This window comes from Sphingosinicella terrae (assembly GCF_003347635.1).
GTDB classification, from domain to species: Bacteria; Pseudomonadota; Alphaproteobacteria; order Sphingomonadales; family Sphingomonadaceae; genus Allosphingosinicella; species Allosphingosinicella terrae.
This window is the reverse complement of record NZ_QDFY01000007.1, coordinates 159,687-214,995: the sequence shown is the minus strand read 5'-3', so window position 1 is coordinate 214,995 and position 55,309 is coordinate 159,687. Positions and strand designations below refer to the sequence as shown.

The 55,309-nt window shown below is 68.8% G+C and carries 55 protein-coding genes and 1 tRNA gene (1 of these 56 running past the window's edge); 19 read left to right on the top strand and 37 right to left on the bottom strand.

What is annotated here, in order from left to right; translation table 11 throughout:
* Positions 1 to 537: 537 nt before the first annotated feature.
* A complete protein-coding gene (locus DDE10_RS24090; protein WP_432653738.1) occupies positions 538 to 684 on the bottom strand; it encodes an SEC-C metal-binding domain-containing protein in 147 nt (48 codons plus the stop codon).
* 326 nt (positions 685 to 1,010) lie between these two features.
* Between DDE10_RS24090 and DDE10_RS15465 the strand changes: the two genes are divergently transcribed.
* Together DDE10_RS15465 and DDE10_RS15460 are read left to right on the top strand one after the other, a co-directional pair.
* Positions 1,011 to 1,316 carry a hypothetical protein gene (locus DDE10_RS15465; RefSeq protein WP_114953676.1) on the top strand — a complete coding sequence of 102 codons (306 nt, stop codon included), beginning with the start codon at positions 1,011 to 1,013 and terminating at the stop codon, positions 1,314 to 1,316.
* A 111-nt stretch (positions 1,317 to 1,427) separates the two neighbouring features.
* Positions 1,428 to 1,865, top strand: a complete 438-nt coding sequence (locus DDE10_RS15460) for a hypothetical protein (protein ID WP_162806652.1) — start codon at positions 1,428 to 1,430, stop codon at positions 1,863 to 1,865.
* 90 nt (positions 1,866 to 1,955) lie between these two features.
* Here the strand turns inward: DDE10_RS15460 and DDE10_RS15455 are convergent, their stop codons facing one another.
* Positions 1,956 to 2,549, bottom strand: a complete 594-nt coding sequence (locus tag DDE10_RS15455) for a hypothetical protein (RefSeq protein ID WP_162806651.1) — start codon at positions 2,547 to 2,549, stop codon at positions 1,956 to 1,958.
* A 189-nt stretch (positions 2,550 to 2,738) separates the two neighbouring features.
* The gene (locus DDE10_RS15450; RefSeq protein WP_114953673.1) at positions 2,739 to 3,605 is read right to left on the bottom strand and encodes a hypothetical protein; all 867 of its coding nucleotides are present in this window, start codon (positions 3,603 to 3,605) and stop codon (positions 2,739 to 2,741) included.
* 61 nt (positions 3,606 to 3,666) lie between these two features.
* Here DDE10_RS15450 and DDE10_RS15445 point away from each other — a divergent pair, with 61 nt between their 5' ends.
* From DDE10_RS15445 to DDE10_RS15435, 3 genes are all read left to right on the top strand, one after another.
* On the top strand, positions 3,667 to 4,155 hold the full coding sequence (locus DDE10_RS15445; protein ID WP_114953672.1) for a GreA/GreB family elongation factor: 489 nt from the start codon (positions 3,667 to 3,669) through the stop codon (positions 4,153 to 4,155).
* Positions 4,156 to 4,288: 133 nt separating this feature from the next.
* Complete coding sequence (locus tag DDE10_RS15440) at positions 4,289 to 4,546, top strand: hypothetical protein (RefSeq protein WP_114953671.1); 258 nt, start codon at positions 4,289 to 4,291, stop codon at positions 4,544 to 4,546.
* A gap of 143 nt (positions 4,547 to 4,689) precedes the next feature.
* Positions 4,690 to 5,169, top strand: a complete 480-nt coding sequence (locus tag DDE10_RS15435; protein ID WP_114953670.1) for an OsmC family protein — start codon at positions 4,690 to 4,692, stop codon at positions 5,167 to 5,169.
* A gap of 247 nt (positions 5,170 to 5,416) precedes the next feature.
* Here the strand turns inward: DDE10_RS15435 and DDE10_RS15430 are convergent, their stop codons facing one another.
* Positions 5,417 to 5,998, bottom strand: a complete 582-nt coding sequence (locus tag DDE10_RS15430) for a hypothetical protein (RefSeq protein ID WP_114953669.1) — start codon at positions 5,996 to 5,998, stop codon at positions 5,417 to 5,419.
* 113 nt (positions 5,999 to 6,111) lie between these two features.
* Here DDE10_RS15430 and DDE10_RS15425 point away from each other — a divergent pair, with 113 nt between their 5' ends.
* Positions 6,112 to 6,642: a hypothetical protein gene (locus DDE10_RS15425; RefSeq protein ID WP_114953668.1), complete on the top strand. Its 531-nt coding sequence runs from the start codon at positions 6,112 to 6,114 to the stop codon at positions 6,640 to 6,642.
* A 10-nt stretch (positions 6,643 to 6,652) separates the two neighbouring features.
* Here DDE10_RS15425 and DDE10_RS15420 read toward each other — a convergent pair whose 3' ends face one another.
* The 5 genes from DDE10_RS15420 to DDE10_RS15400 all read right to left on the bottom strand — a co-directional run bounded on the left by DDE10_RS15420 (position 6,653) and on the right by DDE10_RS15400 (position 13,013).
* Positions 6,653 to 7,117, bottom strand: coding sequence for a hypothetical protein (locus DDE10_RS15420; protein ID WP_162806650.1), 465 nt, complete (start codon positions 7,115 to 7,117; stop codon positions 6,653 to 6,655).
* Between the two features lie 22 nt (positions 7,118 to 7,139).
* Positions 7,140 to 8,627, bottom strand: a complete 1,488-nt coding sequence (locus DDE10_RS15415; protein ID WP_114953666.1) for a UdgX family uracil-DNA binding protein — start codon at positions 8,625 to 8,627, stop codon at positions 7,140 to 7,142.
* A gap of 16 nt (positions 8,628 to 8,643) precedes the next feature.
* Positions 8,644 to 9,888 (bottom strand): putative DNA modification/repair radical SAM protein, encoded by a 1,245-nt coding sequence (locus DDE10_RS15410; RefSeq protein ID WP_114953665.1) that lies wholly within the window; start codon positions 9,886 to 9,888, stop codon positions 8,644 to 8,646.
* A gap of 67 nt (positions 9,889 to 9,955) precedes the next feature.
* Positions 9,956 to 10,573, bottom strand: coding sequence for a DUF4328 domain-containing protein (locus DDE10_RS15405; RefSeq protein ID WP_114953664.1), 618 nt, complete (start codon positions 10,571 to 10,573; stop codon positions 9,956 to 9,958).
* A gap of 181 nt (positions 10,574 to 10,754) precedes the next feature.
* A complete protein-coding gene (locus DDE10_RS15400; RefSeq protein WP_114953663.1) occupies positions 10,755 to 13,013 on the bottom strand; it encodes a TonB-dependent receptor plug domain-containing protein in 2,259 nt (752 codons plus the stop codon).
* 88 nt (positions 13,014 to 13,101) lie between these two features.
* Here DDE10_RS15400 and DDE10_RS15395 point away from each other — a divergent pair, with 88 nt between their 5' ends.
* The gene (locus DDE10_RS15395) at positions 13,102 to 14,184 is read left to right on the top strand and encodes a phytase (RefSeq protein WP_114953662.1); all 1,083 of its coding nucleotides are present in this window, start codon (positions 13,102 to 13,104) and stop codon (positions 14,182 to 14,184) included.
* 7 nt (positions 14,185 to 14,191) lie between these two features.
* On the opposite strand, the gene DDE10_RS15390 is transcribed toward DDE10_RS15395, so the two are convergent.
* Both DDE10_RS15390 and DDE10_RS15385 read right to left on the bottom strand, forming a co-directional pair.
* Positions 14,192 to 14,677: a YbaK/EbsC family protein gene (locus tag DDE10_RS15390; protein WP_114953661.1), complete on the bottom strand. Its 486-nt coding sequence runs from the start codon at positions 14,675 to 14,677 to the stop codon at positions 14,192 to 14,194.
* Between the two features lie 9 nt (positions 14,678 to 14,686).
* Complete coding sequence (locus tag DDE10_RS15385; RefSeq protein WP_114953660.1) at positions 14,687 to 15,106, bottom strand: secondary thiamine-phosphate synthase enzyme YjbQ; 420 nt, start codon at positions 15,104 to 15,106, stop codon at positions 14,687 to 14,689.
* 96 nt (positions 15,107 to 15,202) lie between these two features.
* Between DDE10_RS15385 and DDE10_RS15380 the strand changes: the two genes are divergently transcribed.
* From DDE10_RS15380 to clpS, 3 genes are all read left to right on the top strand, one after another.
* On the top strand, positions 15,203 to 16,999 hold the full coding sequence (locus tag DDE10_RS15380; RefSeq protein WP_114953659.1) for a PHA/PHB synthase family protein: 1,797 nt from the start codon (positions 15,203 to 15,205) through the stop codon (positions 16,997 to 16,999).
* A gap of 102 nt (positions 17,000 to 17,101) precedes the next feature.
* Positions 17,102 to 17,857: a phasin family protein gene (locus DDE10_RS15375; RefSeq protein ID WP_114953658.1), complete on the top strand. Its 756-nt coding sequence runs from the start codon at positions 17,102 to 17,104 to the stop codon at positions 17,855 to 17,857.
* A 183-nt stretch (positions 17,858 to 18,040) separates the two neighbouring features.
* On the top strand, positions 18,041 to 18,376 hold the full coding sequence (clpS, locus tag DDE10_RS15370; RefSeq protein ID WP_432653735.1) for an ATP-dependent Clp protease adapter ClpS: 336 nt from the start codon (positions 18,041 to 18,043) through the stop codon (positions 18,374 to 18,376).
* A gap of 150 nt (positions 18,377 to 18,526) precedes the next feature.
* Here the strand turns inward: clpS and DDE10_RS15365 are convergent, their stop codons facing one another.
* Positions 18,527 to 19,258, bottom strand: a complete 732-nt coding sequence (locus DDE10_RS15365) for a Crp/Fnr family transcriptional regulator (protein ID WP_114953657.1) — start codon at positions 19,256 to 19,258, stop codon at positions 18,527 to 18,529.
* A gap of 219 nt (positions 19,259 to 19,477) precedes the next feature.
* On the opposite strand from DDE10_RS15365, the gene murA reads away from it, so the two are divergent.
* Positions 19,478 to 20,761, top strand: a complete 1,284-nt coding sequence (murA, locus tag DDE10_RS15360; RefSeq protein WP_114953656.1) for a UDP-N-acetylglucosamine 1-carboxyvinyltransferase — start codon at positions 19,478 to 19,480, stop codon at positions 20,759 to 20,761.
* Between the two features lie 159 nt (positions 20,762 to 20,920).
* On the opposite strand, the gene DDE10_RS15355 is transcribed toward murA, so the two are convergent.
* The 5 genes from DDE10_RS15355 to DDE10_RS15335 all read right to left on the bottom strand — a co-directional run bounded on the left by DDE10_RS15355 (position 20,921) and on the right by DDE10_RS15335 (position 28,778).
* A complete protein-coding gene (locus DDE10_RS15355; RefSeq protein WP_114953655.1) occupies positions 20,921 to 22,267 on the bottom strand; it encodes a metal-dependent hydrolase family protein in 1,347 nt (448 codons plus the stop codon).
* A 28-nt stretch (positions 22,268 to 22,295) separates the two neighbouring features.
* The gene (locus DDE10_RS15350) at positions 22,296 to 23,180 is read right to left on the bottom strand and encodes a GNAT family N-acetyltransferase (RefSeq protein ID WP_114953654.1); all 885 of its coding nucleotides are present in this window, start codon (positions 23,178 to 23,180) and stop codon (positions 22,296 to 22,298) included.
* A complete protein-coding gene (locus DDE10_RS15345; RefSeq protein ID WP_284734688.1) occupies positions 23,177 to 24,436 on the bottom strand; it encodes a DUF445 domain-containing protein in 1,260 nt (419 codons plus the stop codon). The genes DDE10_RS15350 and DDE10_RS15345 overlap by 4 nt, the downstream gene beginning before the upstream one ends.
* Before the next feature lie 63 nt (positions 24,437 to 24,499).
* Complete coding sequence (locus tag DDE10_RS15340) at positions 24,500 to 27,571, bottom strand: efflux RND transporter permease subunit (protein ID WP_114953652.1); 3,072 nt, start codon at positions 27,569 to 27,571, stop codon at positions 24,500 to 24,502.
* A 10-nt stretch (positions 27,572 to 27,581) separates the two neighbouring features.
* On the bottom strand, positions 27,582 to 28,778 hold the full coding sequence (locus DDE10_RS15335; RefSeq protein WP_114953651.1) for an efflux RND transporter periplasmic adaptor subunit: 1,197 nt from the start codon (positions 28,776 to 28,778) through the stop codon (positions 27,582 to 27,584).
* Between the two features lie 243 nt (positions 28,779 to 29,021).
* Here DDE10_RS15335 and DDE10_RS15330 point away from each other — a divergent pair, with 243 nt between their 5' ends.
* Positions 29,022 to 29,288, top strand: coding sequence for a GlsB/YeaQ/YmgE family stress response membrane protein (locus tag DDE10_RS15330; protein ID WP_114953650.1), 267 nt, complete (start codon positions 29,022 to 29,024; stop codon positions 29,286 to 29,288).
* Between the two features lie 91 nt (positions 29,289 to 29,379).
* Entirely contained in the window at positions 29,380 to 30,099 is a 720-nt protein-coding gene (locus DDE10_RS15325; RefSeq protein WP_114953649.1) for an SIMPL domain-containing protein, read from the top strand.
* A gap of 21 nt (positions 30,100 to 30,120) precedes the next feature.
* On the opposite strand, the gene DDE10_RS15320 is transcribed toward DDE10_RS15325, so the two are convergent.
* From DDE10_RS15320 to DDE10_RS15310, 3 genes are all read right to left on the bottom strand, one after another.
* Positions 30,121 to 30,381, bottom strand: a complete 261-nt coding sequence (locus DDE10_RS15320; RefSeq protein WP_114953648.1) for a GlsB/YeaQ/YmgE family stress response membrane protein — start codon at positions 30,379 to 30,381, stop codon at positions 30,121 to 30,123.
* A 105-nt stretch (positions 30,382 to 30,486) separates the two neighbouring features.
* Positions 30,487 to 30,786 (bottom strand): CtrA inhibitor SciP, encoded by a 300-nt coding sequence (gene sciP, locus DDE10_RS15315; protein ID WP_114953647.1) that lies wholly within the window; start codon positions 30,784 to 30,786, stop codon positions 30,487 to 30,489.
* Positions 30,787 to 30,903: 117 nt separating this feature from the next.
* Complete coding sequence (locus DDE10_RS15310) at positions 30,904 to 31,179, bottom strand: hypothetical protein (protein WP_162806649.1); 276 nt, start codon at positions 31,177 to 31,179, stop codon at positions 30,904 to 30,906.
* A gap of 161 nt (positions 31,180 to 31,340) precedes the next feature.
* Here DDE10_RS15310 and mnmA point away from each other — a divergent pair, with 161 nt between their 5' ends.
* Complete coding sequence (mnmA, locus tag DDE10_RS15305; protein ID WP_284734697.1) at positions 31,341 to 32,462, top strand: tRNA 2-thiouridine(34) synthase MnmA; 1,122 nt, start codon at positions 31,341 to 31,343, stop codon at positions 32,460 to 32,462.
* A gap of 19 nt (positions 32,463 to 32,481) precedes the next feature.
* On the opposite strand, the gene DDE10_RS15300 is transcribed toward mnmA, so the two are convergent.
* The 8 genes from DDE10_RS15300 to DDE10_RS15265 form a co-directional block, all read right to left on the bottom strand.
* Positions 32,482 to 33,039 carry a hypothetical protein gene (locus DDE10_RS15300; RefSeq protein WP_114953644.1) on the bottom strand — a complete coding sequence of 186 codons (558 nt, stop codon included), beginning with the start codon at positions 33,037 to 33,039 and terminating at the stop codon, positions 32,482 to 32,484.
* 3 nt (positions 33,040 to 33,042) lie between these two features.
* Complete coding sequence (locus tag DDE10_RS15295) at positions 33,043 to 33,591, bottom strand: demethoxyubiquinone hydroxylase family protein (RefSeq protein ID WP_114953643.1); 549 nt, start codon at positions 33,589 to 33,591, stop codon at positions 33,043 to 33,045.
* The gene (locus tag DDE10_RS15290; RefSeq protein WP_114953642.1) at positions 33,588 to 34,106 is read right to left on the bottom strand and encodes a disulfide bond formation protein B; all 519 of its coding nucleotides are present in this window, start codon (positions 34,104 to 34,106) and stop codon (positions 33,588 to 33,590) included. The genes DDE10_RS15295 and DDE10_RS15290 overlap by 4 nt, the downstream gene beginning before the upstream one ends.
* 4 nt (positions 34,107 to 34,110) lie before the next feature.
* A complete protein-coding gene (locus DDE10_RS15285) occupies positions 34,111 to 35,448 on the bottom strand; it encodes a S41 family peptidase (RefSeq protein WP_114953641.1) in 1,338 nt (445 codons plus the stop codon).
* A gap of 130 nt (positions 35,449 to 35,578) precedes the next feature.
* Positions 35,579 to 36,748 carry a murein hydrolase activator EnvC family protein gene (locus DDE10_RS15280; RefSeq protein WP_114953640.1) on the bottom strand — a complete coding sequence of 390 codons (1,170 nt, stop codon included), beginning with the start codon at positions 36,746 to 36,748 and terminating at the stop codon, positions 35,579 to 35,581.
* Positions 36,749 to 36,752: 4 nt separating this feature from the next.
* Entirely contained in the window at positions 36,753 to 37,172 is a 420-nt protein-coding gene (locus DDE10_RS15275) for a 23S rRNA (pseudouridine(1915)-N(3))-methyltransferase RlmH (RefSeq protein WP_114953639.1), read from the bottom strand.
* A 66-nt stretch (positions 37,173 to 37,238) separates the two neighbouring features.
* On the bottom strand, positions 37,239 to 37,643 hold the full coding sequence (gene rsfS, locus DDE10_RS15270; protein WP_114953638.1) for a ribosome silencing factor: 405 nt from the start codon (positions 37,641 to 37,643) through the stop codon (positions 37,239 to 37,241).
* Complete coding sequence (locus DDE10_RS15265) at positions 37,615 to 38,295, bottom strand: nicotinate-nucleotide adenylyltransferase (RefSeq protein WP_284734696.1); 681 nt, start codon at positions 38,293 to 38,295, stop codon at positions 37,615 to 37,617. The genes rsfS and DDE10_RS15265 overlap by 29 nt, the downstream gene beginning before the upstream one ends.
* A 138-nt stretch (positions 38,296 to 38,433) precedes the next feature.
* Between DDE10_RS15265 and DDE10_RS15260 the strand changes: the two genes are divergently transcribed.
* Positions 38,434 to 39,459, top strand: a complete 1,026-nt coding sequence (locus tag DDE10_RS15260; RefSeq protein WP_162806648.1) for a DUF3667 domain-containing protein — start codon at positions 38,434 to 38,436, stop codon at positions 39,457 to 39,459.
* Between the two features lie 72 nt (positions 39,460 to 39,531).
* Entirely contained in the window at positions 39,532 to 40,638 is a 1,107-nt protein-coding gene (locus tag DDE10_RS15255; protein WP_114953636.1) for a DUF3667 domain-containing protein, read from the top strand.
* A gap of 27 nt (positions 40,639 to 40,665) precedes the next feature.
* Here the strand turns inward: DDE10_RS15255 and DDE10_RS15250 are convergent, their stop codons facing one another.
* The 4 genes from DDE10_RS15250 to DDE10_RS15235 all read right to left on the bottom strand — a co-directional run bounded on the left by DDE10_RS15250 (position 40,666) and on the right by DDE10_RS15235 (position 45,388).
* Positions 40,666 to 41,037 (bottom strand): hypothetical protein, encoded by a 372-nt coding sequence (locus DDE10_RS15250; RefSeq protein ID WP_114953635.1) that lies wholly within the window; start codon positions 41,035 to 41,037, stop codon positions 40,666 to 40,668.
* Positions 41,038 to 41,175: 138 nt separating this feature from the next.
* Positions 41,176 to 43,146: an ATP-dependent zinc metalloprotease FtsH gene (ftsH, locus tag DDE10_RS15245; RefSeq protein WP_114953634.1), complete on the bottom strand. Its 1,971-nt coding sequence runs from the start codon at positions 43,144 to 43,146 to the stop codon at positions 41,176 to 41,178.
* A 170-nt stretch (positions 43,147 to 43,316) separates the two neighbouring features.
* The gene (locus DDE10_RS15240; protein WP_284734687.1) at positions 43,317 to 44,330 is read right to left on the bottom strand and encodes an NADP-dependent oxidoreductase; all 1,014 of its coding nucleotides are present in this window, start codon (positions 44,328 to 44,330) and stop codon (positions 43,317 to 43,319) included.
* 125 nt (positions 44,331 to 44,455) lie between these two features.
* Positions 44,456 to 45,388 carry a DUF2171 domain-containing protein gene (locus tag DDE10_RS15235; RefSeq protein ID WP_114953633.1) on the bottom strand — a complete coding sequence of 311 codons (933 nt, stop codon included), beginning with the start codon at positions 45,386 to 45,388 and terminating at the stop codon, positions 44,456 to 44,458.
* A 189-nt stretch (positions 45,389 to 45,577) separates the two neighbouring features.
* Here DDE10_RS15235 and DDE10_RS15230 point away from each other — a divergent pair.
* Positions 45,578 to 45,653, top strand: a tRNA-Ala gene (locus DDE10_RS15230).
* A 236-nt stretch (positions 45,654 to 45,889) separates the two neighbouring features.
* On the opposite strand, the gene DDE10_RS15225 is transcribed toward DDE10_RS15230, so the two are convergent.
* The 5 genes from DDE10_RS15225 to DDE10_RS15205 form a co-directional block, all read right to left on the bottom strand.
* Positions 45,890 to 47,350 (bottom strand): serine hydrolase domain-containing protein, encoded by a 1,461-nt coding sequence (locus DDE10_RS15225; RefSeq protein WP_162806647.1) that lies wholly within the window; start codon positions 47,348 to 47,350, stop codon positions 45,890 to 45,892.
* A 150-nt stretch (positions 47,351 to 47,500) separates the two neighbouring features.
* Entirely contained in the window at positions 47,501 to 48,148 is a 648-nt protein-coding gene (locus DDE10_RS15220) for a hypothetical protein (RefSeq protein ID WP_114953708.1), read from the bottom strand.
* 110 nt (positions 48,149 to 48,258) lie between these two features.
* Entirely contained in the window at positions 48,259 to 49,674 is a 1,416-nt protein-coding gene (locus tag DDE10_RS15215; protein ID WP_114953631.1) for an efflux transporter outer membrane subunit, read from the bottom strand.
* The gene (locus tag DDE10_RS15210) at positions 49,667 to 52,840 is read right to left on the bottom strand and encodes an efflux RND transporter permease subunit (protein WP_114953630.1); all 3,174 of its coding nucleotides are present in this window, start codon (positions 52,838 to 52,840) and stop codon (positions 49,667 to 49,669) included. Before DDE10_RS15210 ends, DDE10_RS15215 begins: the two co-directional genes overlap by 8 nt.
* Positions 52,841 to 52,850: 10 nt before the next feature.
* A complete protein-coding gene (locus DDE10_RS15205; RefSeq protein WP_114953629.1) occupies positions 52,851 to 54,026 on the bottom strand; it encodes an efflux RND transporter periplasmic adaptor subunit in 1,176 nt (391 codons plus the stop codon).
* A gap of 100 nt (positions 54,027 to 54,126) precedes the next feature.
* Between DDE10_RS15205 and DDE10_RS15200 the strand changes: the two genes are divergently transcribed.
* Both DDE10_RS15200 and ppc read left to right on the top strand, forming a co-directional pair.
* Entirely contained in the window at positions 54,127 to 54,762 is a 636-nt protein-coding gene (locus tag DDE10_RS15200) for a TetR/AcrR family transcriptional regulator (protein WP_162806646.1), read from the top strand.
* 80 nt (positions 54,763 to 54,842) lie between these two features.
* On the top strand, positions 54,843 to 55,309 hold the 5' end (the start) of the coding sequence (ppc, locus tag DDE10_RS15195) for a phosphoenolpyruvate carboxylase (RefSeq protein ID WP_114953707.1). 2,188 nt of this gene lie beyond the right edge of the window; only the first 467 of its 2,655 coding nucleotides appear in the window; it begins with the start codon at positions 54,843 to 54,845; the stop codon falls past the right edge of the window.

The window sequence follows — 55,309 nt, the reverse complement described above, 5'->3', positions numbered from 1 at the left end:
GGCTGGCCGGGCCCGTCCGATCGGCCATTGGCATTGGCGCGCCAATTTCGGTGCGGGCGGCGCGGGAAGACCGGGCGGCCCAAAAACAAAGCCCGCCGGGCGGACCCGGCGGGCTGGAGAGAGTCCAGGCCGAAGAGTCCGTCGGGACGCCTCCGGGCAAATGCGCGGAAGCGTCAGGCGGAAGACAGGGATGAATCGGCCGCACGCACGGCATCGGCACGCGCGGGAACCGCAAGCTCATTCATCGAAGTACCGGGCATGTGGTTGCTCCCGTCACGTCTGGCGCGCTCGCGCCCATGAAAAAACCCTGGAAGGCCTCGGCCATCCAGGGTCCTGGGACACAAGGGAGGCCGACGCCTCCCCGAAAGAAGGGGCGGATCTAGATCGCGGATGAAGAGGACGAGCGTTCGCACGACATAGTTGCCGCGACGATCTGGTCCATTGCCTCGTTCAGCCGATCCATGACTAGCACCCTTCTTGGAAGCCGCGCACCTAATGCCGCTCCTCGATCATTTCAAGGGCGGATCCATTCTGACGTCATGGGCGTGCGGGATCAGTCGCGCCAATAATCACTGCGCTCCGCGCCGTCGAAACCGGCCGGAGGCGAGGCAGCAGCGCTTGAAAGCTCCGGCCCGAACCGCAAGGGCAGGGATCGTTGCGGCCGAGCTTCTCGACGAGCTCGATCTCTCCGCCGCGGACGAAGCGCAGGCCGCGCTTGACCCGCGTCTCCGACGGGTAGCCCTTACGCCGTTTGGACGTGACCTCGAAAGCAGGGGAGATCGTCCTGATCGATGCGCTTCATGACCAATCTCCTCTTCGCTGCTGCAGGTGGGCCGGCGCGACTAGCGCAAGGATGGCGGAAGGTAAATCCGTCGATGACGCGCCGCGGTGACGGACCTGCACCCCCGATGAATGGACCGTCGCTGGCGGTTCAGCCGTTATGGCGCATAGGAACGATGCCCGATTCCCGACCCCCCGCGTGGCAAACGGGCAGGAGCAGGAGACTGAACATGCGTATGCTTATTGCCGCCGCCGCCGTGGCCGCAGCGACCATCCTCCCGGCCACCGCCGCCTCGGCGCAATATCATGGCCGCGGCTATGGCCATTACGACCGCGACGTCCGCCAGGAGGTGCGCGAATGCCGCCGCGAGCTCAGGCGCGCCGACAGCCGCCGCGAATATCGCCGCGAGATGCGCGAGTGCCGCCGCGAGATCAGCCGCGCACGCTGGGATGATCGCCGCGACCGGCGCCATTACGGGCGCTACGACCGTTACAACCGCTACGATCGTTATCCGCGCCGCGGTTACGGCTGGTAGGAACCGGGCGGCCGCCGGCCCGTCCGGCGGCCGCCGCCATTTGCCACTTTCCTTCCCGCGTTCCATGGAGGCGTTGGGCGGCCGCGGCCGCCTTGGATCGGGGAGGGAAGGATGAGAAGATACGGACCGGCCGCCGCCATGCTCGCGCTGGCAGCCTGTGGCGGCGGCGATCGCGACGGCAATCAGGTCACCATCGAGATGCCGGAGGGCGAGGTGAAGGTGCGCGCCGACGGCAGCGCTGCCGCCAACCTGCCCGAAGGCATCCCGGCCTTTCCGGGGTCGCAGGCGCAGACCAGCGTCTCCGTCCAAGGAATGGAAGCGGGCCAGGCGGGAACGATCGTCGGCCTCTCCACCGCCGCGCCGCCGGCCGAGGTGATGCGCTTCTACAACGAGGCGGCGCAGCGCGCCGGCTATTCGGTGAGCGCCAACATGACGATGGGCGACACCGCCATGCTCACCGCCGACCGCAACGGCCAGAGCCTCCACATCACCGCGAGCCGCGCCGGTGAAGAGACCCATATCCAGATCATCGCCGGCCAGGCGGAATAGAATCGAGGGCCCCTCGCCTCCCTGACTGGGAGGCGAGACCCGCCAGCCATGACGAGGAAGGGCCGGCAGGCTCGCCGACCCTTCCTTTGCTCAGATGGTGCGCAGCGCGTCGCGGTCGCGCGTTTCCGGGGCCGGCGCGGCCGGCTTCTCGTCCGCCGCTCCGGCGGCAGCTTTCGGCGCGGCGCAGTCGCCGCTGGTCTGCGTGAAGACCTTGGGCTTCTTGCCGGCGCCTTCGCTGGCGACCGTGACGCTGCGCGTGCAGGCGCCGTCGCTGGCCACCTGGGACACGAGGCGATAGCCTGCCATGCCTCGTGGCAGCGCCGGTCCGGAGACGAGATCGAGCCGGGGGCCGACAGCCTGCGGCGCCTGCGCGGCCAGCGTCGCCATCCGCAGCATGGCCGCAGCGCGCGCCTCCATCGCCGCGACGATCCGATCGAACGTGGCGAACGGCGGCGGATCCATGCCGCGCCACGCGCCGATCGGTGGCGGCATGGCCCGAGCGGCCACCGCGCCAAACGCGATCCGCGGCGGCACGTCACCGGTATGATGGATGGTCGCGGTGCCGCCGTTCGGCAGCGCGACGATCATGATGTTGTAGCGCGGCTCGGTGCCGGCCGCGGCCGCCGCTCCGCCGAGGGCGATCGACGCCAGGCCGGCGAGGACGGCTTTGCCTGTGAGACGCATGAACTTTCCTCCGCTCTGGTTGCACATGAGGGCGGGAGGGCGCCGGGAAGGATGACGCTCCTCGGCCCGCCGCCCGACAAGGACGGCTCGCAAAAATTATCGAGACCCGGGGAGGATTCAAGACCGAGCGCGCAGCCCGCCTTGCGTGCGCGACGGGCCGCCGCGGACGAGCCGCGAGCTTCGCGCGCGCTACCCGCCGATCGCCTCCGCGCGGCGCCGCTTTCCGCGGGCCTGGACGGAACCGATCAGGCCGACGAGCAGAGCGACGAAGCCGAAGAAGCCGGCGACGCCGACGACGACGTACCATGTCTCGCGGCCGGTCATCTCCTGCGATCCGAGCACATAATAGGGGTCGGCGATACGGACGCCCCGGCTCTCCAGATCCTCGCGAGCCAGCGGCGGCAGGCCGTTCTCGGTCAGATAGCCTTCCTGGTCGGGAAGGAAGGCCTGGGCGGTGGCGGCGTCGGCGCTCGATCCGGCCCGGCGGCGGACGAACAGGACGTGCGGCGCGTCCTTGGCGGTGCCGTCGGGACGGAAGCCGGCATAAACGATGGCATCGTCGGTGCCCAAGCCCTGTTCGGTGAGGACCGTGCCGGCATCGGGATCGACGCTGCCGCGGATGCGGACCGGCCCCGCGGGCACCTCGCCGGTGCCGAGAGTGGAGGCGTCGAAAGCCACGGCCGGCTCGGCGCCATCGGGCAGCCGCTGCGAATACATCCACGCCCCGGCCGCCACCGCGAGGCTGACGAGGCCGGCGAGCAGCATGGTGCGCGCGACCCGCGCGGAGCGCTGCGCCTGTGCCGCCGGCCCCTGCGCGGCGAGCGCGGCCTCCGACTCGGCGGCACGGCGGCGGACCAGCCACCAGGCGGGCCCGCCAAGGATCAGCCAGGGAAAGATCACGGTCGCCTTTGGGTAATAGCCGCCGAAGCGCTCGACCTGCTGCTGGGCCAGCCAGGCATAGAGGCCGCTTTCGTTGACCGCGCCCCAGATCAGATAGGCGCCGAGGAGCACGATCCAGCTCCAGCTGAGGATCACAAGTCCGGTGTTGCGCGTCATCGCCCGTCCCCCGCCTGCATCCCGCACGCCGCGCGTGCGTTACGGACATGAAAGGAATGACATGAGTCGGGCATTCGTCAAGGACGAGAGCGACGCGCCGCCGCCCCCGCCGCTCGAGCGGACGGTGAGCCAGGCGCCGAACCGGGTCACACCGCGCGGCGCTCGCCTGATCGAGGCCGAGATCGCCCGGCTCGAGGCGGCACTGGCCCAAGCCCCGGATGCGGCGGCGGGAGCGCTGCTGCAGCGCGATCTGCGCTACTGGACCACCCGGCGCGCCACCGCCCAGCTGCAGCAGCCGGGCCCCGCGCCGACGGCGGCCGGATTCGGCCTTCGGGTGACCTTGCGGCGCAGCGGCCGCGAGCAGCAAGTCGACCTGGTCGGCGAGGACGAGGCGGAGCCGGCGCAGGGGCGGGTCGCCTGGACCTCGCCGCTCGCCCGCGCGATCGAGGCGGCGGAGCCCGGCGAGTTCATCGAGCTGCCCGGTGCCGCCGGCGTCGAGGAGATCGAGATCGTCGCCGTCGCACCGATTCCGGACGAGCCGAATTCATAACGTCGCTGGAACGCATGGAACTTGATCCAAATTATTGCGTTATGAGCATCTGGACGGATGAGTCACGCCACCGTCCGGGGCGCTAGGGCTTGGCCACAGCGCCCCATTCTTGAGGGTAGAAAAGGGGAATTCCATGAAAGTTCTGGCTTATTCGGCCGCTGCGGCCGGTCTGCTCGCGCTCGCCGCATGCAACAACTCCGCCGGCGAACGGGCCGAGGACAATATCGAGGCCGCCGCAGAGAACCAGGCCGACATGCTCGAGGAGCAGGCCGATAACGCCACCACCGAGGCCGCCGAGGATTCCCTGGAGAATCAGGCCGACAACGTGCGCGAGGCGGCCGACAATATGGGCGACGCCGCCGAGAACGGATCGCTCGCCAACAATATGTGATCGGCAGCTTTGCCGGCTGCGACGGGCGCCCCTGTGGGCGCCCGTCTCTTTTTCCGGCGCCCGCTCGTCCGTCGCGGCCGCCTCGCGTTGAGCCGCCGCCGCTTCCCGTGATAGCCTGCCGCCGTCAGGACAGGGGGGAAAGAATGGACGATAGCAGCAGCGTGACGGCGCGACCGGCCGGCTGGGGCAAGTTCCGCACCGAGATCGCGGTGCGCGGCGCCCGTATCGTCGCCGACGAGCCGATCGAGGTCGGCGGCGGCGGGGAAGGGCCGACACCGTTCGAACTGCTCTCCGCGGCCCTCGCTGCCTGCACGTCGATGACGCTTCGTCTCTATGCCCAGCGCAAGGGCTGGACCCTGCCGACCTTCACGGTCGAGGTCGGCCACCATCTGGCCGGCACCGAAGGCGCCGGCCCCGACCGCGACCGCTTCGACCGCCGCATCGCCTTCGACGCGCCGCTTCCCGAGGAGCAGAGCGCGAGGCTGCTCGAGATCGCCGACAAATGCCCCGTCCACCGCACCTTGATGCGCGGCTTCGAGGTGACGACGCGCTATGGCGTGCCGGGCACCGCCGAGCCGCCTGCGCGCCACGAGCAGGAAATGGAGCGCGCCTGCGAGGATTGAGGGATGGAATTCCCTCTGGCGCGGTGCCGGTGACGTGGGCTGCATCGTTGCACGCGAAGGCGCGAAGATGGCGGACGAGAAGTCCGAGCCATTCTTGAGGACGCCGCACGCTTCCTCTTCCTACTGGAGATAGAGAAGTCGTGGCTTCACCAGGACCCGACGAAAGCCGCTTTCCCTGCGCGTCTTCGCGACTTCGCGTGAACAGGATTCGGATTCGCCGCTTGCTCGGCGGGTGGAAGCACGCCCGCTAGGGCCGCGGCCTCAGCCCGCTTTCGACGATGTGCCAGCGGCGCTGGGCCTCGGTCGAGCCCGGCACGTCGTTGACCCGGCGAAGCCGAATCGGGCCGAGCAGATTGAACGGCGCTCCGTTCGCCAGGCGACCATAAGCCTGGACCGGGATCTCGACGTAGAGCGACCCGGCCGCGCCCTCGATCCGGCCCGGCGCGCCGATCTGAGCATGATATTCGCGGTAGCGGCCGAAGCTGGCGGCGAAATCGGCCTCGCTCATCCCGCTCGCGCGGCCATCCTCGCCCCAGAGGCGCCAGGCCTCGCCATAACGGCCCTGCTCGATGAGGGCGAAATAGCTCTGCAAAACCTGCCCGGCGCCCTGCGCGCTTTCCGGAGCGATCGGTCCTTCCGCAAGCGGCGTGCGGTCGTCCGGCAGTCCTCCCGGCTCGCCCGGCGCGGGCGGGTCGAGCGGGGCCGGGGCCGGCGCTTCCGCGGGCACCGGGGCGGACGGTTCCGGCTCGGCACGATTGTCGAGCGCTGCCTCGGGGGCGCAGGCGGCGACGTACAGGCCGGCGGCAAGAATGAGGCAGTTGCGGCGCACCCGGGGCCAACGGAGGATTCCTTGTCCGGTTCCGGGACAGTCGCAAATACCTGATTGCACGCGATTTGTTGTCCCCTAGCAGAGGCGGCGGGCAAGAATCTCTGGGGGCATTCGTGGATATTTGGACCGGCGTCCTGCTCGCGGGGCAGGCGCTCTTGCTGGTCGCTCTGGCGGCGCTGGCGAGGATCGTGATGGCCGAGCGGCAGGCGCGAGTGGACGCATCTTCGGCGCTGGAGGCGCTGGAGGCGCTGGAGGCGCGGATCGCCGGCGTCGAGGCGAGCGCCGAGCGGCACGCCTTGTTCGAACGGCGACAGGAGGCGATCGCGCCGATCGATGCGCTGCGGCATCGATGGGCGCAGGGCGGAACGCCCGATCGCGCCGCCTTGGCCACGGCGCTGGCGGCGATCGAGAAGCTGCGCTTCCTGTTCCCGGCCGAGATTTCCGACGAGGTCGAGGAGGCGTCGGCGCTGCTGACGACCTGCCTCGCCCACCTTCAATGGGAGGCAGGCGCGCTCGGCGGCGGCCGAAGGGACAAACCCGCCGACCTCGCCGAACGATATGCGGGGCTGCTGGACCGGCTGCGCGACACGATCGAGGCGCTCCACGCCCGGATGAGCGAGGCGAGCCGGATGAGGGGCGCATGAGGGCGGTCGCCTATTCCACCACCACCATGTCGAAGCTCTCGATGCGCTCGCCGCCGCACCAGATCTCGGCGCGGCGATAGAGCGGCGTGCCCGTCCGCTCGTGGCGCACCGCATCGCTGACCGCGGCATTGGGCTCGGGCACGAGAGCGAGATCGAGCCGGAGCGTGCCGCCGCCGCTGTCGGAGCGCTCGGTGAGGGCGGGTCGGAAGCCTGCCATCTGCAGGTCGACGCGGCCGTTCACCCGGACGTGACCGAACTCCCACGAGCCGATCCAGTCCGTCGTGGCCTGGAAGGGGCAGCCCTCGAATCCCGCGGGCGCGGCGGCCTGACCGGCCTGCGCCGATTCGCCGACGGCCGACTCATCCGCGGACTCGTTCGCCGTCGCCTTGGCTCCCGCGCCGTCGCCGCCGCCCGATCCGCAGCCGGCAAGGCCCAGCGCCAGTGCGGCCGCGAGCGGCCAACCCAATTTCCTCATCGCTCATTCTCCCGGTGAAGGATCATGCCAGTGCGCGCGCCCGCTCGCCGATCCTGTGGAGATCGTCGACGAAGCGGCGATATTCCTCGCGCTTGCGGTCCGCGTCGGGGACGCGCAGCAGGAAGGAGGGGTGGACGGTCACCCAGGCTTCGCCCGCCTCGCCGTCGGGAAGCACGTGCGGCTCGCCTCGCATGCGCGAGATCGTCACCGCGCGGCCGAACAGGGAACGGCCGGCGGTGGCGCCGAGCGCGACGATCACCGGCGGGCGGATCAGCATCCGTTCCTGCTCGATCCACCAGCGGCAGGCTTCGATCTCGCGGCCGTCCGGCTTCTGATGGATGCGCCGCTTGCCGCGCGGCTCGAACTTGAAATGCTTGACGGCATTGGTGACGTAGGTGCGCGCGCGGTCGACGCCGGCTTCGACGAGCGCCCGGTCGAACAGTTGGCCGGCTGGCCCGACGAACGGCCGACCGGCCAGATCCTCCTGGTCGCCCGGCTGCTCGCCGATGAACATGATTCGGGCGTCGAGCGGTCCCTCCCCGAACACCGTCTGGGTGGCGTGCTTGTAGAGGTGGCAGCGGGTGCAGACCTTCGCCTCGGCGAGGAGAGCCTCCCAGGCGGCGAGCGCGTTGCCGCCGGGCTCGAGCCGCCGCTCGGCCGCATCGGCGGCGGCGAGGCCTTCGCGTTCGGTGTCGCCGAGATCCGCTTTCGCTCGCGCCATCTTCCCATCCGTGCCGGCCGAGGCCGCGACCATCGCCGCCTCGCGGCCCCGCGCCTCCTTGATCATCCCGCTCACCAACGCCGTCTCGGGCAGGTTTTTCCAATATTTCTTCGGCATCTCCTTGAGCATCGCGCCGACGCTGAGGCGGGCCGGGTTGAAGATGGCGGAATAATAAGTCGACCACGCCTCTTCGGTCGGGTCCTCCGACGGGGCATCGCCGCGTGCCGCGCCCGGCCCCTCGGCGAGGATCTCACCATCCCAATGGAGGCTGAGCTCGGGCGTGAGGATCGACCAGCGCATGCCGGCGAAGCGCCGGACGAAGAAGCCGGCGACGGCGCGCACGATGTGGTGGTCGGGCTCGAACCAGGCGACGTAGCGCGGCCCCTCCGGCGTCGCGACTTCGCGGAAGCGCAGGAAGGCGTGCATCTTGTGGATGTCGCGGCGCACCGCCTTGGCCAGCCGCTCGAGGCGCTGGACGAGCGGATCGGCGGCATCGTCGAGCGCCGCCGGGCGGTCGCGCAGCCGCAGCAGCATGGCGTAGAGCAAGGCGAATCGCTCGGGATCGCTGTGGCAGATCACGCTTTCGGCGAGCGAGATGAAGGCACGCGGCACGGTAAAGGTCGCGGCCGGCGGCAACGGCTGGGATGACGCCGCATCGAACAGGCCGACGACGGATTCGCCGACCCGCCAGCTGATGTCGGTCGCCGGGGCCCGCGCGCCGGCGAGCGCGCGCGCGGCGTCGCGCCAGCCTTCGAAATCGTCCTCTTCGGCGAGGCTGACGACGCGCATTCTTCCCTTCCCGCGATCAGGCGGCGAACAGCTCCAGCTGCCTCGCTTCTGCGGCGGGGCGGGTGCGGGGGTCAATGGCGTCGGCAAGAACGGTCGGCCGCCAATCGGCGGCGATCAGGAACGGGCGCACCTTCGCGATCGAGACGGTGAGGCGGGCGACATCCTCGAGGCGCAGCCGCCGCTGACGGCGGGCGGCGAGAAGTCGGTCGACGGCGCGGACGCCGAGCCCGGGCACCCGCAGCAGCTGCTCGCGATCGGCGCGGTTCACGTCGAGCGGGAAGAGCGCGCGGTGGGCGAGCGCCCAGGCCAGCTTGGGATCCACGTCGAGCGGAAGGTTGCCGGCGGCGTCGGTCGAGGCGGCGAGCTCGTCGACGCGGTAGCCGTAATGGCGCAGCATCCAGTCCGCCTGATAGAGGCGGTGCTCGCGCATCAAAGGCGGCCGCCGCAGCGGCAGCACGGCGCTGGCGTCGGGAATCGGCGAGAAGGCCGAATAATAGACCCGGCGCAGGCGAAAAGTGCGGTAGAGCGTATCGGCACGCGCGATGATGGCACCGTCATTGGCACCGTCGGCGCCGACGATCATCTGGGTCGATTGGCCGGCCGGCGCGAAGGCCGGGGCGGAACGGAACCGGCTCTTCGCGTCCTTCCCTTCGTCGATCGCGCCCTTGAGCGTCTCCATCGACCCTTCGATGCGCCGGACGTCCTTCTCCGGCGCCAGGCGCTTCAGCCCTTCGGCCGTCGGCAGTTCGACGTTGATCGAGAGCCGGTCGGCATAGAGGCCGGCACGGCGGATCAGCTCCGGATCTGCGTCGGGAATGGTCTTGAGGTGGATATAGCCGCGAAAGTCGTGATCCTCGCGCAGGCTTCGCGCCACCTCGACGATCTGCTCCATGGTGTAGTCGGACGAGCGGATGATTCCCGAGGAAAGGAAGAGGCCCTCGATATAGTTGCGGCGATAGAAAGCGAGGGTGAGGTCGACGATCTCGGCGGTGGTGAAGCGGGCGCGGCGGACGTTGGAGCTGCGGCGGTTGATGCAATAATGGCAATCGAAGATGCAGCTGTTGGTCAGCAGGATCTTCAGGAGCGAGATGCAGCGCCCGTCCGGCGCATAGGCATGGCAGATCCCCATCCCCTCGGTCGAGCCGATGCCTTTCCCGCCGAGGCTGTCCCTCCGCTTCGCCCCGGACGAGGCGCAGGAGGCGTCGTATTTGGCGGCGTCGGCGAGGATGGCGAGCTTCTGGCGGGTGTCGAGGCGGGACATGAGTTCGCCTTATGTTCCCGCGCCCTTCTTGTCCATGTCCTTGTTTCGCCGGCCGTCTTTCCCGCGATCAGGCGAAGGTTTCGTCGTGCCGGGCGTAGAGCTGCGCCGCGGCGAGCCGCTGCATGATGCTGACCAGGACGATCGTCAGCGGCACCGTCAGGATCGCGATGACGACGTCCAGAATGACCACCGCCGGCGGGGCGAGAGCATCCGGATCCTCGAACGTGATGCGCATCGAGATGTTGGAGAGGAGCGACGTCGACACCCACAAGGCCCACCACCAGCCGAGCAGCGCCGGAGCCGGTTCGCCATGCCAATTGCCGCGGAAATGACTGGCGAGCCAGGTTTCCTTCATCGCCTGGAACGGCTTGAACAGGTTGGCGATGGGAATGAAGTACCAGCCGACCGCCCAGCCCGGCGAGATCGTCATCTCTTCGCTGATCGCATGGGCATTGGCGCTGACCCGATAGATCCAGATGGCGACGAACACGATGGCCGCGATCGTCACGAGGCCGCACGTCAATTGCGCGAAGCCGACCGCCACGAGCGTCTCGGGCGCGATGGTGTCCTGGACGCGGTAGAGGTAGAGCGACAGGGCGGTCACGAGTCCTTGCGCCGCCATATTGGCCCACACGAAGATGAGCGCCATCCGAGTCGCGCCCGACGGATCCTTGAAGACATGCATGACCCATCCCCCCGATCGGTTCTGCCGCCGAGGAGACTGATCCAAGGCGTGGCGCGAGTCCAGTCCGGTCGCCGCCCCCTCGGCGCCGACCGGCTGCCGACCGCGGCGCTAGGGACGGCGGCGGCGTCGCGAATTGACGCGGCGCAAAAGCGCGGCGCGATTCAGTTCAGGACGCCAAGGCTCAGAACGCGACCCGCAAGGTGGCCTGGAACAGGCGCCCGGAGCGCTCTCGCTCGAGCTCGAACTCGTCGAGGTCGCCGGCGGCACGATTGTCGAGGATCTCCTCGAACGAGTCGCCGTCATATTTGCGGAAGACCTCGCGCTTGGTGCGGTTGAGGAGGTTCTGGGCCGACAGGCGCAGGACGACGTTGCGGCCGAAGCGCCGCTCGACGAAGGCCTCGAGATCGGGCGTGTAGCGAAGCTCGACCGTCTCGTCGAAATTGCTCTCGACCGCACGGCTGCGCCCCGAGAGCGAGGCGCCGAAGCTCATCTCCCAGGGACGGACCGTCTGGATGAAGCCGACATTGTAGAGATGGTGCGGCTGATTGTTGAAACGACGTTCCTCGCCGGTGAAAGGATCGGTCGTCTCGCTGTCCAGCCAGGTGTAGTTGGCGAAGAAGCCGGTGTCGGGAAGGCCGAGAAAATCGAGCGGCGTCGACAGGTCGATCTCGACACCCCAGAGGCGGCCTTCGCCGATGTTTCGCGCCTGGTAGACATTGCCGGGCTCGCCGTTCAGCGGGTCCTCGCCCGTTGCGACGAGCTCGATGAGATCGTCTATGTCACGGTAGAAGAGATTGACCCCGACGATGCCGCTGCGGCCGATGCGACGCTCATAGCCGAGATCGACGCCCCAGGCGCGCTGGTTGCGCAGCCCCGGATTGCCGATCAGCTCGTCCTCGTCGCCGGGCTCCTCCTCCTGCCGATAGGGGGAGATGAGGTCGTAATCCGGCCGCCGCACCGTCCGAGCGAGCGACAGGCGCAACTGGTTCACCGCATCGGGAGCGTAGCGCAGATGCACAGACGGATTGAGCGATTCCTGCTCGAAGTCGGCGCGCCCCTCGTCGCTGACCGTGCGCCGGCGGGTGATCTCGTAGCGCAGGCCGGCATCGACGGTGAGCCCGTCGGCCGGCTCCAGCGTCAGCCGGGCATAGGGATCGTAGCGCGTCTCCCGGATGGTGAAGATGGCGCCGGGCGCCGTCTCTTCCTCGATCTCGTCGCCGTCCACCTCGAAGATCCGATTGGCGCCGTCGCGGGTCTTGCGCAGCAAATCGATGCCGAGCTTGAGCCGCCAAGGATCGGCGCCGAAGGCGTAGCTCAGCGTGCCGGTATATTCGTCATCCTCGATGTCGAGCGTCTCAAGCGCGACCAGCTCGGCTCCGGCGAGGTCGTCGCCTTCGTCGATCTCGACATCGGTATCCTCGCGAAAGCCGGACCAGCCGGCGGCGAGGCCGAGCTCGCCGGGGCCGATCGGGAACTCGCCGTCGAAGGTCAGGCCGTAGGTCTGCTGGCTGATCCGCTCGCGCTGGATCTCGATCCCGTCGAGTTCGAGATCGGCGCCCTCGAACGTGATCGAGGTCTCGTCCTCGTCACGGTCGGTATCGACGAACAGGCCGGACCAGCGGATCCGGCCGGCGCCGACCGGCGCGGTCAGCTCGAAATTGCCCGACAGGTCGGTGCCGTCACGCGTATCCTCCTGCAGCTCCAGATTATCGAAGTCGGGGGAGGTCTCGTCGGCATCGATCGGCACCTCGTCGGAGAAGCGATAACTGGTCTTCTCCTTCGGATTGCGGCGCTCCTGATAATTGACCGCGGCCCAGAAGCGGGTGGCGCCGATCTCGCCGGCATAAGCGGCCGCCGCGGACGGGCGGACGCCGCCATCCTGGTTGAGAAGGCCGCCCAATCGCAGGAAGCCGCCGTCGAAGGTCGCGCTTTCCTTGGTGATGATGTTGAGCGTCCCGGCGACGCCGTCGCTGGGCTGGTCGGCACGGGGCGCGCGGACGAGCTCGATCCGCTCGACCAGCTCGGCGGGGATGCGGTCGACGAAGAAGCTGCGATCCGCTTCCCCGCCCGGTGCGCGACGGCCGTTGATGAGGATGTTGGTGAAGCCGGGCGGAAGCCCGCGCATCTGCGCGCCGTCATATTCGAGCACGTCGGAGGTGAAGGTGACGCCGGGGACGCGCTTCAGCATCTCGCCGACCGAGACCGGCTCGAAGCGCTGGAAATATTCGAGGTCGTAGGAGAGGACCGGATTCACGTCCTCGGTCCGGTTGCGGAAGGAGAGATTGCCGGTGACGATGATCTCCCGCGCCTGGTCGGGGTCGTCGGTCGGGCGGGCGATCGGCTCGGCCCCGGAGGCCAGGTCCGCCGCTCCGTCGACCGCCGCGGCCGGAGTCGCCGCCGACAATGCGCCGCCAACCAGCAGCCAGGACTTCAATCGCATCGCAATCCCCCCATGGTGAAATCGTCACGGAAATGACCCACGGGCGGGCTAGCGCCGGCCGCGGACGAACGGCCTCTAGGGGGGAAGCATGACGCGAACGGGTCGGATTCATTTCGCTTTGGTGACGGCGATGCTGGCGGGCGCGCTGGCCGGCTGCGCGACCGTCCCCGCGGGGGCACCAGCCGTGACGGTGCCGGCCGCGGCGGAGACGGAGGCGGTCGGCACGGCCAATGCGGACGCGGCGGACGATCCCGCGATCTGGGCGGCGCCCGCCGGCGGCAGCGCGATGCTGTCCGGGCAGCGTATCGCCGGCTTCATCGCCGGGACCGACAAGAAGGCCGGCCTTTATGTCTACGACCTCGCGGGACGGCAGCTCCAGTTCCTCGCCGACGGACTGCTCAACAATGTCGATCTGCGCGCGGACGTGATCGTCGACGGGCGGCCGCAGGTGCTGATCGGCGCGAGCGACCGGGGGCGGATGGGCGTGGCGCTCTATCTGTTCGATCCCTCGGACGGGACGGCCGCGAACGCCGTGCGGCCCTGGGGGTTCATCCGATCGGACGTCACCGAGCCCTACGGCTTCTGCCTCGCCATCGCGGGCGGCAGCCCGCATGCCGTGCTGATCGGCAAGGATGGCGAGGTGCGCCAGTATCGGATCCAGGCCGGACCGGACGGCCCGACGGGGACCGAGGTCCGGCGTTTCGCGATCGGCTCGCAATCGGAAGGATGCGTCGCCGACGACGAGAGCGCCATGCTCTATGTCGGCGAGGAGATGGGCGGCGTCTGGCGCTATCGGCTCGATCCTGCGGCGGCCGCGGAGCGGACGCTGGTGCAGGGCGTGGACGAAAGCGGCCGCCTCGTCGCCGATGTCGAGGGCGTCACCCTGATCCGCGATCGCGGCGCCACCTATCTCATCGTCTCCAGCCAGGGCGACAGCGCCTTTGCCGTCTGGCAGGTGGACGGGGTCGAGCCGGCCTATCGGGGCCGTTTCCGCGTCGGCGCCGGCGAGGGCGTGGATGCGGTGAGCGGGACCGACGGCCTCGACGCGCTCGGCGGCCCCATCGGCGATTATCCGGAAGGGCTCGTCGTCGTGCAGGACGACCGCAACGAGGGCGCGCAGAATTTCAAGCTGGTCGACTGGCGGGTCATCCGGAGCGCGCTCAACCTGTAGCGACCGCTCAGCCGGCCGGTTCGCTTGGCTCCGGCACCCGGCAGACGTTCACCCACCGCGTCGACACGAGGCCGGCGAGCCGATCGACGCCGACCTCGACCGAGCTGTTGAGCGATCCCGCGGCGGGATAGACGATGTCGTACGCCTGGAGCGAGACGTCGCAATAGACCAGGAGCGGTGTCGCCAGACCGAACGGGCAGACTCCTCCGACCGGATGCCCGGTCAAAGCGAGCGTCTCGTCCGGCCCGAGCATCCTCGGCCGGCCTCCGAACTCGGCCTTCGTCTTGCCATTGTCGAGCCGGGCATCACCCCGGGCGACGACGAGGAAGCTCTCGCCATTCACCCGCACGGCCAGGGTCTTGGCGATCCGGCCCGGCTCGACGCCGAGCGCGAGCGCCGCATCGGCGACGGTGGCGGTGCTTTCCGCGACCTCGAGGATCGGTAGATCGGGCGCGTGCGCGGCCAGCCAAGAGCGGGCGGATTCGAGCGTCATCTCCGCCTCTCAGTCGCCGATCAGGTGGAGGGCGAGGCTGCGCCGGTGCGGGCGCCGGCGATGTTCGAAAAGATAGAGTCCCTGCCAGGTGCCGAGCGCCAGCGCGCCCGCGATCACCGGGATCGACAGCTGAACCTGGGTGAGCGCGGCCCGCAGATGGGCGGGCATGTCGTCCGGCCCTTCCTCGTCATGGGCATAAGCCTGCGGATCCTCGGGCGCGATCCGGGCGAAATAGGCCTCGAGATCGGCGCGCGCGGCGGGCGCGGCATTCTCCTGGATGAGCAGGGAAGCGGACGTGTGGCGGCAGAACAGGGTGAGCAGCCCTTCGGCGATGCTCTGGTCCGCCGTCCAGCGGCGCACGCGGTCCGTCACGTCGATCAGCCCCTGCCGATCGGTGGCGACCTCGATCATGGTCGTTGCCTGTCGCATCGCCGCTCCGGTAGCGCGATGGCGCGGAATGACCAAGCCCGGCCCTTCCACGTCGGCCGGGCGTTGACTAGGCTCCGGACAGCAAGGAGGACCAGGATGGCCGAGACGGATACGGGCGCGGCGCCGTCGAGCGGAGAGGTGGAGACGCCCGTCCCGTCGCTGGAGGAGCTCCAGCACTGGACCTGGGTGATGGGCCGGGCGCAGCAGCTGATGATGGAGCATCTTGCCGGCCGATGGGGCGAGGCTGCGGCCAGGGCGCCGGATCCGACGTCCTTCGCGAGCGCCTGGCCTGCCTCGTCCTGGTTCGCCGATCCCGCCAAGGTCGCCCAGGCCCAGGTCGATTTGTGGACCGAGGGGCTTTCGATCTGGCAGCGGGCGCTCGGCGGCCATGGCGGCCGGGCGGATCTCGAGGAGAAAGCGGACCGCGACAAGCGCTTCGCCGCGCGCGAATGGCGCGAGCATCCCTTGTTCGACATGCTTCGCCAGACCTACATCCTCGTCTCGGACCGGATGATGGCATCGGTCGATGCCATCGAGGGCCTGGACGAGAAGAGCCGCGGCAAGCTGCGCTTCATCACCCGCGCCTTCGTCGACGCCATGTCGCCGTCCAACTTCGCCCTCACCAACCCGCAGGTGATCGAGCGAGCGATCGAGACCCGCGGCGAGAGCCTTCTCAAGGGCCTCGAGCACATGCTCCAGGATCTCGGCAAGGGACAGCTCACCCATGTCGAGCCCGGCGCCTACGAGGTCGGCGTCAACATCGCGACCACGCCTGGCAAGGTGATCAAGCAGACCCGGCTCTACCAGCTCATCCAGTACGGACCGACCACCGAAAAGGTGCTCGAGATTCCGCTGCTCATCTTCCCGCCCTGGATCAACCGCTTCTACATTCTCGACCTCAACCCCAAGAAGAGCTTCATCCGCTGGGCAGTCGAGCAGGGGCTGACGGTGTTCGTCGTCTCCTGGAAATCGGCCGACGAGGGCCTGAAGGACGTCGCGCTCGGCGACTATGCGCAGGCGCAGCGCGAGGCGATCGACACGGTGCGCGAGGCACTGGGCGTCGATCGAGTGCACGCTATTGGCTATTGCGTCGCCGGCACCGCGCTGGCCGCCACCCTGGCGCTGATGGCCGCACGCGGCGAGGCGGACAAGATCGCCTCCGCGACCTTCTTCACCGCCCAGGTCGACTTCAGCGAGGCGGGCGATCTCAGCTTCTTTCTCGGCGACGAGCAGATGGAGCTGATCCGGCAGCTCTCGGCCGAGAAGGGCTATCTCGACGGCCGCTACATGGCCGCCACCTTCAACCTGCTGCGCGGCCGCGACCTCATCTGGAACTATGTCACCAACCACTATCTGATGGGCGAGGACTATCCCCAGTTCGACCTGCTCCACTGGAATTCCGACACGACCAATCTCCCGGCCGGGTGGCACCAGTCCTATCTCCACCAGCTCTACCGCGAGAACAAGCTGGTCCAGCCGGGTGCGATCGTCATCGACGATACGCCGATCGACCTTCGCCGGGTGACGGTGCCGACTTACGTCCAGTCGGGGCGGGAGGACCATATCGCGCCACCGCAGAGCGTGTGGAAGATCACCCGCCATTTCCAGGGGCCGGTGCGGTTCGTGCTCGCCGGCTCGGGTCACATTGCCGGTGTGGTCAACCCGCCCGAGGCCCAGAAATATCAATACTGGACCAACGAAGAGAAGGTCGACACGCTCGACCGCTTCATCGCCGGAGCGACCGAGCACAAGGGCAGCTGGTGGCCGGACTGGATCGGCTGGATCCGGGCCCATTCCGACCGGATGGTGGCAGCGAAGGGGGCGCGCATTCCCGGCAAGGGCAAGCTGGCCGCGATCGAGGATGCTCCGGGCAGCTACGTCAGGACGCGCTGAACCCGCCTGTGAACGGTCCCATGCTGCGGTGCACAATTTTCACTTGAAACCATCGATTGCGTCACCTATTTGCTGCACTGCAACATTGTATAGGATGACGTGATGGCCGACGAGACCCAGGCGACCGAAACCGGCGAGACCGAAGCGGCGACCGAAGCGGCGGCGACGGCCGTTCCGACCCAGGAGCCGGTCGCGGCCCCGGTCGAGGCGGCCCGGACCGTCGTCAAGGCGAAGCGCCCTGCCCGCAAGGCGGCCGCTTCCAAGCGTATCCAGGCGACCGCGCCGGCGAGCAAGCCGCTCCGCGCCGCCAAGGCGAAGCCGGCGCCCAAGCCGGCGAGGAAGAGGAAGATTGCGCCGGTCCGCGCCGGCGTCCCCAGCATCCAAGGAGTTGAGACCATGACCAAGCAAACCAGGAACGGGGTCGAAGCCGGCCTCTACACCGCCGACCAGATGAAGACCGTCTTCGGCGACGTCAACGAGCGCGCCAAGGCGGCTGTCGAGCGTTCGGCCAAGATGGTCGAAGAATTCGCCGACATCACACGCGGCAATGTCGAGGCGCTCGTCGCGTCGTCGAAGGTCGCCGCCAAGGGCGTCGAGGCGCTGAGCCAGGATGCGGCCGAATATAGCCGCAAGAGCTTCGAGGAAGCCTCCAGCGCGTTCAAGAGCTTCGCCGAGGTGAAGTCGCCGACCGACTTCTTCAAGCTGCAGAGCGATTTCGCCCGCGCCGCCTTCGACAGCGCGGTCGCCGAGAGCGCCCGTCTCAGCGAGACGGTGCTGAAGCTCGCCGGCGAGGTCGCCGAGCCGATCACCAACCGCTACAACGTCGCGGCCGAGCGCGTGAAGTCCCTCGCTGCGTAAGCTTTCGAGGGTCGAACCGCCGACCGTGGAAAAGGGCGGCCCTCCTTCGGGAGCGGCCGCCCTTTTTATTGACGCAGGCCGTCCGGCGGAATGTCCCGCTTGGGCGCCGATCCCGATCCGCCCCCTTGCCCCGGGCCGGCACCTTGCCATATTTATCTCGTTGTTATGGACATGTCGGAACGCGTGATCACAGCCTCGGATAAAGACAGGAACGACGACCAGGGCACCGGCCTTGGCCTCGCCACCAAGACTCGCACCCGGACGAAGACGCCCTCGCCCTACAAGGTGCTGATGCTGAACGACGACTACACGCCGATGGAGTTCGTCGTCCACGTCCTGCAGCGCTTCTTCAAGATGGGGATCGAGGATGCGACGCGGGTCATGCTCCACGTCCACCAGCGCGGTGTCGGGGTGTGCGGGATATTCCCCTATGAAGTGGCCGAGACGAAAGTGGCGCAGGTGATCGACTTCGCCCGGCAGAACCAGCATCCGCTCCAGTGCACGCTGGAGAAGGCCTAGCAGGCTGCGTTCCGATAGCATCGGGACGGCCGCTCCAGGTTTTCGGATGGCCGCGAGTTTCGAGTCCTCGGACGATAACGTCCGACCGCAAATCGCCCTAACCTGAACGCGCCTCTTGCCGGCCCGCCGAAGCATTGCGGGCGCCCGGCTTTATCTTGGCGGCGGCAGCCATCCGGTCTCGACCGGCGTGCGATCGATGAAGCTCGCCTCGGCACAGAGCCGGCCTTCGTCAAGCACCCGCAAGTGGCTGCCGTTGCGATCGATCAGGCCGTCCTCGACGAGACCGCGCATCATCCGGTTGACGTGGACCGCGGTCAGGCCGGTGGCGTCGCCGATATCCTCCTGGGTGAGCGGCAGCTGCACCGCGCCGTCTGCCGCCAGCCCGAGGATGCGAAGCCGGCTATGGATCTCGCAGATCAACGACGATACCCGCGCCCGCGCCGAAGTGCGGCCGATCGAGGCGAGCCTGTCGGCGAGCGACACGCGCTCGGCGACGGTGAGAGCGAGGATCAGCGCCGCCAGCCGGGGATGCTCGGTCATCAGCGCGGCCAGCCGCTCGCGGCTGAACGGGCACAAGGTCGCGTCGGTCACCGCGGTCACCGTCTCCGGCGGGTCCGGGAAGGCCAGCAGCGGCAGGCCGATGAGATCGCCCTGGAAATGGAAGCGCATGATCTGACGGCTGCCATTGCCGAGGACGACGCTGCTGTGCAGCCAGCCCTTGCGGACCACGAACAGGTCGCGCGGAGCGCCGCTCTCGCTGATGACGACGGCGCCGCGGCGGTAGGCCCGGTCCTGCTCCTCGAGGCGGTCGAGCGCGGCGCGCTCGCCGGAAGACAAGGTGACGTAATGGCTGAGACGTTCAGCTAGACAGGATCCCCCCAACGATTACTCCCCCGGTACACTCGGGACCCGTTTCGCCATGACGGTTCCCCTTACCGCCGCGACGACCAGACCCCACGCGATCTTTTGCTCGACGGGCGACACTAGAACTGTTTGCGACGCCCCGCCCTGATCAAGATCAAGACGACGCGTTTGACGACCATTTCCCGTCGCCGTGCCAGCGCCTTGCGCCGGGGAACATATCGCTTAATAGCCTCGTCGATGGACCGGATCATCATCACGGGCGGCAAGCGCCTGCAGGGGCGCATCCCGATCTCGGGCGCCAAGAATGCGGCGCTCACCCTGATGCCCTGCGCGCTGCTGACCGACGAGCCGCTGACCCTGCGAAACCTGCCCCGGCTCGCGGACGTCGACGGCTTCGGCCACCTGCTCAACCAGCTCGGCGTGTCGACCATGGTCGAGGGCGCCCGCAAGGGCGAGTTCGGCCGGGTGATGACCCTGCGCGCCTCGACCATCGTCTCGACCGTGGCGCCCTACGACATCGTCCGCAAGATGCGCGCTTCCATCCTGGTGCTGGGCCCGCTGCTCGCGCGCGCCGGCGAGGCGACCGTCTCGCTCCCCGGCGGCTGCGCGATCGGCAACCGCCCGATCGACCTTCACCTGAAGGCGCTGCAGGCGCTCGGCGCCGAGATCGAGCTTGCCGCCGGCTATGTGCGGGCGGTAGCGCCGAAGGGCGGCCTCACCGGCGGCACGATCCGCTTCCCCACCGTCTCGGTCGGCGCGACCGAGAATGCGCTGATGGCGGCGGTGCTCGCCTCCGGCACGAGCGTCATCGAGAATGCCGCCCGTGAACCCGAGATCACCGATCTCGCGCTATGCCTCAATGCGATGGGCGCGCGGATCACCGGCCTCAGGACCGACACGCTCACCATCGAGGGCGTCGAGCGGCTGCACGGCGCCACTTATGCCGTCATGCCCGACCGGATCGAGGCGGGAAGCTATGCCTGCGCCGCGATGATCACCGGCGGATCGCTCGAGCTGGTCGGCGCCAGGCGCGAGACCATGCCGTCGATCCTGTCCGGTCTCGAGGATGCCGGCGCGACGATCGAGGATGGCGACCGCGGCATCCGGGTCAGCGCGAACGGCGCGATCAAGCCGCTCTCCATCTCGACTGCGCCCTTCCCCGCCTTTCCGACCGACATGCAGGCGCAGTTCATGGCGATGCTCAGCCTCGCCGACGGGACGAGCCTGCTCACCGAGACGATCTTCGAGAATCGCTACATGCACGTGCCCGAGCTCAGCCGGATGGGCGCGGATATCGAGGTGCGGGGCCGATCGGCGGTGGTGCGCGGCGTCGACAAGCTGATCGGCGCGCCGGTCATGGCGACCGACCTGCGCGCATCGATGAGCCTGATCCTGGCCGGTCTCGCCGCCGAGGGCGAGACCCAGGTCCACCGAGTCTATCATCTCGACCGCGGCTACGAGCGGCTCGAGGAGAAATTGCAGGCGGTCGGCGCCGAGATCGAGCGCGTCAGCGACGGCTGAGCCGCTTCCGGCCTAAGTCATCCTCAACTGGATCGGGTCAAACACCGGCCCGCTCATCCTGCGTAGGGACTGAGCCTATTGCGTCCTTCGCTACGCCGGTTCGACAAGCTCACCAGCTACTCAGGATGAGCGGGGTTGGGGCAAGGTGATCACGCCGCCCTAATCCACCTCGGTCAGTTGGCGCTCGCCGCCCATTTTGTGGATCCGGCCGCGGCGCATGACGAAGCCGACATTCTCGAGCAGGCGCACGTCCGCGGTCGGATCGCCGGCGACGGCGATGATGTCGGCATCCTTGCCAGCCTCGATCGTGCCGATCGTCTCGGCCCGGCCGAGCAGCGTCGCGGCGTTCACCGTCGCCGCCTGGATCGCCGCGGCCGGTGACATGCCGCCGCGGACCATGAGCGCGAACTCCCGTCCGTTTTCGCCGTGGCGGCTGACGCCGCTGTCGGTGCCGAAGGCGATGTTGACGCCCTCCCGGACCGCGCGCGCGAAGTTTCCCTCGACCGCCGCCGCCGCCTCGCGCGCTTTGACGCGTTGCGCCGGCGTCAGCGCGCCCCGCTCGGCGTCGGCCAGCGCCGCCACCGGCGCGAGCAGGGTCGGCACGTAATAAGCGCGGGTTCGGCGGAACAGTTCGAAGCTGCGGTCGTCGGCGAAGGTGCCATGCTCGATGGAATCGACCCCGGCCTCGAGCGCGGCGTTGATCCCGCCGGTACCGTGGGCATGGGCAGCGACGCGGCGGCCGAAGCTCCGCGCCGTCTCGACGACCGCGCGCATCTCGTCGTCCATCATCTGCCGGTCGAGGCCGCCGGCGACGTTGCTGAGGACTCCGCCGCTGGCGGCGAACTTGATCACCTCAGCGCCGTTCGAGACCTGCTCGCGGACCGCGCGGCGGCAGTCGTCGGCGCCGTTGCAGACGTTCGTGGCGCGCGGCGCATGGATCGCGTCGAGGTCGCGATTGAGGCCGTTGACGTCGCCATGGCCGCCGCTGACCGAGATCATCGCCGCGGCGGGGACGATGGTCGGCCCGGCGAACAGGCCTTGCTCGACGGCGTCGCGCAGCGACATGATGGTACGCGGCTCGCCGCCGAGGTCACGGACGGTGGTGAAGCCGGCGAGCAGGGTGCGCCGGGCGTTGACCATCGCCGTATAGGCTTCGTCCTCATGATCGCGGAACGGCATCTGGAGGCGCGCCTGGAGACGGTCGTCCAGGCCTTCGAGATGGACGTGCATGTCGATGAGGCCGGGAAGGACGTAGCCGTCGCGCAGGTCCACGATGCGGGCGCCGGGCTGCTCGGCATAGCCGTCGCGGATCTCGACGATGCGACGGCCTCGAACGACGATGCTCGCCGCTCTCCGCGGCGGCTGTCCCGGGACGGCGAGCAGGGTCCCGGCATGGATGATGGTAACGGGCTCCTCGGCGGCGACCGCCGCCGGAGCGGGCTGCGCCTGAGCGGGCTCCACCGCCGCGAGCGCCGCGAGCGCGGCCGCCAGATGGGCAATTCTCATCGATCCCTCCCCTGCTTCATCCCCGCGGTCAGTCCTGCAGCGTCCTGGCGAAGCGGTAGCTTGTCCGCTCATAGCCGAGCCGCTCGTAGAAGGCGTGGGCGCGCATCCGCTTCATGTTGCTGGTGACCTCGACGAGGCCGCAGCCGAGCTCGCGAAACCTCGCCTCCGCGGCCTCGACGAGCAGGGCACCGACGCCGGCCCCGCGCGCCGCCTCGGTAACGACCATCATGCTGATTCGGCCGACCGGTCGCGGCCGGTGCAGCATGACCCGGACATGCCAGGTGAGGCAGCCGATGACGCCGCCACGATCCGCGACGAGCGGCGCCTCGCCCCGCTTGCGAAGCTCCGCCAGCCGCTTGCGCACCTCCGCCTCGGTCGCCTCGTAGCCGAGCTCGCCGATCAGGCGGGCCAGCGCCGCCGCATCCCGCGGCATCGCCTCGCGGATGCGCGGCGGCTCGGGCGCGGCGGATTCCCGCCGGCGCCGCGGCGCTGGCCGCTTCGGGTCCGGCGCGCGCCGCTCCGGCTTGGGCGCGGGCGCTTCGGCCGGCTGCGCATCGGGCGCCTTTTCGGTGCGGCGGGAACGCGAGGCCGCCACGGACGGGGCTTGTCGCCTTTCGGCCAAAGGCTTCTCCGCCGCCTTGCGGGGGCGGGCCGCCGGCGCGGCGCCGTCGGGAACGGCGGAAATCAGCGAGCGCTTCCAGCTCGCCTTGAGCCCGCCGCGGAGATAGGATTCGACCTCCTCGGCCGTCGCGGTGAGGCCGGCCTCGCCGAAGCCGAGCACTTCCTTTCCGCTCTTGCCGTCCTTGAGACCATAGCAGCCGAAATCCCCGCCCGGCTTGCGCCGGCGCGACTTGACCAGCTTGCAGCCCCGATTGGCGGCCATCGCCCGCAGCGCGTCGTCGCGCTCGCTCAAACCAGCACCTCGACCGTGTGGATGATGAGGCCGACGAGACCGCCGACGAGGGTGCCGTTGATCCGGATATATTGGAGGTCCCGCCCGACCGCGGCCTCGAGCCGGTCGGTGACGGTGCGCGCATCCCAGGCCCGCACCGTCTCCGAGACCAGTTTGACGATGTTGCTGCCGTAGGAGGCGCTGATCCCGGCTGCGGCGCGACGGGCGAACTGGTTGATCGCCTGCTTGAGCGACGGCTCCTTCTGGAGCGTCTCGCCGAGCTGGCGCAAGGCCTCGCCGAATTTGCCGGCGAGGGCGGCGTCGGGATCGCGGGCCGCCTTGAGCAGCCCGGCCCGGCTGCTCTCCCAGAGCCCCCCCAGCCAGTCGCTGACCGCCGGATTGGCGATCATCTCGTTCTTCCAGGTCTCCACCTTGGCCTGCGTCTCCGGATCGTTCTGCAGCTTCCAGGCCAGGCGGGCGAGGCCTTCCTCGGCCTTGGCCCGGATCGGATGATCTGGATCCACCGCCATGTCGATGCTGAGCTTCCTGAGGCCGTCGATGATCGCCTCCGCGAGCCGCTCGTCGAGGCCCGCCAGGCGCAGGATCCAGCCGGCGCGCTGATGGACCATGTCGCGGATCAGCGTCTCGTTCGCATCGAGGGTGCGGCCCGCCCAGGTGACGATCGCATCGACCATCGGCACGTGCCGATCCTCGGTCATCGCCGCTTCGAGCGACTTGCCGAGCAGGGGGGCGACCTCCATCGCGCGCATCCGCCCGGCGATGGCCGATCTCACCATCCCGCCAAGCTCTTCCTCGTCGAGCGATTCGAGGATGTCGGCAAGCAGGCGCGACGCGCCCTGGCGCAGGCGCCCCTCGGCGGGCGGCTGGGCGAGGAAGCGCCCGACCGCGCCCGCGACGTCGACGGTGCGCATCCGCCGGGCGACGACCGCGGGGGTGAGGAAATTGTCGCGCAGGAAGGCGGCGAGCGTCTCGCCGATCCGGTCCTTGTTGCGCGGGATGATCGCGGTGTGCGGGATCGGCAGGCCGAGCGGATGCCGGAACAAAGCGGTGACCGCGAACCAGTCGGCGATGCCGCCGACCATGGCCGCTTCGGCAAAGGCGCGCACGAAGCCCCAGACCGGGTGGATCTCGACGAGGCCGGTGGCGGCGATGAACAAGGCCGCCATGCCGGCGAGCATCGCCGTGGCGAGCACCCGCATGCCCCGGGCGCCGCGCTGGACGGGGGTGGCAGGGCCCGGCGGTGGGACGTCGCTCATGGCCGATGAATGAACCGGCGGCGGGGTTGGTTCAATCCCACCGCCGGTCGAAAGCAGGCTTGGTTACTCGGCTGCGTGCGGCGTCGGCGAGGGTGCCTGGGCACCGCCGGTGGTGAACCACCGGCGCAGCCTCGGCCCCAGCCGCTCCTCGATGCCGAGAGCGAGGCTGAACGTGCCGGGGACGAGCACCAGAGTGAGGACCGTCGACAGGAGAAGGCCGCCGATCACGACGATGCCCATCGGCGAACGCCAGGCGGCATCGCCCGAGAGCGAGAGCGCAGTCGGCACCATGCCCGCACTCATCGCCACCGTCGTCATCACGATCGGCTGGGCGCGCTTGTGGCCCGCGTCGAGGATCGCCTCCTGCTTGGGCACGCCCTTGTCCATCTCCTCCAGTGCAAAGTCGATCAGCAGGATCGAGTTCTTGGCGACGATGCCGATCAGCATCAGCAGTCCGATATAGACGGCGATCGAAATCGGCTGACCGGCGATCCAGAGCGCCAGAAGACCTCCGAGCGGCGCGAGCAGCAGGGAACCCATGTTCACGAAGGGCGGCAGGATGCGGCGGTAGAGCAGCATGAGCACCGCGAAGACGAGGAAGACGCCGGATACGACGGCGATTATGAAGTTCTGGATCATCTCCTGCTGCCACCGGTTCATGCCGAGCATCAGCTCACGCACGCCCTGAGGCATGTTCTGCATCGCGGGGAGCTGACGGATCTTCGGCCAGACCTCGCCGCTCACCACTCCCGGCGCAAAGTCGGCGCCGATGGTGATACGACGGGTCTGGTTGGTCCGCTGGATGACGCTCGGACCGGCGCCGAAGGTTATGTCGGCGATCAGCTTGAGCGGCACGGATCCGCCGCTGGAGGTCGCCACCGGCAGGTTCTCGATCGTCGAGAGGCGCTGACGGGAATCCTCGTCCATCGACACGCGGATCGGAATCTGCCGGTCGGAGAGCGAGAAGCGGGCGCTGTTCTGGTCGATGTCTCCCAAGGTCGCGATCCGGATGGCATTGCTGAGCGCGGCGGTGGTCACCCCGAGATCCGCGGCAATATCGAGACGCGGCGTCACGACGATCTCGGGCCGGGGCAGATCGCCGCTGACGCGGGGCGCGACCAGCTCGGGTATCGTCGCCATCTCCTGGACGAGCTGCTGGGCGACCCGGTTGAGCTGCACCGGATCATCGCCACCGAGGGTCAATGTCAGTGCACGTCCGCCACCGTTCTGGAAGTTGCGGAAGAACACGCGGGCGTCGGCGATACGGTTCAGCGCCGGAGCGACCGCCCGCTCGAGCTCCTGGCTGGAGCGCTCACGGTCCTCGCTGAACATGGCCGAGACGGTGGCGCTGCCGACCCGCACGCGCGAGAAGACGCTGGTCACCTCAGGCTGCTGGCGCAGCACCGCCTCCACCTGTTCGACGACATCGCCGGTCTGCGCCATCGTCGTGCCCGGAACCATTTCTACGCTGACGCTGGTCTGGTCCTGGTCGACATCCGGCTGGAAGGTCTGCGGCATGATCATGAAGAACATCACGGTCAGGATGAGCGACACGACGCCACCCACGATCGTTACCCAGCGATGTCGCAGGGTGAAGGACAGGACCGACATGTAGCGGTCCATCAGCCAGCCCTCGCCGTGAGTCGCGTGTCCCTTCGCCTTGAGGAAATAGGCGGCGAACATCGGCGTAATGAGGCGCGCGACGGCGAGACTGGTGAGCACCGCGGCCACGACCGTGAAGCCGAAATTCTTGAAGAACTGGCCGGCGACGCCCGGCATCATCCCGACCGGCAGGAAGACCGCGACGATCGAGAAGGTCGTGCCGACGACGGCGAGGCCGATCTCGTCGGCCGCGTCGATCGACGCCTGATAGGCGCTCTTGCCCATTCGCATGTGCCGGACGATGTTCTCGATCTCGACGATCGCATCGTCGACGAGCACGCCCGCGACGAGGCTGAGCGCGAGCAGCGTCATGCTGTTCAGAGAGAAGCCGAGCAACTCCATGAACCAGAAGGTGGGGATCGCCGACAGGGGAATGGCGATCGCCGAGATCAGGGTCGCCCGCCAGTCGCGAAGGAACAGGAAGACGACGACGACCGCGAGGAACGCACCCTCGAGCAGAGCCTCGATCGCCGCCTCATACTGGGCCTCGGTATATTTGACGGAGTTGAACAGCTCGACGAAGCGGATGTTGGGGTTCTGCTCCTCGAGTGCCCGCAGCCTTTCCATCGCGCCGTGGAAGACGGTAACGTCGGATTCGTTCTTCGCGCGCTGGAAACCGAAGGAGAGCACCTGACGCCCATTGTGGGTCGCGTAGCTGCGCTGCTCGGCATAGAGGTCGCGCACCTCGGCGATGTCGGCCAGCTTGATCGTCCGCCCGCCGCCGATCGCGATCTGGGTCTGGCCGAGCTGAAAAGCGGTGGTGGCGTTGCCGAGGATGCGCAGTGCCTGCTCGGATCCGGCAATCTCTGCGCGACCGCCAGCGGCGTTGAGGTTGACCTGACGCAGCTGCTGGTTGACCTGGCTGGCGGTGATGCCGAGCGACTGCAGCCGGGCCGGGTCGAGGATGACGCGGATCTCTCGCGACACGCCGCCGGTGCGCGTGACCGCGGCAAGCCCGGGCACCGAAAGCAATTCTTTCGAAACGGTATTGTCGACATACCAGCTGAGCTGCTCGAGCGTTCGGTCGGTCGAGACGACCGCGAAGCTGGCAATGTCGTCGCCGGCAGTCTCAGCGCGACCGACCTGAGGCTCGAGAATGCCCTCGGGCAGATCACCGCGTATCTGGGAGATGGCGTCGCGCACGTCGTTGACGGCGCGATCGATCGGGGTGCCGAGATCGAGCTGGACGACCGTCTGCGAATTGCCTTCGCTGACCGTCGAGTTGATCTCGTCGATGCCGGTGATCGAGCGGACCGCGGCCTCGACGCGCTGGGTGATCTGGGTCTCGATCTCGGTCGGCGCCGCGCCGGGCTGCGAGATCGAGATCCAGACGATCGGGAATTCGATGTCGGGCTCGTTCTGCACGTCCATCCGCATGAAGCTGATGAAGCCGGCAGCGGTCAGGAAGAGGAACAGGACGAGCGACGGAACCGGGTTCCGGATCGACCAGGCGGAGATGTTGCGGAAGCTCATCGGGTTCGGCCTAGCGCTGCGGACGGGCAAGCTCGGGCCGCACGCGCTGGCCCGGGTTGAGGAAAGCGCCCGCGGACTGCACCACCCGCTCGTTGCCGGTCAGGCCTTCGGCGATCGCCATTCCGCGATCGGAGACCTCGCCGATGCGGACATCGCGTCGCACCACCTCGCCCTCCGCGTCGATGACATAGACGAAGCTGCCACGCGTGTCGCTCATCACGGCCGATTCCGGGAGCAGCGGCGCACTCGCCGAACCGGCGCGGATCTCGGCCTGAGCGAAGCCGCCCGGCCGGATTTCCGCATTGTACGGGATCAGGATGCGTGCCTCGCCGAGCCGCGTCGTGGGATCGACGACCGGCGAGATCTGCCAGATGGTGCCCTCGTAGCTTCGGCTGGACCCGACCGGCGTCACCGAAACCGCTTGGCCCGCGCTGAGCCGCGCCAGCTCGTTCTGCGGTAGGCGCGCGCGAAGCTCCATCTCCCCGCCGGCGGCAAGCCGGAAGAGGGCGCCGGATCCCGCGCCGACGACCTGGCCGGCCTCGACGTTGCGCTCGAGGACCAGCCCCGCCATGGGCGCGCGCACATCCAGCCTGCCGATGCGGGCTCGGGTCGCGGCGAGCTGGGCCTCGGCCACCCGCACCCGGGCGGCGGCGGCATCGCGCGTCGCCCGCTTGCGGTCGAGATCGGCCTGGCTGACGAAACCGCGCGAGACCAAGGCCTGCGCGCGCTCGAGCTCGTTCTGGGCGAGCCTGAGGTCGGCGCGATTGACCTCGATCTGCGCAGCCAGCTGCGAGGCTTCCTGCGCCTGGACGCTGCGATCGATGACGGCGAGGGTCTGACCCCGATTGACCCACTGGCCCGGCTCGACGAGCACTCGGACCACCTGCCCGCCTTCGCCGGCAATGCCGACCGGCTGGTCGCGGCGCGCCGCCAGCGTGCCGGTCGCGGAGATGACCGCGGTGACGTCCTGGCGGCCGGGCACGATGAAGGTGACCGCGGGCAGCTGGTCGCCCTCGGCGCCGGCGGCCGGGGCGGCCGCCTTCTCGCCGCTGCCTCCGAACATGAAAACCGCGGCGATGGCGAGCACGGCCAGGACCGCCAGGGCGATGACGATGTTGCGGCGGCGGCGGCGGCGGGCGAGCGTCTCCTCATCGACGACGACCTCATCGATCGCGTCGCGCCGCCATTTCGTCGATTCGAAGTTCATCGCTTTCATCGTCCCCACTCAGCAGCGCGGCCGCCCGCGTTCCAAGGCCCGCTGTATTATCTCAATAGGTCACTTGGAACAAGCCGAAACGAACATCGGCCTCCAGGCCTCGATTCCGCTTCCCTTCGGCCGGCCAGCCTTGGCCCCTGTCCGTCCGAGGAACTCGCCTCTACAACCGTTGTTACGGCTGTACCAAGGCTGAATGTGGGGCGCCGGAACGACCAGGCAAGGAGGAACGGGAAGATGTCGCAATATCTCGCCGACTATGGGTGGGTGACCTGGATCATCATTGGCCTCCTCGCCGGGGCGATCGCCAAGATGCTGACGCCAGGACGCGATCCCGGCGGCTGCCTGGTGACGATGGTCATCGGCATTCTCGGCGCCGTGCTGGCAGGCTTTCTCGGCCAGCAGCTCGGCTGGTACGCGCCGGGCGAGGGCGCCGGCTTTCTCGCCGCGATCCTCGGAGCGGTGCTGATCCTGCTTCTCTATCGGCTGGTGGCGCGCCGCTGAGCGCCTCGATGAGGAACGGTTCAGCAACCGTGCAGCCGGACGCCGCTTGATGTCGCCGAGCCTCGCCCTCGCCTAGTAAAAGGAGTCGAACATGGTCCGACAGCTCATGATGGCCGCCTCGCTGGCCGCTTTCGCCGCCGCCGCGGTTCCCGCCGCCGCCCAGGAGACGCAGGTGCGGCCGATCAGCGGCACGCGTCTCGACGTCGTCGCTCAGGGCGAGGTCAGCCGGGTCCCCGATCTGGCGCTCATCAACGCCGGGGTGATGACCCAGGCGCAGACCGCGACCGAGGCGATTCGCCAGAATGCCGCGCGCATGGAAGCCGTGCGCGCTGCGCTCCGCCGTGCCGGCATCGCCGACCGCGACATCCAGACGAGCACGATCAATCTGCAGCCGACCTACCGTTATGCCGAGAACCAGCCGCCCGAGCTGGTCGGGTATCAGGCGCATAACCAGGTGACGGTGCGGTTCCGCGACATCGCCGAGACCGGCCGCATCCTCGACGCGCTGGTCGCGCAGGGTGCCAATCAGATCAACGGACCGATGCTGCAGATCGATCGGCCCGAAACCGCGCTGGACGAGGCGCGCACGCAGGCGCTCACCGTCGCCCGGCAGCGCGCCGATCTCTATGCGCGGGCGCTCGGAATGCGGGTGAGTCGGGTGATCGCGGTCAGCGAGGCCGGCGGATTCATGCCCCCGCCGCGTCCGATGATGGCGGAGCGGGCGATGGTCGCCCAGGATGCCTCCACCCAGATCGATCCGGGCGAGCAGACACTGAGCGTCACGCTCACCGTCAGTTTCGAGCTGGAATGAGTTCCGCCGAGGGGCCTCGGCTCAGCGCACCTGGCCGCGACGGAACAGGTTGACCAGCGCCAGGAACAGGATCGCCCCGAGCAGGGCGACGATGAAGGAGGAGAGGTTGACCGGCTGCTGCATGTCGCCGCGATAGAAGATGAGAGCGCCGATGAAGGCGCCGATGATCCCGACGACGATGTTGAGCAGGATGCCCTGCTGGGCATCGGTGCGCATGATCAGGCTCGCGATCCAGCCGATGATCCCGCCGAGCAGGAGCCAGATCATCAGGTTCCAGAGCATTCGGCTTCCCCTGTCGCGGCGCGGCGGCCGTAGGGGGAGGAGACTAGCGGATGATCGGCGCGGCGTGAACCGGCAAGCGCCGGCCCGCGCGCGCCTCGCCGTTCCTCAATATTTCTGCTGGCGCTCGTACAGCGTCTTGTAGTGCTGGATGCGGGTGACGCGCAGGCCGGGCATGCCGGAACGATCGACCGCGCGCTGCCAGCCGGCGAATTCCTCGAGGCTCAGACTGTAGCGCTCGCACGCTTCGTCCACCGACAGCAGGCCGCCATTGACGGCGGACACGACCTCGGCCTTCCGCCGCACCACCCAGCGGGTGGTCGAGGGCGGCGGCAGCGAGTCGATCGTCAGCGGTTCGCCAAGCGGGCCGATGACCTGGGCGGGCCGGATTTTCTGATTCTCGATCATTCCTACCTCAAGACTGTACGCTGCTTCCGGCATTTCCGCCGTCCGCATGGCTTGGTGTAGCGGGGGAGCGTTGAAAGAAGGCTAAAATGCCAAGGTAAAAATCGCGGTGAGCATGCTTTACGGGGCATTGACCCGGCGTCCCGCTTCGGCACGGCTGAAACAGCCGCGCTGGCGACAGGCGGCTCGCCGCCATCCCGGCCCCGCATTGAGCAGCTCGATGATGGGATCGTCCTCGCCTTCCACCGCGGCGGGAATGACGGCCGGCGGGGGTCCGGGTCGGGCGGCCACGCTGGCGGTCTGCTGGGCCGCGAGGGCGGCGACGAGCAGCCCGTGATCGAGCCGCAAGGGCTGCCGATCCTCCAGGATTCGCTCCGCGCGTCGTATGAAGCCCATGTCCATTGCCCCGAGTCGGTAGCAAAAGAGGGTGAATCGACCGTAAAATGCGGCAAGGCGTGACTCGTTGAGCCGGTCGCCGGACATGATCAGCGCGATTCCTCGCCTGATGCGGGATGTCCGGGGTGTGCGCCGCACTGGCGAGCGCCTATCTAGCGCGCGTGATCGAAGCGGATTTCCAGCTCGGCCGGCCCCTCGACGGGGCCCGCATCGTCGTCGCCATGTCGGGCGGCGTCGACAGCTCGGTCGTGGCGGCGCTTGCCGCCCGGAGCGGCGCCGAGGTGATCGGCGTCACCCTTCAGCTCTACGATCATGGCGAGGCGGCGGGCCGCTCGCGGACCTGCTGCGCCGGACGCGACATCTACGACGCCCGTGCCGTCGCCGATCGGCTGGGCATCGCCCATTATGTCTTCGACTATGAGAGCCGCTTCCGCGAGAGCGTGATCGATCGCTTCGCCGACGAATATGCCCGCGGGCGGACGCCGATACCCTGCGTCAGCTGCAACCAGAGCGTGAAGTTCACCGACCTGTTCGGGCTCGCCCGCGACCTCGGCGCGGACTGCCTCGCCACCGGCCATTATGTTCGAAGGGCGGCGGGGCCGGCCGGCTCCGAGCTGCACCGGGCGGCCGATCCGGCGCGCGACCAGAGCTATTTCCTGTTCGCGACCACCCGCCAGCAGCTCGATTTCCTGCGTTTCCCGCTCGGCGACCTGCCGAAGCCCGCCGTGCGCGCGCTGGCCCGCGAGCTGGCGCTCACCGTCGCCGACAAGCCCGACAGCCAGGACATCTGCTTCGTGCCGGGGGGCGACTATGCTGCCGTCGTCGAGAAGGTGCGGCCGGAGGCGGCCCAGCCGGGCGAGATCGTCGACCGCGCCGGCCGGGTGCTCGGCGAGCATCGCGGCCTCATCCATTTCACCGTCGGCCAGCGCCGCGGGCTCGAGCTCGGCGGCCAGCCGGAGCCGCTCTACGTGCTCCGCCTCGAGCCCGAACGGCGCCAGGTCGTGGTCGGCCCCCGATCGGCTTTGGCCGTTCGCGCCGCCACCCTGAGCGGAGTCAACTGGCTGGGCGAAGGCCAGCGCGAGGATCTTTCGGTCAAGGTCCGGTCGCTGGCGAGGCCGGCGCCGGCTCGCTTCGAGCCGGTCGGCGAGGCCGGCACGGTGACGTTCGAGGCGCCCGAATATGGCGTCGCGCCCGGCCAGGCCGCCGTCATCTACCAGGGCGACCGCGTGCTCGGCGGCGGCTGGATCGAGTCCACCATGGCGGCGGAGCTCGAAGCAGCCTGAACTCCGGCGCCGCCATCGCTCAATCCGGCTGGTTCGCTTCCTCCTCCGCACGGACGGCCGCTTCCTCCTCGCGGGCGGCTGCGTCGATGCCGCTCAGCCGCTCCTGGCGTGCCTGCTCGATCAGCTGGTTCCAGTTGACCTGGTCGGCATTGGCGCGCTCGGCGCGGGCCTGGCGAACGATCTGGTTGAAGCAGCCGGTGAAACCGCCGCCGCCGACGGTCGAGCAGCTGTCGGTTCCGGTGCGGCCGGCATAGCTCAGCTCGATGGCGCGGTTGGCCCAGGACTGGCCGGCCGGATCGTTGGGGTCGTTGCGCAGGTTCGGCGGGATGCGGAACCGGTCATCCTCTGGCAGGCGCGCGCAGACGGTGATCTCGTCGCCGCTGCTCGGCGGGCAAGGATCGTCGCCATAGATGATGAGCTGGTTGACGCGCTCCTCGTCGAGCCCGGAATTGGCCGCGGGCTGCTGCGGCGCCGCCTGGACCGCCTCGGGCGCGGCGACGCCGGGCTGCTGCGCGAAGGCCGGCGCCGCGGCGGCCGCGAGCAGGGCGGTGGAGAGAAGGAGGGTGACAGGGCGCATGGTTCAGATCCTCTTCGAAAGCTCGATCGCGGCACGACAACCCGCTCGGATGGCGGCATACAATAAGGGATAGCCGAAACTTTCCTCCGCGCCGGAGGCAAGCGCGGTTTCGCGATGCTCGCGTTCGTCGGCCTGGAATTCGGCGATGCTCGCGGCCAGCGCCGGTTCCCCTGCGCCCAGGGCCGCCAGCTGCTCCGAATAATGCTGGTCGATCTCGTCCTCGACGGCGGCGGTGCAGGCCATCGCCGCCTGCGGACTCATCAGCGCAGTCGCCGCGCCCAGCGCATGGCCGGCCACCCGCCAGAAGGGCTGGAGCAGGGTCGGCCGAACGCCACGCTCGGCGAGAAGCGCGTCGAAATGCTGGAGATGACGCTGCTCCTGCTGGGCCATGCGGGCGATCTGCCGCGACGCCGGCTGATTGTCGCCGAGCACCGCGAGCTGGCCGGCATAGATGCGGGTGGCGCCATATTCGCCCGCCTGATCGACCCGCAGCATCGCAGCGACGTCCGGCCGTGCATCGCCGGGCCGCCATGCGGGCGAAGGCGCGTTCATCGCCGGATGCGCGTGGGTCGCAGGGTCATCCATAGGATGAACAACGCCGCAAGGAGCGAAAGGATCGCATTCCACCCCGCCATCGACACGCCCCACAGCGACCAGGGCACCTCGTCGCAGCGCACGATCGGCGCCGCCATGATCTGGGCCAGCAGCTCCGCGTTGCTCCCTCCGCTCTGCACCGACGTGCACTGGGTGATCCCCTCGAAGATGTCGGCCTCGACCCCGGCGTGATAGACCGCGATCAGCCCGCTGGCCAGGATCGCGGCGGCGGCCAGGCGGACGAGCAGGCGCCCGCCATCCGCAAGGCGGCCGCCGAGCAGCCAGGCGAGCAAAGCGAAGGGCAACGCCACCATGTGCGCCCAGCGCTGCCACCAGCACATCTCGCACGGATAGAGGCCTCCGATGTGCTCGAAGGCGAAGGCGCCGGCCAGCAGCGCCGCGGGCACGATCAAGGCAAGCGCCTTGGCCGGCCCCAGCGACGGCGCCCCGGCGGCCGATGCGAGCGTGGCCACGATCCTAGCGGCTGGCGGTGCGGCCGCCCGCGCCGGCGGTTCGGACCTGGCCCAGCCGGGCTATGGTCTGCAGCGCGTAATGGAGCTGATAGTCGTCGATCCCGCGCTGCTCGAGCTCCTCGGAGGTCGCCGCGAAGCGCGGATCGGGCCGGCCATCTTCCTGGATGACATCCTCCTCGACCCCCGCCTCGTTGACGAGGTGGCGCCGGAGATCGGCTTCCCGCACCCGGGTGCGGGAGCGATAATCCGGGTCGGATAGCTGGGGCACCTGGATGTCGGGCGTGATGCCGCCTTCCTGCACGGAGCGGCCCGACGGCGTGTAGTAGCGCGCCGTGGTGAGCCGCAGCGCGGTCGTGCCCCGGCCAAGCGGGATCAGGGTCTGGACCGAGCCCTTGCCGAACGTCCGCTCGCCCATCACCAGGCCGCGACGATGGTCCTGCAGCGCCGCCGCGACGATCTCCGCAGCCGAGGCGCTGCCCGCGTCGACCAGGACGATCACCGGCGCGCCGTTGGCGGCATCGCCCGGCCGCGCATAGTAACGCTCGATGTCGGTACGGCGCCGTCCCCGCTGCGAGACGACTTCGCCCCGCTCCAGGAACAGGTCGGACAGGCCGACCGCCTGATCGAGCAGCCCCCCCGGATTGGACCTCAGATCGAGGATGTAGCCGAGCGGAGGCCCGCCGAGCTGACGCTCGATGTCCGCCATCGCGCGCTGCGTCGCCTCGGTGGTGTTGCGATTGAACGTGGTGATGGTGAGGATGCCGACCCGGTCGCGCACCTCGGACCGCACGGCGGGAATGTCGATGATCGCCCGCGTCAGGGTGACATCGAACGGCCGGTCGCGTCCCGGACGGACGATGGTCAGCCGGACGTTGGTGCCGGGCGCGCCGCGCATCTGGTCGACTGCCTCGTCGAGCGTCCCGCCGAAGAAGAGCCGGCCGTCGATATGGGTGATGAAGTCGCCCGCCTTGATGCCGGCGCGATCCGCCGGGGTCTCCCGAGTCGGCGCGATCACTTTCACCGCCCCGTCCTCCATCGTGACGGTGAGACCCAGGCCGCCATAATTGCCGTCGGTCGTCGTCATCAGGCTGTTGAAGCCGCGCTCGTCCAGATAGGAGGAATGCGGATCGAGGCTGTTCAGCATGCCGTCGATCGCGCCGCGGATCAGGGTCGCGTCGTCGACCTGGTCGACATATTCGGCCTTCACGCGCTCCAGCACGCTCATGAACTGGTCGATCTCGCGATACGAGTTGACGTCGACCTGGGCGAGCGACGCCGTCGTCGCCGGGATGAAGGCGACCGCCGCGACGAGAGCGACCGATCGGAGGAGATTGTTGGCCATCGCGTTCCTGCTGGGCTGAATGGTGCCGGCTTCTACCGCGTTTCTAGGACGGCGAAAAGCAACCGGGGATGAATGACGGTTCCTGCGAATGTGGGGACGGGGCCGAAGATTCAAAGGGGAACGAAGTCGTTCAGCCGGCGATGATCTGCGCGACCGGGACCGGCCGTCCTTCCCGCCGCAGCTCGACCGTTACCCGCGGGGAGTCGGAGCCGGCGCGCCCGATCGGCGTGCCGCGGCGGACCCGCTGGCCGCGGGTGACGCCGAGGGTGGCGAGATCGGTCACCACCGTGGTCCAGCCGCGGCCATGATCGAGGATGACGACATGGCCGTAGCTTCGGAACGGCGCCGCATAGGCCACCCGCCCCGCCGCCGGCGCCGCCACCCGCGCGCCCGGGGCCACGGCGAGGGTGAGGCCACGCGAATGGACGCCGCCGTCCGAAATCTCGCCGACCCCGGTGACCACCCGCCCCTCGACGGGCAGGGCGTAGGGAATGGCCGGCGGCGGGGGAGGCTCGGACTCGCTGCCGGGACGGGGCAACGGCCCGGGCAGCTCCGCGAGACTGGCGGCGAGCCGGGCCTGGAACTGGCGCTGGTCCTGGAGCCGGGCGAGCGCTCGGGCTTCTTCTCCGAAGGCGAGCGCACGATCGGATTCGGCCAGCGCCAGGCCGGAAAGCTGCTGCGAACGCGCCCGCTCGGCCGCCTCGAAGCGGGCGAGCTCCACCCGGCGCTGCTGCAGCGCCTGCCGGCTGTCGGCGAGCGCCGAGCGCGCCTGAACGAGCTGCCGACGCAGCGCCTCGCTGCGCTCGACCTCGGCACGCAACACCGCCGTGCGCCGCCGGATCTCCGGGAGGGTTGCCGCGAGCAGCGACCGGACCCGGACCGTATCCTGGACCGACCCCGGCTGGACCAGGGCCAGCGCCGCCGGCCGGCGGGCCATCGTCTGCAGCGCGGCGGTCAGACGGACCAGCGGCTGCTGGCGTTCGGCGAGCCGGGCGCGCTGCGCCGACATCAGCGACGCGATGATGCCCGTGCGGCGCTCGGCGGCGGTGAGCTCGGCTTCCGCAGCCTCTATCCGCGCCGCCAGCGCCTCCGCCTCCGCCCGCGCCCGCTCGGCCGCGTTGGTCGCCCGGCTCGCCTGGCGCTCCAGCGCGCGAGAGCGGGCGGTCGCCTGCTCGGCCTCCCGCTTCGCCAGAGCGAGCGCCGCCGCATCGCCGGCGCGGGCAGCCGATGCGGCAAAGCCCCAGGAGACGAGCGAGGCGGCGAGGGCGGTGACGGCGGCAAAGAGAGGCAATCGGCGCACCGCCTCATCCTTCGCGATGATAAGGGTGGTTCGCAAGGATGCTCGTCGCCCGAAACAATTGCTCCGCGAGCATCGCCCGCGCGAGCAAATGCGGCCAGGTGGCGCGGCCGAAGGCGATCAGGCGGTCCGCGCCGCGGCGGTCGACCTCATCGAAGCCGTCCGCCCCGCCGAGATGGAACCGGGTCTCCCTTCGGCCGGAATCGCGCAGCGTCTCGAGCAGGCGGGCGAGCTCCATCGAGGAGAGCATCTCGCCTTTCTCGTCGAGCAGGATGTTGAAGGCGGCATCATCGGCCGGAAACCGTCCGCCGCGATCCGGCAGCTCGGTGAGCCTCACCGGCCACGCGATCCGCTTGAGATAGCGATCGACCAGTTCGGCCTCGGGGCCGCGACCGATCTTGCCTCGCGCGAGGATGTGAAGCTGCAAGTACCCTCCCCCGCCGGCCGATGTCGGCCAGGCGCCGGCGCCCGACCGTCGGCGCGGCGACCCCGCTCAGCCGGAGATCGCGACGGCGCGATCCTCGGGCGCGCGCTCCTCGAACGCCCACATGCGCTCGAGATTGTAGAAGCTGCGCACTTCCGGCCGGAACAGGTGGACGATGACGTCGTCGGCGTCGAGCAGCACCCAATCGCCGACCGGGAGTCCCTCCACGCGGACGTTGCGGCCGAGCTCGCGCTTGATCCGCTCGGTGAGCTTCTGGGCCATGGAGGCGACCTGACGGGTCGAGCGTCCGCTCGCGATCACCATATAATCGGCGATGCTGGACTTGCCGCCCAGGGGAATGGAAACGACGTCGAGCGCCTTGTCGTCGTCGAGGGAACGAAGCACGAGATCGTGAAGGGTCTCGGCCTGTTCGTCGGCTCCGCGTTCACTCGGAGCGGGTGCGTTGCGGGGCAAACGGCCTCCTTCCTGGCAGTGGCTTGCGGGTCACGCCGTCCCGCAATGCCATGAGATAAAACGGCTTGATGGCAGTTTCGTGCCATTGGGGATCGGCAGCGCGAAGGGCGGTGGCGGAGCTGTGGTCGGGCGGCAATCGAAGCAGCACGAGCGACGGTAGACTCCAACTCGTCCAGTGCCGAGCCTCGGCTGCGGGCCGGACGTAGCGACGCAGCCAGCCCATGGCGGGTGCCGTGAGGGCTGCCTCATAATAGCCGGGGCGGCCCACGACTGCAATCGGAACCATTCGGGCGATGGCGCGCCAGTCCCGCCAGCGATGGAACTGGGCGAGATTGTCCGCGCCCATCAGCCACAGGAAGCGGCGGCGCGGATAGCGGCGCAGCAGCTTGCGCAGCGTGTCCGCGGTGAAACGGGTGCCGAGATCGGCCTCGATGATGGTCGGGCGGATCCGCGCGCGGCGGGCCGCCCGGCGGGCGGAGGCGAACCGCGCGGCCAGAGGGGCCATGCCCTTTGCCGGCTTGAGCGGGTTGCCCGGCGAGACCAGCCACCAGATCTCGTCCAGGTCCAGCGCATCCAGTGCCCGCAGGCTGATGTGCCGGTGGCCGCGATGAGCGGGATTGAAGGAGCCGCCAAGAAGGCCGGTGCGCATCATGGCGGCAGGCGATAGCATGCGGCCCCGCCACTGCGAACGGCTCGACGACGATGCCGCGCGAGGCCATGGAGCGCCGTGGGGCCACGGGGAGGCCGCAAAACCGAGGGGATCGGGAACGCAATGCAGGAAAGGGACCCATTGGCCGGAAGCGCGGACGCCTCTTCGGCTTTCCAAGACCGCTGCCTGAATTGCGAGGCGCCTCTCGACGGCCCTTATTGCCGCCGGTGCGGACAGAAGGCGCATCTCCATCGCTCCATCGGTGCCATCGGCCACGATCTCGTCCACGGCATCCTCCATTTGGACGGCAAGTTCTGGCGGACCCTGCCGCTCCTGGTCTGGCGGCCCGGCGAGCTGACAAGGCGCTATGTCCATGGCGAGCGCGTCAAGTTCGTGTCCCCGTTCGGCATGTTCCTGTTCTCGATCTTCGTGATGTTTGCCGTGCTTCAGGTCTTCGGGCTGTCGCTGAGCAATCTCGACGTCATGCAGAGCGGCGCGATCCAGCAGAGCATCGGCGTTGCCCGGGACGGGGCCACGCGCGAGCTTCGCGAGGCGCATGACCGCCGCGCCGCCTTCGCCCGCGGGGAACGGGTGCTGCAGGCGAACGGGCAGCCGGCGACCCTCGATTCCCTCAATCGCGAGATTGCCGGCGCCCGCGAGCAGCTCGACGCCATCGTCGAGCTCGGCAGCGGAACCGGCCGGTTCGTCGACACCGGCACCGACCTCGACACCGGCTGGGCGCGGCTCGACAAGGGGCTGGAGAAGTTCAACGACAATCCGGGCCTCGCGCTCTACAAGCTGCAGGCGAACGGCTACAAATTCTCGTGGCTGCTCGTCCCGCTCTCGGTCCCGTTCGTCTGGCTGCTCTTCTTCTGGACGCGGCGCTTTCGCCTCTACGATCACACCGTCTTCGTCACTTACTCGCTCGCCTTCATGACCTTGTTCGGCACCGCCTTGATGGTGCTGGGCTTTGCCGGCGTCGTGACGCCGGTCATCGCCTCTGCCGGGATCTTCATCCCGGCCGTCCATGTCTACCGCCAGCTCAAGCAGGCCTACCGGCTTCACTGGTTCGGCGCCCTGGTGCGAACCTTCCTCCTGCTGAACTTCTGCGTCGTCACCGCCAGCTTCTTCTTCGTCCTCCTGCTCGGCATCGGCGCGCTCGGCTGAAGCCCCGCGCCCGCCCCCACTCGACGGGTCTTTGCGGTTGCGGCATATTTGGGCGGTCAGGGGGAAGGCGGCGTGGCGGGGATCGAAGGCATAGGCGAAGCCATCGAGGGCAGCATGGTCGCCCGCGCCGTCGAGCCGGCGGCGGGCGAAGCGGCGCACGCCTCCCGCGGCAACTGCCTCAATTGCGGCGCCGAGCTGGTCGGAAGCTATTGCCATCGATGCGGCCAGTCCGGACACGTCCACCGCACCCTCGGCGCCTTCTGGCACGACCTCCTCCACAGCGTGCTTCATTTCGAAGGCAAGGTCTGGCGGACCCTCCCGCTGCTCGCCTGGCGGCCGGGCGAGCTGACGCGACGCTATATCGACGGCGAGCGGGCGCGCTTCGTCTCGCCGGTCGCGCTCTTCCTCTTCTCGGTCTTCACGATGTTCGCCGTCTTCTCGCTCGTCGGCGGTCCGTTCAGCTCATCGCAGGAGGCGCAGGCGGGCGCGCGCGAGCAGGCGGCGAGGGACCTGGGGGAGGAACAGGCGGAGCTGCGCGAGGATCTGGCCGAGTTAAGGGCAGAGCGGCAGCGGCTGGTCCGGGCCGGACAGGCGACGGTCGCGGTCGACCGCAACCTCGCCTCGGTCGAGCAGGACCTCGCCGCGACCGAGCGGGCGATGAGCGCAACCCGGATCCTGACCGGTGCCGACATTGCGGACGCTCGCGAATCGGGATTGCTCGAGACGGCCAGCCCGACCGGCCTCGGCTGGATCGACGATTCGATCCGCAAGGCGCAGGAGAATCCGGCGCTCGTCGCCTACAAGCTCCAGACCAATGCCTACAAGTTCTCCTGGGCGCTGATCCCGATCTCGGTGCCGTTCGTCTGGCTGCTCTTCCTGCATCGGCGTCGCTACCGGCGGTTCGGCGCCTACGACCACATCGTCTTCGTGACCTATTCGATCACCTTCATGAGCCTGGGCCTGATCGCGCTCAGCCTGCTGCGGCCGCTGAACCTCGGCGACCTGGCCGAGCTGGCGATGCTGATCGTCCCGCCGCTCCACATCTACCGTCACCTCAAGGGGACGTACGGCCTCGGCCGGCGGAGCGCATTGTGGCGGACCTTCTTGCTCATCCTGTTCGCGTTCATCGCCCTGTCGCTCTTCGTGTCGCTGCTGCTGAGCCTCGGCGGCGCCGGCTGACCCGCGGGCCGGCCGCGGCGTTCCGGATCAGCTCGCGCAGGGATATTTCCGGGCCAGCAGGCCGCGCAGCGCGTCGCGCACCTCGGTGCGGTTCCGTTGCGGGGCCGGGATGCTCCGGAAGTACGCCAATATCTCGTCGGAGTTCAGGCTCGGGCGATCGGGCGGGCAATAGGCCGCCCGTCGGCCCGCCCGCTGGGCGGCCAGCCGCTCACTCCGCAGCGCTTCGCTCGCCCCTTTCACCTCGCTCTTGAGCAGGCGGAAATCGGCGGAGAACAAGGCAGTGACGCCGCGCTTCTGGAGCGCGTCGGCCTTTTCGAGAAAGGTGCCCACCGTCATGGCATGAAGCGCGGTCGCCGGCGCTAGGACGAGCAGGGCCGTCAGCAGCAGCTTGTTCTTCATGGATACGCTCCCCCCTCTTGGCAGGGCCCGAAAGAGCGGCGGCCGTCTGAACCGGGATTGAACCTGGGAACAGTCGAAAGAAAAGGCCGCGCCGTCGAGCGACGGCGCGGCCTTTCTCTCGGTCGATGACGTCTTGGCTCAGGCGCTGGCCGGTGCCGGACCCCCGAAGCCGCCGCGGGGACGGCGGGTGCTGGGAATATTCGAGCCGGTGATCTGCGGCACGCTCGAGCGGCCGGCATCTTCGCGTCCGATATCCTCGCCCCTGATCGCGCGCTTCGCCTCGTCGCCGTTCAGCGTCTCATATTCGAGCAAGGCGCCGGCGAGCCTGTGCAGCTCGTCGAGATTGTCGGTGAGGACCTGACGGGCAGCGCCCTCGGCTTCCTCGATCAGGTGGCGGACCTCGGCGTCGATCAGGCGCGCGGTCTCCTCGGAGACGTGCTGGCTGCGCGCCACGCTATGGCCGAGGAAGACCTCCTCCTGGTTATCGCGATAGCGAAGCCAGCCGAGCTTCTCGCTCATGCCATATTCCATGACCATCGAGCGGGCCATGTCGGTCGCCTGCTGGATGTCGTTGGAGGCGCCGGTGTTGAGCGCGTCGCGGCCGTAGATGAGCTGCTCGGCGATGCGGCCGCCGAAGCAGAGCGCGAGCCGCGCCTTCATCTGCTTCATCGACATCGAGTAGCGGTCGCGTTCCGGCAGGTTCCAGGTGACGCCGAGCGCGCGGCCGCGCGGGATGATCGTCACCTTGTGGAGCGGATCGCAGCCGTCGACATGGAGCGAGACCAAAGCGTGCCCGGCCTCGTGATAGGCGGTCGCGCGCTTCTCCTCCTCGGTCATGACCATCGAGCGGCGCTCGGCGCCCATCATGACCTTGTCCTTGGCTTCCTCGAACTCGAGCATCGCGACGAGGCGCTTGCCCTTGCGGGCGGCGAGCAGGGCCGCTTCGTTGACGAGATTGGCAAGGTCCGCGCCCGAGAAGCCCGGCGTGCCGCGCGCGATAGTGCGCGGGTCGACGTCGGGGGCGAGCGGCGTCTTCTTCATGTGGACGGCGAGGATCTTCTCGCGGCCCTCGATATCCGGCCGGGGGACGACGACCTGGCGGTCGAAGCGACCGGGGCGCAGCAGGGCCGGATCGAGCACGTCGGGCCGGTTGGTCGCGGCGATGATGATGATGCCCTCGTTCGCCTCGAAGCCGTCCATCTCGACGAGCAGCTGGTTCAGCGTCTGCTCGCGCTCGTCATTGCCGTTGCCGAGGCCGGCGCCGCGATGGCGGCCGACCGCGTCGATCTCGTCGATGAAGACGATGCACGGCGCATTCTTCTTGGCCTGCTCGAACATGTCGCGCACGCGGCTGGCGCCGACGCCGACGAACATCTCGACGAAGTCGGAGCCCGAGATGGTGAAGAAAGGCACGTTCGCCTCGCCGGCGATGGCGCGGGCGAGCAGGGTCTTGCCGGTGCCGGGCGAGCCGACCAGCAAGGCGCCCTTCGGGATCTTGCCGCCGAGCCGGGCGAACTTGGTCGGATCCTTCAGGAACTCGACGATCTCCTGGAGCTCCTCGCGCGCCTCGTCGATGCCGGCGACGTCGTCGAAGGTGACGCGGCCATGCTTCTCGGTCAGCAATTTGGCCTTGGAGCGGCCGAATCCCATCGCGCCGGAGCCGGCATTCTTCTGCATCTGCCGCATCACGAAGAAGGCGATGCCGAGGATCAGCAGGAAGGGCAGCGACTGGACGAGCAGATAGGTCCACAAGCTCGTCTGCGCCTCGGGCTGCGCCTCGAAGGCGACGCCCTTCTCGCGCAGGCGCTGGATCAGCTGGGTGTCCTGCGGCGGCGCGTTGGTTCGGAAGGTCTCGTTGTTGGTCATCCGGCCGGAGATCACCTCCTTGCCGATCACGACCTGACGGACCGAGCCTTCCTCGACCCGGTTCAGGAACTCGGAATAGGGAATCGCATCGCGCGCCGGCGTGGACGAGCCGCCCATCATCTGGACGAACAGGACCAGGGCCAGGATGATGCCGGCCCAGATGAGCAGGCTCTTCATCCAGTTGTTGCCGGACGGATCCTTGTCGGAGCCGCCATTCTGGGGCGTGCGATTGTCGTCTGCCATAAAGTCGCGTCTCTCTCGTCTTCAGCGGAAGGACCGACGCCTTCCGCATGCCTCGCGCCTCGCGGCCGGCGAGGGAGCGTCCGTCAACGCCTAGATAGGATTTGAGGCGTCGAACGCAATGTAGGACATTCGGGTGAACGGGCGATTACGCAAATGTCCGCTCTCCGCCCTCACAGTCGAACCAGCATCTTCCCGACGTTCGCGCCCCGGAACAGGTCGAGGAACGCCTCGGGCATGCTCTCCAGTCCCTCCCGCACGGTCTCGCGCGACGTGACCTGCCCGCCCGAGATCCAGCCGGCCATGTCCCGGTAGAAATCCGGCAGCTCGGCCAGGTAATCGAAATAGAGGAAGCCCTTGATCGCGATCCGGGCGGCGATGATCCGCATGATATAGCGGAAGGCGTGGGTCGAGCCCTTGTTATAGTCCTCGATCATGCCGCAGATGGCGAAGCGGGCATTCTGTCCGGCTGCGGCGAAGGCGGCGTCGAGATGGTCGCCGCCGACATTGTCGAAGTAGACGTCGATGCCGTTCCTGCCGAGGCGCTTCAGCGTCTCCGCCAGCTGGCGGTCGATCGGGCCGGCCTTGTAGTCGATCGCGGCATCGGCGCCGAGCTCGCTCACCCAGGCGCATTTCTCCGCGCCGCCCGCCGATCCGATCACGGTCATCCCCCGGGCCCTGGCGATCTGGACCACGGCCGAACCCACAGCGCCGGCCGCGGCCGACACGAAGACGGTCTCGCCCGCCTTCGCCTCGGCGACGCGGAGCAGCCCGAAATAAGCCGTGGCGCCGGTCAGGCCGAGATTGCCGAGCCATTGATGGGTCTCGACCGCGAAAGGCAGGCTCGGCACCCGGGTGAAGTTCTGGGCAGGGCCGGCCGACGTCTCGCGCCAGCCGAGCATGTGGACGACGGTGTCGCCGACGTCGAGATCCGGAGAACGGCTTTCGGCCACGCGGCCCACGGCCCCGCCCTGGAGCGGCTCGCCGAGCTGGAACGGGGGAACGTAGCTCCGCGTGTCGTTCATCCGCCCGCGCATATAGGGATCGACCGACAGCCATTCATTGTCGACGCGGACCCAGCCGTCCTCGAGCGCAGGGAGCGCCGTCTCCTTCAGCTCGAAATTGTTCATGGTCGGCATCCCCGACGGGCGGGAAACCAGGTGCCAGGCGCGGGTGGTATCGGACAAGTCTTCCTCCCTCTCGTCATCCCGCGGCAGCGGGTCCGGGGCCGCCTCCTGGGCGGGTCGCGGCCCCGGACCGCTTTCGCGGCAACGGATCGGAGAGTCAAAGGCGGGTGCCGACCCGCCTCGATTCAGCGATCGTCGCGGTCACGATCGGGATACGTGCCCGAGAAGGCGCGGTTCAGCACATGCGGGCCGCTCGCGTCGTCGCGACGACCGCCACGGTCCCGGTCGGATTCGAAGAAGGCGCCGCTATTCTCCTCGTCCCGCCAGCGCTCGAGCGCCTGTTCGCCGCTGATGTTGAGCCTCACCTTGTCATCGACCGTCTCGATCCAGCCGCACGGGATCGAATGGTGATGGCCGCCGGCGCTCTGGTCGCTCTTGGTGAGGATGATCCGTTCGCCGCGCGTGCAATCGACGGTGCCGACATGGCGGCCGTCGGAGCCGACCACCTCCATATGCTCGGTGACCCGGCCGACGGCCTGGCGCTGCTGGCCGCGGCGCTCGCGCCACGCGCCGAACTCCCTTTCGAAACGCTGCTGGTGCTCGCGCTGATACTCGTCATAATCGCGGTCGAGCTGCTCGAGCTGGCGGGTCCGCCATTCGGCATAATGCGGATCGTGACCGCCGCGTCCGCCGCTCTGCTGGTCGCGCCGGCCGAGCTCGGCATATCGGCGCGCCGAGCTGCCATAGCCGCCGCCCGGCGTGACCCCGACCGCGCCGCGATAGTCGGCGCCGTAAGGCGAGGAGACGGGGTGGACGCCGTGCGTGCCGGTGCTGCCGACGTCGAGACGATCGAAGCGAGGCCCGCCGAAGCCCGCATCGTAACCGGGCGCGCCGAAGAAGGAATCGGGATCGCTCGACTGGCCGTAGCCTTCGCCGCCGAAGCCTTCCGAAGGCCCCGAACCGTAGCGCGCCGCGCCATAATCGGGATCGTCGGTCTCGCCGCGCATGTTGCGCTCGCCGAGCCGTTGCGGCCGCGGGCGCTCGCCGCGGTCGCGTCCTCTGCCCTGCTCGCCGCGCTCGGGCCAGCGCCCGCGCTCGTACCGATCGTCATGCGCCATGATGATACTCCTCTCGATGGTTTCGGATGATCGGGAGGAAAACGAAGCGGGCGGCGACAGCGTTCCGGCGCCGCGGGCATTGCGTCGCGGCTTTCCGCCGGACCGGCGCCAACAATTTTGGGGCGCCGCCGCGCGACGCATTGCAACATCGAGGCACGCTCGCTATCTGGAGCGCCCGCCCAGGCGCATGGGGCCGTAGCTCAGCTGGGAGAGCGCTGCAATCGCACTGCAGAGGTCAGGGGTTCGATTCCCCTCGGCTCCACCATTACCAGGTACGCCGCCCTCCCCGGGGCGGCGTCGTCGTTTCCGGGGGAGGCGACGACCTGGTAATTTCGCCCTACGGGCTTCGGCTGGCAAGCCAGCCCGACATGGGCGACGGCTGCCCGCGGAAGCTCCGGAGGAGCGAAGGTGGGCGGGGGGACGACTGGCCTTCCAGCCTCGTGATCGTCGCGGTCGGGCCGAAGGCCGGCCGGGTGGAAGCGGTCGCCACGCCCCCTGCGGCTATTCCAGCCTGGACACGGCTTCGCAAAGGGAGATGGCGAGTTCTTCCCCTGCGGCATTCGCGTTGGAAAGGACGATCACCGTCCATTCTCCGTCGAGAGTGGCATAGGTGGCATTGCTGACGCCGGCATTCGGGCCACCCCCGGAATGCCCGAAGGTCTGGCGGCCGCCGCAGCTGCCGAAGCGCATGCCGAAACCATATCTGGAGGGGCGAGGGGTACCCGGAAAGTCGACGACCGGCGAGAGCATCTCGCGGGTGAGTGCCGCGCTCAGCAGCCGCCCATGATAAAGTGACCGGTGGAAGGCGAACAGATCGTCGATGGTCGTGTAGGCACCGCCGGACGCATCCGCGCGAAGGCCGTAAGTCTCGAGATGCGGCACATGGCCTCGAAATCCCAGAGGATCATCTTCGGCGAAGTGATACCTGATCGCTCCGTTCCCGGCCTCGGCACCCGATGCGAGCGTCGTCGCGGTCATGCTTGCGGGGCGGAAGACTAGATCACGAAGCGCCTCTTCCAGCCCCTTTCCGGTAACGGCTTCGAGGACCGCGCCCAGCAGGACGTAGTTGGCGTTGCTGTAGTACATGCGGGCGCCGGGCTCGGCGATCAGGGGGCCGTTCATCGTCGCCACCGCGGCCCGCTGGCTGGCATGCGGCCTGAACTGGGCCGGCCAGTCTCCGACGCCACTGGTATGGGATAGAAGCTGTCGCAGGGTGATGGTTTGGTCCGACCCCGCTGCGTGAAACTCGGGCACCCACCTCCTGACAGGATCGTCGAGGCTTATCCTGCCCTGATCGACGAGCGCGAGGATCGCCGCGCTCGTAAACATCTTTCCGACGGATGCCGAGTTGAACAGCGTATCCACGCTGTTGGGTGTGGAAGTCTGAATGTTGGCGGGACCATAGGCGCCGCGGAACAGGACTTCGTCTCCCCGGGCGACGAGGACCGTTCCGTAGAAGAACTGGTCGCGTGCCTGTTCGGCGATGCGCCATTCGATCTCGCGGGGGAGGCGGTCGAGGGGGACGCCCGATTCCGGCCACGCCTCGCGGGCGACCTTTGCAGGGTCCCGCGCCGGAAGAAGGAAGAGGCTGGAGATCTTGCCCGGCTCGCGCGCGCTCGTGAAAATGACGGCGGATAGGAATCGGCCTCGCTCGGTCGCAAGAACCAGATCGACGTGTCGCGGGCTTCGGACATGAGTCTGCACGGCCGAGATCTGCCCGGCATCCCGAACCAGATTGTCCAGAGCTGCGGCCCTTCGAGCTGCAGGTTCGCTTGCGAGTGCTCCAGAGGAAAAGCTCGACTCGACGAATGCGCGTCGGGCGGCGGCGTCGCCGCGAAGTGCGGAAGCGAGCCTTTCACCTGCTTGGACCGCTCCGTTCCGCTCTCCTTCCGGTCCGCTAGCCGGGACCGGTGCCTGCCCAAAGGCCACCGGCTGAAGCACGGCCAGGCCGCCGAGCGCCAAAAGTATCGATCTCACGCCATTCTCCCCAGCGCCCGTTTCCGGACGACGAGCAATTCTCATGCCATGCCAGCATGTCTTGGTTCTCAGCGTTGGTCGACAATGTGCGTCCACGTCCGGACAGGCACCGTTCAAAACCGGACAGTCGACTCTTCACCCGAAGCCGAAATCCAGCTCGCCTTGCGGGCCGCGGCCGTCGAACGCCTGGTCTCCATAGGGGCCGTCGCGCTCGACCCAGTGCAGGAAGATGTGCGCCGACCAGCGGTTCGGGTTCGGGGTGGTGCGGCCGTGGCGATGGTGGACGCCCTGGTAGAGAACGGCGTCGCCGACCGCCATCTCGACCGCGCCGAAATCGCTCCCGCCAAAGTCCGGATCCACCTTCGCCGACGGATCGGTCCGACGCCGTTCGACCTCGAGCGCCCAGGTCTTTCCGTCGCTATAGCCCAGGGTCAGCGACAGGCTGTGCTGGCAGGCATAGCGGTCCGAATGGACCTTGCAGACGTCGCCCTCCCGATACAGGCGCAGATAGGCGTAGGTGGGCAGAAGGTCGACCCCGACGAGCCGGCCGGCGGCCGGCGTCAGGCCCCACAGGAAGAAATCCAGCGGCGGATAGAATTGGCCGTAGACTTCGAACGCGGGTCGGGCGAGCAGATTGGGGTGCTTGCTCACCCGGCTGAGCGGCACCGGGTCCGGTCCCATGTCCTGCCTGAGCCGTCGCAGGAACGCCGCGGCCACCTCGGGCGGGATCAGGCCGCGAACATGCGCGTAGCCGTCCTTCCGATAATCGCCGATGACGGCCACAGTCGAACCATTGTCCTTGTCGCGAGGTTCGGCGCCAACTGCCGGCAAAGGAACGGGGTTCCCGATCTCCTCGCGCGTTTTTCCCGCCTCTTCGCGCATGGCGCCGGCCGTCATGGCAGCGTCCGCTCGACCGCACCGCCGCCGAGCGCGACGTAGAGGGAAACGAGATTCTCGAGCTCGCTTCGGCGCAACTGGATCAGCGCCTGCTCGGCGGTGAACAGGTTGCGCTCGGCGTCGAGCACTTCGAGATAGTTGGCGACGCCCTCGCGATACCGCGCCCTGGCCAGGCGGGCGATGTGGCGCTGCGCCTCGGCGGCGCGGGTCTGGGCGTCCACCTGCTCGGCCAGCCAGCGCCGGCCGGCGAGCGCGTCGGCGACCTCGCGGAACGCCTGCTGCAATATCCCCTCATAGGCGGCGAGCGCCGCCTGCTCCCGCGCCCGCGAGGCGGTAAGGTTTCCTTCGCGTCGCCCCCAATCGAAGATGGGCAGGTCGATCGCCGGCGTGAAGCTCCAGCTCAGGCCGTCGCCGCCGATCAGGCTGCCCAGAGCGGTCGAGGCGAATCCGGCATTTCCCGTCAGCGAGATGGATGGGAAGAAGGCGGCGCGGGCGGCTCCGACATTGGCGCGAGCGGCGCGCAGCCTTTCCTCGGCGGCGACCACGTCGGGCCGGACGACCATGAGCTCGGACGGAAGGCCGGCGGCGATCCGCTCGCCATTCTTCTGGGCCGCCAGCGGCAGCGGCTCGGGGAGCGGCTCGGAGATCGAACCGCCGACGAGGACGCCGAGGAAATTGTCGCTGCGGGCGAGAGCGAGGCGCAGCGCCGCGAGCTCCGTCTCGGCCTGGGTGAGCAGCGACTCCGCCTGGCGGAAATCGAGCGCCGAGGTGACGCCGGCGTCGAGGCGGAGCCGGGCGATCCGGACGCCTTCCTGTCGGCTTCGCACCGTCGCCTCGGCCAGCTCGATCCGCTCCGCCGCCTCGCGCGAGCCGAAATAGGCCGAAGCGACGTCGCGGATCAGTGCCAGCCGGAAGGCGCGCTCGGCCTGGACGGTGGCGAGATATTCGGCCCGCGCCGCTTCGCTGAGATTGCGCACGCGCCCCCAGAAATCGAGCTCGAAGCCGGTGACGCCGACCCCGATCGCATAGCGCTCGTCGGTGGAGGACGAGGCGCCGGGGATGCCGGTGGCGGCGCCGGGCGTGCGGCTGATCCCGGCTTCGCCGAAGGCGCCCAAGGTCGGCAGCTGGTCGGCGCGCTGGATGCGGTAGAGGCCACGCGCTTCCTCGATCCGCGCCACCGCCACCGCCAGGTCGCGATTGCGCTGGAGCGCGGCCTCGACCAGGCTCGCCAGCCGGGGATCGGCGAAGAAGTCGCGCCAGCCGATCTCGGCCGCCCGGCGGCCGAGCTCGACGTCGCCGGAATAATCCGCCGGGAAGTCGGAAGGGGCGGGAAGATCGGGCCGCTGGTGCGGCGGCGCGAGGTTGCAGCCGGCGAGGAGCAAGGCGAGGCCGAGCGGGGTCAGTCTAGACATGAGCGGTTTCCGTTGGGCCGGCGGCGGTACCGGGCTGGGTCGGCGCGCGGCGGCGGCTCAGCCAGCGGCGCACCGACAGGTAGAAGACGGGGATGAAGAAGATCCCGAGGATGGTGGCGGCGATCATCCCGCCCATCACCCCGGTGCCGACCGCGCGCCGGCTGGCAGCGCCGGCGCCGCTGGCGATGAAGAGCGGGATCATGCCGCCGACGAAGGCCAGGGAGGTCATGATGATCGGCCGCAGTCGGAGCTTCACCGCCTCCATCGTCGCCTCCAGCGGACTCTTGCCCTGCGCCTCCTGCTCGATCGCGAACTCGACGATCAGGATCGCATTCTTCGCGGCCAGGCCGATGATCGTGATCAGGCCGACGTTGAAATAGACGTCCGCCGAAAGCCCGCGCGTCATGGTGAGCAGGATGGCGCCGAGTACGCCCAGCGGCACCACCAGCAGCACTGACACCGGGATGGCCCAGCTCTCGTACAAGGCGGCGAGCAGCAGGAAGACGACGAGCAGCGAGAGACCGAGCAGCATGCCGATCTGCCCCGCAGCCTGCTTTTCCTCGTAGGCGATGCCGGTCCACTCATAGGCGAAGCCGTCCGGCAGCTCGGCCGCCAGCCGCTCCATCTCGTTCATCGCCTCTCCGGTCGACCGGCCGGGCGCCGCCTGTCCTGAGATGGTCATCGCCGGGTAGCCGTTATAGCGCTGGAGCTGCTGCGGCCCGGAAGTCCACTCGGCGCGGGTGAAGGAACCGAACGGGACCATCTCGCCCGCTTCGTTGCGCACCCGCAGCGCCAGGACGTCCTCGGGCGTCATGCGATAGGGCGCGTCCGCCTGGAGGAGGACACGCAGCACACGCCCCTCATAGGTGAAGTCGTTGGCGTAGGCGCTGCCGAACGCCATCGCCAGGGTGGCGTTGACGTCGCCGATGGCGAGACCGAGCGCTCGGGCTTCGATACGGTCGATGGTGATGCGCAGCTGCGGCGCGTCCTCCTGGCCCTCGGGCCGCACGCCGGTCAGGATCGGGCTCTGGCTGGCGGCACCGATCAGCTGGTTCCGGGCGGCCAGCAAGGCCGCGTAGCCATTGCCGCCGCGGTCCTCCAGCTTGAAGGTGAAGCCGCCCGCCGTTCCCAGCTCCGGAATCGCCGGGGGATTGAGCGCGAAGGCCATCGCCTCCTTGATCTGCATGAGATGGCCCATGGCCTGCTGGACGAGCGTGAGCGAACTGTTCTCGACGCCGGGTCGCTCCTCCCACGGCTTCAAGGTGGTGAACATCATCGCATTGGCCTGGCCCTCGCCGAAGAAGCTGAAGCCGCGGATGACGACGATATTCTCGGTGGTGGCCTGCTCCCGATAGAAGGCGCGGGCCTGCCGGACCGCCTCCTCGGTGCGCGCCCGGGTCGCTCCCGGAGGCGCCTGGACGACGGTGATCGCGACGCCCTGGTCCTCAGCGGGGAGGAAACCGCCGGGAAGCCGGGTGAACAGGATCAGGGTCAGGCCGAGCATCAGGGCGAAGACGGCGAGCCAGCGCAGCGGCGCCGCGAGCATCCGTCCCACCCGCATCTGGTAGCGGTCGGTGGTGCGATCGAACCACCTGTTGAAGCGCCCGAAGAAGGCCCTCGACCAGCGCGCGACCCGGTTCGGCGGCGTCCCCTGCGCCGCCTGATGCGGCTTCAGGAAGGTGGCGCAGAGCGCCGGCGTCAGCGACAGGGCCATCAGGGCGGAAAAGCCGATCGAGACGATCAGCGTCATCGCGAACTGTCGGTAGATCTGGCCCGTGGTGCCCGGAAAGAAGGCCATGGGCACGAAGACGGCCATCAGCACCAGTGTGATGCCGACGATCGCCCCGGTGATCTGGCGCATCGCCTTGACGGTGGCCTGATAGGGCGACAGCCCCTCCTCCGCCATGATCCGCTCGACATTTTCGATCACGACGATGGCGTCGTCGACGAGGATGCCGATGGCGAGCACCATGCCGAACAGCGAGAGCACGTTGATCGAGAATCCGAACGCCCACAGGCCGAGGCAGGCGCCGAGCAGGGCGATCGGCACGACGATGGTCGGGATCAGGGTCGCGCGCCAATTCTGCAGGAAGAGGAACATGACCAGGAAGACGAGCACCATCGCCTCCACCAGCGTCTTGAGCACCTCGCTGATCGATTCGTCGATGAAGAGGGTGGTGTCGTAGGGCACCTCCCAGCGGATATCCTCGGGGAAGGTCTCCGCCAGCTCCGCCATCCGCGTCCGCACGCCATGGGCGGTGGAAAGGGCGTTGGCGCCCGGAGTCATCTGGATCGCGACCATGGCGGCCGGCCGGCCGTTGAGCTCGGAATCGAATAAATAGACCTGCGCGCCGAGCTCGACCCGGGCGACGTCGCCCAGGGTGACCGCCGAGCCATCGGGATTGGCCCTGAGGATGATGCTCGAGAATTCCTCGGGCGTCGTGAAGCGGCCCTGCGTGAGGATCGTCGCGTTGATCTCGGTATCGCCGGAGATCGGGAGATCGCCGATCTGGCCGCCGGGGCTCTGGCTGTTCTGCTCGCGCACCGCCGCCAGCGCTTCCGACGCCGAGAGCCGATAGCTGGCCAGCTTTTCCGGATCGAGCCAGACCCGCATGGCATAAGGCGAGGCGAAGACCTGGACGTCGCCGACGCCTTCGACGCGCCGCAATTCGTCGACGATGCGGGCGTTGGCGAAGTTGCCGAGCGCGAGCTGGTCGGTGCTCCCGGTCTTGGAGCCGATGGCGACCAGCAGCAGGAATCCGCTATTGGCTTCACGCACCGGGATGCCCAGGCGCCGGACCTCCTCCGGCAGCCGCTGCTCGACCAGCGTGAGGCGGTTCTGGACGTCCATCTGCGCCTTGTCGATGTCGGTCCCGGTCTCGAAGGTGATGGTGATCGTCGCCGAGCCGTTCGAGTTGCTCGTCGACGACATGTAGAGGAAGCCTTCGACGCCGTTCAGCTCCTGCTCGATCACCTGGGTGACGTTCTGCTCGAGCGTCGCCGCGTCCGCGCCGGGATAGGTGACGCGCATCGTCAGGCTGGGCGGCGCGACCGAGGGATATTGCTCGACCGAGAGCCCGGTCAGCGCGAGCATTCCGGCGAGGCTGATGCACAAGGCGACGACCCAGGCGAAGATCGGCCGGTCGATGAAGAAGCGGGGGCTCATCTCGCGATCCTCAACGGGCGGCGGCGGGCGTGGCGGCAGGCGCCGCGGCGCGACGCCTGCCGGAAGGCGCCGCGATCCGCACCGGCTGTCCGGCCTGGACCTTCTGCAGCCCGTTGACGATCACCCGGTCTCCCGGCCGCAGACCGTCGCGGATGATCCAGGCGCTGCCGATCAGCTCGCCGAGACGGACCTGACGCACTTCCGCGACATTGTTCGCGCCGACCACCATCACGCTGCCGCCGGTCTCGCCGACCCGGACCGCGCGCTGGGGAACGAGAATGCCGTCGGCGCGGGTGCCGGCGCGGATGCGGGCACGGACGAACTGCCCCGGCAGCAGCAGCCGGCCGGGATTGGGGAACTCGGCCCGGAGCGCGGCCGTGCCGGTCCCCTCGTCGATCGCCAGGTCGAGGAAGTCGATATGGCCCATGATGCCGTAGGTGGTGCCGTCCTCGAGCTCGAGCTCGACCTGGACCTGCCCCAGCGACTCGATCGACAGCTGGCCGGAGGCCATGCTCCGCCGAAGCGCCAGCAGCTCCGAGCTGGACTGGCCGAAATTGACGAAGACGCGGTCGATCTGCTCGACCGTGGTGAGCAGCGTTCCCGCCGCGGCGCTGACCAGCGCACCCTCGGTGACCTGGGCGCGGCCCGCCCGGCCGGCGATCGGCGCGCGCACCGTCGTGTAGCTCAGCGTCAGGCGGGCGCTCTCGACCTGCGCGCGCGCCTGGGCGACGTCCGCCTGCGCCGTCCGCAGCCGGGCGACCGCCGAATCATATTCCTGCTGGCTGATCGCCTGCTGCTCGACCAGCCCGCGATAGCGATCGACGTCCTGCTGCGCGTTGGAGGCATTGGCCTGGGCCCGGGCCAGCGTCGCCTGCATCGCGCTCAGGCTGGCGCGAAGCTCGCGCGGATCGATCGCGAACAGGCCCTGGCCGGCACCGATATCGGTGCCCTCCTCGTAGAGGCGGCGCTGGACGATGCCGTCGACCCGCGCCCGCACCTCCGCCGTCCGCACCGCCTGCACCCGGCCGGGCAGCTCGATCACGTTCGGCACCGGTTGCGCCCGAATTTGGACCACCTCGACCTCCGGTGGCGGAGGGGGAGGCGGGGCTTCGCCGGCGCAGCCGGAAAGGAAAAGAAGCGCGCACGCCGCGCCGAAGGCGGAGCGCCCAAGTGCCTGGAAGATCATGATTGTTCCTGTTGCCGGGCGTGGACCGCCTCTTGATTCGGCGGGTCAAGTAATGTACGTTACATTACACGTCAACCTTCTCTCCGATGGAAACCGAGCCTTGCCCCCTTCGCCTGCTCCTCTCGAAACCCGCCGCGCGGCCCTCAGCCGCGAGGCGCGACGCGAGGCGATGATCGATGCCGCCGAAGCCTTGTTCTTCGAGCTCGGCTTCGAAGGGACGACCTTGGGCGCGGTCGTCCGCATTTCCGGCGGCTCGCTGGCGACGCTCTATGACGAATTCGGCAACAAGGAGAATCTGCTGCGCGCCGTCGTCGACCGTATTCGGGAGGAAGGGCTGGTCGACCTCAAGACGCTCGACGACCGCGCGATGTCGCCCCGCGAGATCCTGCTCCGGGTCGCTTCGCGCTTCCACGCTTATGTGACGGCTCCGCGCACGCTCGCCTCGATGCGCGTCGTCATCGGCCGGAGCCTGGCCGATCCCGCCTTCGGCCGCGCCTTCCACGAGGATGTGCGCCTGCAATTGCTCGAACGCATCGCCGAGACGTTCCGCCGGTGGACGGCGGAAGGGCAAGCGAGGATCGACGATCCGGTCGCCGCCGCGGAGCTGTTCTTCGCCAGCCTGCTGTGCGACGCCCCGCTGAAGACGATGCTGGGGCTGCCGGCCGAGCGGACGGACGAGACCTTGCTCGCCTGGCGGCTGCAGCCGTTTCTCGATCATTTCGCCATCGCCGGCTGACCGGCTGGGCGCCGGCGCGATCGCCATGCCGCTTCGGAGGCGTTGACAGCCGGCCGACGATGCTCATGGTCCGGGCCGTGATGAGAAGCCCCACCCCCATCGAGCAGAATCCGGACATCCGCTATCTCGGGCGGCTGCTCGGCGACGTCATTCGCCTGCATGGCGGCGAGCCGCTGTTCCGGCGCATCGAATATATCCGTTCCGCCTCGGTCGACCGGCATCGCGGACTCGTCCAGGCGGGCGCGGTCGACCCGGGCCTGCAGGCGCTCGGCCTGGACGACACCTTGTCGTTCGTGCGCAGCTTCATGCTCTTCTCGATGCTCGCCAACCTTGCCGAGGAGCGGCAGGGGGTCGCGGCCGAGCGCGCCGTCAAGATGACGGAGGCGCTCAGGCGGCTCGACGATGACGGGATCGGCCGCGATGCGGTCGCCACCTTGCTCGACCGGGCACTGATGGTGCCGGTGCTGACCGCCCATCCCACCGAGGTGCGGCGCAAGAGCATGATCGACCATCGCAACCGCATCGCCGAGCTGATGCGGTTGCGCGA

Bases quoted from the DNA above. Each gene is read 5' to 3' on its own strand.
- DDE10_RS15355 (WP_114953655.1), bottom strand. From the start codon at position 22,267: ATGAGAATTGCCCATCTGGCGGCCGCGCTCGCGGCGCTCGCGGCGGTG.
- DDE10_RS15215 (WP_114953631.1), bottom strand. From the start codon at position 49,674: ATGTCTAGACTGACCCCGCTCGGCCTCGCCTTGCTCCTCGCCGGCTGC.
- DDE10_RS15390 (WP_114953661.1), bottom strand. From the start codon at position 14,677: ATGACGCTCGAATCCGCCCGCTCTTGGCTGGCCGCGCACGCGCCCGAT.
- DDE10_RS15395 (WP_114953662.1), top strand. From the start codon at position 13,102: ATGACGCGAACGGGTCGGATTCATTTCGCTTTGGTGACGGCGATGCTG.
- DDE10_RS15465 (WP_114953676.1), top strand. From the start codon at position 1,011: ATGCGTATGCTTATTGCCGCCGCCGCCGTGGCCGCAGCGACCATCCTC.
- DDE10_RS15460 (WP_162806652.1), top strand. From the start codon at position 1,428: ATGAGAAGATACGGACCGGCCGCCGCCATGCTCGCGCTGGCAGCCTGT.
- DDE10_RS15445 (WP_114953672.1), top strand. From the start codon at position 3,667: ATGAGTCGGGCATTCGTCAAGGACGAGAGCGACGCGCCGCCGCCCCCG.
- DDE10_RS15235 (WP_114953633.1), bottom strand. From the start codon at position 45,388: ATGGCGCATGACGATCGGTACGAGCGCGGGCGCTGGCCCGAGCGCGGC.
- DDE10_RS15320 (WP_114953648.1), bottom strand. From the start codon at position 30,381: ATGCTCTGGAACCTGATGATCTGGCTCCTGCTCGGCGGGATCATCGGC.
- DDE10_RS15375 (WP_114953658.1), top strand. From the start codon at position 17,102: ATGGCCGACGAGACCCAGGCGACCGAAACCGGCGAGACCGAAGCGGCG.
- DDE10_RS15295 (WP_114953643.1), bottom strand. From the start codon at position 33,591: ATGAACGCGCCTTCGCCCGCATGGCGGCCCGGCGATGCACGGCCGGAC.
- DDE10_RS15335 (WP_114953651.1), bottom strand. From the start codon at position 28,778: ATGAACTTCGAATCGACGAAATGGCGGCGCGACGCGATCGATGAGGTC.
- DDE10_RS15435 (WP_114953670.1), top strand. From the start codon at position 4,690: ATGGACGATAGCAGCAGCGTGACGGCGCGACCGGCCGGCTGGGGCAAG.
- DDE10_RS15325 (WP_114953649.1), top strand. From the start codon at position 29,380: ATGGTCCGACAGCTCATGATGGCCGCCTCGCTGGCCGCTTTCGCCGCC.
- DDE10_RS15205 (WP_114953629.1), bottom strand. From the start codon at position 54,026: ATGATCTTCCAGGCACTTGGGCGCTCCGCCTTCGGCGCGGCGTGCGCG.
- DDE10_RS15345 (WP_284734688.1), bottom strand. From the start codon at position 24,436: ATGAGCGACGTCCCACCGCCGGGCCCTGCCACCCCCGTCCAGCGCGGC.
- DDE10_RS15300 (WP_114953644.1), bottom strand. From the start codon at position 33,039: ATGCGCCCTGTCACCCTCCTTCTCTCCACCGCCCTGCTCGCGGCCGCC.
- DDE10_RS15380 (WP_114953659.1), top strand. From the start codon at position 15,203: ATGGCCGAGACGGATACGGGCGCGGCGCCGTCGAGCGGAGAGGTGGAG.
- DDE10_RS15285 (WP_114953641.1), bottom strand. From the start codon at position 35,448: ATGGCCAACAATCTCCTCCGATCGGTCGCTCTCGTCGCGGCGGTCGCC.
- DDE10_RS15410 (WP_114953665.1), bottom strand. From the start codon at position 9,888: ATGTCCCGCCTCGACACCCGCCAGAAGCTCGCCATCCTCGCCGACGCC.
- DDE10_RS15415 (WP_114953666.1), bottom strand. From the start codon at position 8,627: ATGCGCGTCGTCAGCCTCGCCGAAGAGGACGATTTCGAAGGCTGGCGC.
- DDE10_RS15450 (WP_114953673.1), bottom strand. From the start codon at position 3,605: ATGACGCGCAACACCGGACTTGTGATCCTCAGCTGGAGCTGGATCGTG.
- sciP (WP_114953647.1), bottom strand. From the start codon at position 30,786: ATGATCGAGAATCAGAAAATCCGGCCCGCCCAGGTCATCGGCCCGCTT.
- DDE10_RS15265 (WP_284734696.1), bottom strand. From the start codon at position 38,295: ATGATGCGCACCGGCCTTCTTGGCGGCTCCTTCAATCCCGCTCATCGC.
- DDE10_RS15385 (WP_114953660.1), bottom strand. From the start codon at position 15,106: ATGCGACAGGCAACGACCATGATCGAGGTCGCCACCGATCGGCAGGGG.
- ftsH (WP_114953634.1), bottom strand. From the start codon at position 43,146: ATGGCAGACGACAATCGCACGCCCCAGAATGGCGGCTCCGACAAGGAT.
- DDE10_RS15250 (WP_114953635.1), bottom strand. From the start codon at position 41,037: ATGAAGAACAAGCTGCTGCTGACGGCCCTGCTCGTCCTAGCGCCGGCG.
- DDE10_RS15340 (WP_114953652.1), bottom strand. From the start codon at position 27,571: ATGAGCTTCCGCAACATCTCCGCCTGGTCGATCCGGAACCCGGTTCCG.
- DDE10_RS15455 (WP_162806651.1), bottom strand. From the start codon at position 2,549: ATGCGTCTCACAGGCAAAGCCGTCCTCGCCGGCCTGGCGTCGATCGCC.
- DDE10_RS15400 (WP_114953663.1), bottom strand. From the start codon at position 13,013: ATGCGATTGAAGTCCTGGCTGCTGGTTGGCGGCGCATTGTCGGCGGCG.
- DDE10_RS15210 (WP_114953630.1), bottom strand. From the start codon at position 52,840: ATGAGCCCCCGCTTCTTCATCGACCGGCCGATCTTCGCCTGGGTCGTC.
- DDE10_RS15405 (WP_114953664.1), bottom strand. From the start codon at position 10,573: ATGCATGTCTTCAAGGATCCGTCGGGCGCGACTCGGATGGCGCTCATC.
- DDE10_RS15440 (WP_114953671.1), top strand. From the start codon at position 4,289: ATGAAAGTTCTGGCTTATTCGGCCGCTGCGGCCGGTCTGCTCGCGCTC.
- DDE10_RS15330 (WP_114953650.1), top strand. From the start codon at position 29,022: ATGTCGCAATATCTCGCCGACTATGGGTGGGTGACCTGGATCATCATT.
- DDE10_RS15420 (WP_162806650.1), bottom strand. From the start codon at position 7,117: ATGAGGAAATTGGGTTGGCCGCTCGCGGCCGCACTGGCGCTGGGCCTT.
- murA (WP_114953656.1), top strand. From the start codon at position 19,478: ATGGACCGGATCATCATCACGGGCGGCAAGCGCCTGCAGGGGCGCATC.
- DDE10_RS15310 (WP_162806649.1), bottom strand. From the start codon at position 31,179: ATGGGCTTCATACGACGCGCGGAGCGAATCCTGGAGGATCGGCAGCCC.